Genomic DNA, 57,671 nt, shown 5'->3' with positions numbered 1-57,671 from the left:
ACGCGGCCTCGCCGTCCACCGAACGCGCGCACCCCGACAGCACGACCGCCGTCGCGGCCAGAACGCCCACGCTCGCAGCCCACAGCCGACGTCGGATCAGCAAGGCCGTGCCTTCATCAACGCTCCAGACTCATCCAGATCGCGCCGTTCGCGGGCAGTGCCACCTCTGCCGAGGCGGGACGGCCGTGCCACGGCTGCGAAGTTGCCGTCACCGCACCGAGATTTCCCCAACCCGACCCTGCGTAGACCTCGGCGTCGGTGTTGAGAATTTCACGCCATTCGCCCCGTTCTGGCAAGCCCACACGATAATTCGCGTGCGCGGAACCCGAGAAATTGAACAGGCACGCCAGAATCGACCCGTCGGTTCCGTAACGCAGGAAGCTCAGGACGTTGTTCGCGGTGTCGTTGGCGTCGATCCAGGAGAACCCGCCCGGTGAGGTGTCGAGCGTCCACAACGCCGGGTGCTCGCGGTACGTGGCGTTGAGGTCGTGGACGAGCCGGAGCAGACCACGGTGGAAGCCGCCGGTGTACGGGTCGTCGAGCTGATACCAGTCGAGTCCGCGTTCCTCGGACCACTCTGCGGTCTGCCCGAACTCCTGACCCATGAACAGCAGTTGCTTGCCGGGATGCGACCACATGTACGCCAGCAGGGCCCGCACGCCGGCGGCCTTCGACCAGTCGTCGCCGGGCATCCGCGTCCACAGCGTGCCCTTGCCGTGCACCACCTCGTCGTGGCTGATGGGGAGCAGATAGTTCTCGCTCCACGCGTACATCAGGGAGAACGTGATCTCGTGATGGTGATAGCTGCGGTGGACGGGATCGTGCGCCAGGAACCCGAGGGTGTCGTGCATCCACCCCATGTTCCATTTCATGTTGAAACCGAGACCGCCGACGTTGGTCGCGCGGGTGACACCCGGCCACGCCGTCGACTCCTCGGCGATGGTGACGACCCCGCGGTGCTGCTTGTGGACCGTGGCATTGGTCTCCTGCAGAAACGCGACCGCCTCCAGGTTCTCCCGGCCGCCGTGGATGTTCGGTGTCCAGCCGCCCTCCGGCCGCGAATAGTCGAGGTACAGCATCGACGCGACCGCGTCGACGCGCAGACCGTCCACGTGGAACTCGTCGAGCCAGAACAGCGCGTTGGCGACGAGGAAGTTGCGGACCTCGCGCCGCCCGAAATCGAACACGTACGTTCCCCAGTCGAGTTGCTCGCCGCGCTGGGGATCGCTGTGCTCGTAGAGCGGCGTGCCGTCGAACCGGGCCAGCGCCCACTCGTCCTTGGGGAAGTGGGCGGGCACCCAGTCGACGATGACGCCGATGCCCGCGGCGTGCAGGTGGTCGACGAACCACCGGAAGTCGTCGGGGGATCCGAACCGTGACGTGGGCGCGTAGTACGACGTCACCTGGTATCCCCAGGACCCGCCGAACGGGTGCTCGGCGACCGGCAGCAGTTCGACGTGTGTGAACCCCGTCTCCGTGACGTGGGCGGCGAGTTGCTCGGCCATCTCGCGGTAGTTCAGCCCGGGCCGCCACGAACCGAGGTGCACTTCGTACACGCTCATCGGGGACTGCGCGGGCTCGGTGGCGGCCCGCTGCGCCAGCCACTCGGCATCGTTCCATTCGTACGTGCTGACCGACACCCGGGACGCGGTCGCGGGCGGGACCTCCGTCGCGAAGGCCATGGGGTCGGCCTTGTCGCGCACACTGCCGTCGGGGCCGTGCACCCGGAACTTGTACAGGTCGCCGACCTCGATTCCGGGGACGAACAACTCCCACACCCCGGTCGACCCGAGCACGCGCATCGGGAAGTTCCGGCCACTCCACCCGTCGAAATCACCGATCACGCTCACCCCGCGGGCATTGGGAGCCCACACGGCGAACGACGTGCCGGTGACGGTGCCGTCGGGGGTGTCGTAGCGGCGTCGGTGCGCGCCGAGGATCTCCCACAGCCGCTCGTGCCTGCCCTCACCGAACAGGTGCAGGTCGAGTTCGCCGAGCGTGGGCAGGAATCGGTAGCCGTCGGCGGAGACGTCGTTGTGACCCCCCGGCCACGTCGTGGACAGCCGGTAGTCCATCAGGTCCCGGTACGGCACCAGCGCGCCCCACACACCGTGCGCGAGGTGTTCCAGCGAGAAACTCGTCCCGCCGATGACGGCGTCGACCGCCTCGGCGTAGGGGCGTAGCACGCGGATCACCGTTCCCTCGGGATGCGGGTGCGCGCCCAGGATCGAGTGCGGGTTGTGGTGCTCACCCCGGGCCAGCAGGTCGAGGTCGGCGGCGTCGGGTGCGATGGCGACAGGCGGTTCGACGGTCACTATGTACCTCCGCGGTAGGCCAGTTTCGTTCTGGCCGGATAGGGAATCGACGGTAATGCCAGGATATGGGCCACGGCCCGCCACGGTTCGAGGCGCACGAAGTTGGTCTGCCCCCAGTGATACTGCTCCCCGGTGACCTCGTCGAGCACAGTCAGGTGGTCGTGCCAGTCGCGGCCCAGCGCGGGCATGTCCAGCCACACGTTGCCCTGCTCGGCGCCGTACGGGTTGAGGTTGATCACCGTCAGCACGGCGTCGCCGGTGGTGGCGTCGAACTTGGAGTACGCGATCAGGGCGTCGTTGTCGACGTGATGGAAATGGATGTTGCGCAACTGCTGCAGCGCCGGATGCTGCCTGCGTATCCGGTTGAGCGCGGTGATCCACGGTTCCAGCGACTCGCCGCGGGCGGCCGCTCCCTCGAAGTCACGGGGGCGCAGCTGGTACTTCTCCGAGTCGAGGTACTCCTCACTGCCCGGACGCACCGGAACATGTTCGTACAGTTCGTAACCCGAGTACACGCCCCACGTGGGCGACAGGGTCGCCGCCAGTGCGGCGCGCAGCGCGAACATTCCCGGACCGCCGGTCTGCAGGCTCTCGTGCAGGATGTCCGGAGTGTTGACGAAGAGGTTGGGGCGCGCCTCGTCGGCCTTGGCGGCGATCTCCTTGCCGAACTCCGTCAACTCCCACTTGGCCGTCCGCCACGTGAAATACGTGTACGACTGCGTGAACCCGCGACGGGCCAGACCGTACAGTCGCGCCGGCCGGGTGAACGCCTCGGACAGGAACAGGACGTCCGGATCCGACTTCTTGACCTCGGCGATCAGCCACTCCCAGAAGTCCGCCGGTTTGGTGTGCGGGTTGTCGACCCGGAAGATCTTGACGCCCGCCGCAACCCAGTGGCGCACGACCCGCAGGACCTCCGCGTAGATGCCGTCGCGGTCGTCGTCGAAATTGACCGGGTAGATGTCCTGATACTTCTTCGGCGGGTTCTCGGCGTAGGCGATGGTGCCGTCGGGGAGGACGGTGAACCATTCCGGGTGCTTCTTCGCCCACGGATGGTCCGGTGCGGCCTGCAGGGCCAGGTCGATCGCCACCTCCAGGTTCAGCTTCCGGGCGGCGGCGATGAACGCCGTGAAATCGCGCATCGTCCCGAGTTCGGGATGAATCGCGTCGTGGCCACCCTCGTCCGAGCCGATCGCCCACGGCGACCCGACGTCCTCCGGGCCCGGGGTCAGCGTGTTGTTGGGGCCCTTCCGGTTGATCTTTCCCACCGGGTGGATGGGCGGCAGGTACACCACGTCGAAACCCATCGACGCGATCCGGGGAAGCGCCGCCGCGGACGTCGCGAACGTGCCGTGCCGGGGCTTGCCGTTCTCGTCCCGGCCGCCGGTGGAGCGCGGGAAGAACTCGTACCACGACCCGAACAGCGCCCGCGTGCGGTCGACGAGCACGGTGTGCGCCTCGCTCTTCGTGACCAGTTCGCGCAGCGGATGCGCGCGCAGCAGTTCGGTCACGTCCGATCCGAACGCCGGAGCCACCCGCTCGGAGAGGTGACGGTCGGAACGCAGCGACGCCGCGACCCCGGTCAGCCGTGAGCGGTCCGCGCGGGGGACGCCCTTCGCGGCCCGCTCGAACAACCGCGCCCCGATCTCGAGGTCGTTGGCCAGTTCGGCCGGACCCTGTCCCACCGCCAGCTTCGCCTCGACCGCGTGCCTCCACGTGGTGACCGGGTCGCTCCAGGCCTCGATACGGAACGTCCACAGACCCTCGCCGGTCGGCGTGAAGGAGCCGTCGACGGTGTCGGGCACCGGACCGCTGGTCATGGGAATCCGGAACGTCGCCGAACCGCCCGAAGAAGCGCTGCGCGGCCCCCGCACCGCAAGCGTGGCGGCCACGGCGTCGTGACCTTCGCGCCACACGGTTGCCCGGACGGGAAACACCTCACCCACAACGGCCTTGGCGGGAAAGCGGCCGCACCCGACGTTCGGTTCCACGTCGTCGATTCCGAGTCGACCTGTCACACTGGGCTCCGTTCCATAGCCGGAAGTTGCCGGCGGCTCGTGGGCTGGGCCGCCCGTTCAACCGTAATGGAGTCGACCGGTTCCTGTCCGTATTGGAGATCCGACGCCCACCCGGCCCGACACGGCGCGACGACGCCCGCAGTGCGTTATCGTTCGCGAGGTGAAAGCCTTGCGTCGGTTCACTGTCCGAGCCCACCTTCCGGAGCGGCTCGCAGCCCTCGGTCCGCTGTCCACCAATCTTCGCTGGTCGTGGCATCCGGCCACGCAGGAACTGTTCGGATTGCTGGACGAGGACCTGTGGCGGCAGGTGCAGTTCGACCCGGTCCGGATGCTCGGCGAGGTCGATCCCGCCCGCCTGGACGAACTGGCCGAGGACGTCGCGTTCCTGGCCCGGCTCGACGCCGCGTCCGCCGACCTCGACGACTACCTGTCCCGGCCCCGCTGGTATCAGAACCAGCAGGCCAAGGGAGTGTCGCTGGACGGCGGGATCGCATATTTCTCAATGGAGTTCGGGGTCAGCGAAGTGCTGCCCAACTACTCCGGCGGCCTCGGGATTCTCGCGGGCGATCACCTGAAGGCGGCATCCGATCTGGGTCTGCCGCTGATCGGTGTCGGGTTGCTGTACCGCTCGGGATACTTCCGGCAGTCGCTGACCGCGGACGGTTGGCAGGCCGAGCACTACCCGCCGCACGACCCGCAGGGCCTGCCATTGCGCCTGCTCACCGAGTCCGGGCCGCAGTCGTCCGACGGGGCGCCCGTCCTCGTGCACGTCGCGGTGCCCGGCGGCCGGGTGCTGCGCGCCCGCGTGTGGATCGCCCAGGTGGGGCGCGTCCCACTGCTGCTGCTCGACTCCGACATCGCGGAGAACGACGCCGAGATGCGGGGCGTCACCGACCGCCTGTACGGCGGCGACCAGGACCACCGCATCAAACAGGAGATCCTCGCCGGCATCGGCGGCGTCCGCGCGGTGCGCGCCTACACCCACGCGTACGGCCTGCCCGATCCCGCCGTCTTCCACATGAACGAAGGGCACGCCGGGTTCCTCGGCATCGAGCGGATCCGCGAACTGGTCACCACCGGCGGGCTCGACTTCGACGAGGCGCTGGCCGCGGTCCGCGCCGGCACCGTCTTCACGACCCACACCCCCGTTCCCGCGGGTATCGACCGGTTCCCCGCCGACCTCGTGCGGCACTACTTCGGCGGCGACAACGGCGCGAACGAATCGTCCCTGCTGCCGGGGCTGACGATCGACCGGATCCTCGGACTCGGCCGCGAACCGGATCCGTCCGTGTTCAACATGGCCCACATGGGCCTGCGTCTCGGGCAGCGAGCGAACGGCGTGTCCCAGCTGCACGGCATCGTCAGCCGGGAGATGTTCCAGCCGCTGTGGCAGGGCTTCGACGCCGGAGAGGTGCCGATCGGCTCGGTCACCAACGGTGTCCACGCGCCCACCTGGGCCGCGCCGGAGTGGATCGATCTCGCCACCCGCATCCTCGGCCCCGAACTGGTGGAGGAGGCCCGCGGCTGGGAGCGGCTGCAGGACCTGTCCGCCGAGGAGCTGTGGGCGACCCGCAATGCGCTGCGCGGGAAACTCGTCGAGGAGGTCCGCAGGCGGGTCCGGGCGTCCTGGATCGAACGCGGCGCGACGTCCGCGGAACTCGGCTGGACGAACGAGGTGTTCGACCCGAACGTGCTCACCGTCGGCTTCGCCCGGCGGGTGCCCACCTACAAGCGTCTGACGCTGATGCTGCGCGACCCCGAGCGGCTCCGGGCCCTGCTCCTCGACGAGGAGCGTCCGGTACAGCTCGTGGTCGCCGGGAAGAGCCACCCCGCGGACGACGGCGGGAAGGCGCTCATCCAGCAGGTCGTGCGGTTCGCCGACGCGGCCGACGTTCGGCATCGCATCACGTTCCTCCCCGACTACGACATGTCGATGGCGCGGTACCTGTACTGGGGTTGCGACGTGTGGCTCAACAACCCGCTGCGCCCGCTCGAGGCGTGCGGAACGTCGGGGATGAAGTCGGCCCTCAACGGCGGACTGAACCTGTCGATCCGCGACGGCTGGTGGGACGAGATGTTCGACGGCGAGAACGGCTGGGCCATCCCGACCGCGGACGGCGTCGTCGACGAGACCCGGCGCGACGACCTCGAGGCCAGCGCACTGTACGAACTGCTCGCGCGCGCCGTCCTGCCGAGGTTCTACGACCGCGCGGACGGACTGCCGGTGCGCTGGGTGGAGATGGTGCGTCACACGCTGCAGCACCTCGGGCCCAAGGTGCTGGCGTCGCGGATGGTGCGTGACTACGCCGTCCAGTACTACGCGCCGGCCGCCGCATCGGCCCGGACGGTGGTGGCGGAGAACTTCGCCGGCGCCCGCGAACTTGCCGCGTTCCGTCGACGCGTCGAGGCCGCGTGGCCTGCGGTGACGGTGCTGCAGGTCGACGGCGCGGGGCTGCCCGACACTCCCGAGATCGGAGCGAATCTGGTACTGCGTGCCCGTATCCGCCTCGGTGAACTGTCCGTCGACGACGTCACCGTGCAGGCCGTGATCGGCAAGGCCGGACCGGACGAGGAGCTCACCGACCTCGTCACGGTCCCGATGACGCACTCGGCGTCGGACGAATCGGGGGAGTTGTTCGTCGCCGACCTGGCCCTGCCGCTGTCCGGCTCGGTCGGGTACACGGTGCGGGTGCTCCCGCACCACGATCTGCTCGTCGATCCGTCGGAACTGGGCCTGGTGACGGTGCCGAACCCCTGACCGGCACCACCGAGCCGGCCCGGGTTCGTCCCGGCACGGTTCACGGGCCGACGTCCCGGCGCCGGAAGCCGGCGACGGCGGCGAGGAACAGGGCCGCCGCCAGCAGCAGCAGGACGACGAGGGGAGCGGCCGCGAAGCCTTCGGCGGGCAGCGCCGGCGTGTAGTGGAAGGGGGAGAGAATCCCGAACCAGTCCGGGAGGACCTCCCCGAACATTCCGGCGACGAGAACGTAGCCCACGAACGCCCACAGTGCGGGCAGCGCGCGAGGGATCAGGCCGTACACGGCCGCGCACACCCCGACGATCACGAGCACCGCCGGGACGGTGTTCAGGGCCGCGCCGGTCAACCGCCCGAGCGCGCCCGCGTCGGACAGCGTGAAGGCCGCGGTGATCCCCATTCCGATTCCCGCGGCCACCGCGATCGCGCCGGCGGCACCCGCGATCACGACCAGTTGGCCACCGAGCCACCGCGCCCGCGACACGGGGGTGGCCAGGGCCTCCTCGGCGCGACCCGCCGATTCCTCCGAGCGGATCGACACGACGGCACCGACGGCGTACATCGCGGCCATCACCGCCAGGAACACCAGATACAGGGCGAACGCACCGTCGGCGGCCGCCGCGGCGCCACCCGGCAGCAGCTGTGCGAGATCGGGATCCTGTTCGATGAAATCGCTGATCTGCCTGCCGAGGGAACCGATGGGCAGCGACAGCGCGAACACGCCGACACCCCAGGCGAGGATCTGGCCGCGCTGCTGACGCGCCGCGAGCGCGGTGACTCCGGTCAGGTGGGGGGACGCCTCGGCGCGCCCGCCCCGCGGCGGGAGGAGTCCCGCCCCGACGTCCCGGCGACCGATGGCCGCATACGCGCACACGACGGTCAGTGCCGCCGCGACGACGCCGATCAACAGCGGCCACCAGCGTTCGTCGACGTACGCGCGGGTGGCCTGCGACCAGCCGATCGGCGACACCCACGTCAGCAGGCTCCCGCTGTGTCCCTGCTGCACATCGCCCACCGCCCGAAGCAGGTACGCGACGACGACCGCGCAGATTCCGGCACCGCTTGCCGCGCGGGCGTGTTCGGTGAGCTGCGACGCCAGCGCCGACAGCGCCGTGAACACCAGGCCCACGACCAGCACACCCGCCGACATGTTCAGCGAACCCACCGGAGGCAGACCCACGGCGAGCAACCCGATGACGAGCAGCAGCGCGACGAACACAGTGGCGAGGGCCGCCGAGATCAGTCCCGCCGTGATTCCCGCGTACCTCCCGACGACGCCGGCGCGTACCAACTCTGCACGCCCGGTCTCCTCCTCGGTCCGCAGATGCCGCGTCACCAGCAGCACCGACATGATCGCCACGGCCACCATCGTCATGCCGGCGATCTCGTTCGCGACCATCGCACCCAGCGTGTAGTCGTCCAGGCCGTAGCCCGGCCCGGCAAGGGCGGTGGCGGCCGGGGACGAGATGAGTTCGGCACGGGCCTGCCGGGATTCGGCGGTCGGGTAAATGGTGGAGTAACTCGACGCGAGCAGGACGGTGAGGCCCGCCACCGCGACCGTCCACACCGGAATCCGGACCCGGTCGGTGCGCACCGCCAGTTCGGCGAGCGCACCGGTTCCGCTCAACTGACTCACTGCGGCCGTCCGATCCCGAGCGCCTCGACCTCGTCGCGGTACTCGCGGAGGAACAAGTCCTCCAGCGTCGGCGGGTTGGCGGTGATCGAGACGATCCCCAGCCCCGTCAATGTTGTCATGACCGGGTCGATCTGATCGGAATCGACGTCGAACGTCACCGTGTTCGCGTCCTCACCCTTCTGCAGGTTGTGCACACCGGGTACGTTCCCGATCGGATTGGGCTTGATCCGGGTGGTCGCCGTCACCGTGGTCCGGGTGAGATGCCGCAACTCGGACAACGTTCCCGCCTGCACCGTCCTCCCCGCCCGGATGATGGTCACGGCGTGGCACAGCGCATCCACCTCGGCGAGGATGTGACTCGACAGCAGCACCGTGCGCCCGCCGCGCGCGAATTCGGTGATGCATTCCTGAAACACCGCCTCCATCAACGGGTCCAGGCCCGACGTCGGTTCGTCGAGGATGAGGAGTTCGGTGTCGGCGGCGAGCGCGGCCACGAGCGCGACCTTCTGCCGGTTGCCTTTCGAATAGGTGCGGCCCTTCCGGGTGGGGTCGAGTTCGAACCGCTCGATCAGCGACGCGCGCCGGACCGGATCGAGTCCGCCGCGCAGTCGCCCGAGAAGGTCGATCGCCTCGCCGCCGGACAGGTTGGGCCACAGGTTCACTTCGCCCGGCACATAGGCGAGCCGCCGATGCACGGGCACGGAATCACGCCACGGATCGGCACCGAGAACGGATGCCGAACCCCCGTCGGCGCGCAGCAGACCGAGGAGCACCCGGATGGTCGTGGACTTGCCCGCGCCGTTGGGCCCGAGGAACCCGTGCACCTCGCCCGACTTCACCTCCAGGTCGAGGCCGTCGAGGGCGAGCACTTCACCGAACTTCTTGGTGAGTCCGCGGACTGAGATCGCAAGGTCCATCGGTCGAGCATAGGTGCGCACCGATCCGGTGTCCGACTCAGTGCGGAACAGCGTTTCAGGGCCGTGAGTCGCGGATCCGTCCCAGTGCCTTGCGCACGACCTCCGGATCCGACGTCTCCCAGAACGGCGGCAGCGATGCCCGCAGATACCCGGCGTAGCGGGCGGTGGCGAGCCGCGGATCGAGAACCGCCACCACACCCTTGTCGTCGACGCTCCGCAGCAGGCGTCCGACACCCTGCGCGAGCAGCAGCGCCGCGTGATTGGCTGCGACGGAAAGGAACCCGTTGCCGCCGCGCGACTCCACCGCCTTCTGCCGGGCGACCAGCAACGGGTCGTCGGGGCGGGGGAACGGGATGCGGTCGAGGATCACGAGGCTCAGCGACGGGCCCGGCACGTCGACGCCCTGCCACAGCGACAACGTGCCGAACAGCGACGTCGGCTCGTCACCGGCGAACGCCCGGACGAGGGCGCCCGTCGAGTCGTCGCCCTGGCACAGGATCGGGGTTTCGAGCCGGTCGCGCATCGCCTCGGACGCGGCCTTCGCCGCCCGCATCGACGAGAACAATCCCAGCGTCCGCCCACCGGCGGCCTCGACGAGTTCGGCGATCTCGTCGAGATACGCGGGGGACAGGCCGTCCCGGCCCGGCGGCGGCAGTTGCTTCGCGATGTAGATGATCCCGGCGCGGGCGTGGTCGAACGGCGACCCGACGTCGAGGGCGTTCCATTTGAGCGTGCCCGCATCGGACGGCGCCTCGGACCCGGTGGCCGTCGCCGGATCGATCACGACGGACGACTCGGCGGGAAGTCCCCAGTTGACGGCGAGGCCGTCGAAGGACCCGCCGACCGTCAGGGTGGCGGACGTGAGGACCACCGTCGATTCCGCGAACAGCCGGGAACGCAGCAGCCCGCCGACCGACAGCGGTGCCATCCGCACCACCCGGCGGATCGAACCACGGTTGTCGTCGGCGGCCAGCCACACCACGTCGTGACGCTTCGCCGGATCCGGCTCGTCGAAGGCGCTGAGAACGCGGACGGCGCTGTCGTGAACCTCCTCGACCGACGCGAGCGCGGTGTTGCGGGCGGCGGCCGCCTCCGGGTCGCTCAACGCCATGCCGGGACGGGACGGGCCGATGGCCGTGCGCAGCGCCCAGGCGGCGTCGCGGACGGCGGCGAGCGCGGGCGCCGCGCCGGGCGGCAACGCCTCCCACCGCTCGGGCCGCAACTCCTCGAGCAGCGCCGCCCAGCCCTCACCCGCCGCCTCGAGGCGATCGGCGTCCTGCTCCTCGACGAGCTTCGCGCAGCGCCTGGCCGCGGCACTGATCGTCGACGCGGCCAACTCCGCGGTGGCGACATTGGTGACGCGGTCGACCAGTTCGTGCGCCTCGTCGATGACCACGACGTCGTGTTCGGGAAGGATCGCGATCCCGGTGATGGCGTCGATGGCGAGCAGGGCGTGGTTGGTGACGACGACGTCGACCTGCGATGCCTCCGCGCGGGCCCGCTCCGCGAAGCAGTCCTCGCCGACCGGGCAGCGGGACTTGCCGAGGCACTCCCGGGCCGTGACGCTGACCTGGCGCCACGCCTTGTCGCTGACACCGGGGGCCAGATCGTCGCGGTCGCCGGTCTCGGTGTCCGAGGACCACTCGGTGAGGCGCTGCACCTCACGGCCGAGCCGGGACACCGCGAACGGATCGAACAGCTCGTCGGCCGGCGGTTCCTCCGCGGTCCCGGTGTGGATCTTGTTCATGCACAGATAATTGTTGCGGCCCTTCAGGATCGCGAAGTGCGGCCTGCGGCCGAGCGAACCCTCGAGCGCGTCCGCGAGCCGCGGCATGTCGCGGTCGATCAGCTGACGCTGCAGTGCGATGGTCGCCGTCGAGACGATGACCGTCTTGCCGCTCTGCACCGCGTGCCGGACGCTCGGCACGAGGTAGGCGAGCGACTTACCGGTACCCGTTCCGGCCTGGACGGCCAGATGCTCCCCGGTGTCGATCGAATGCGCGACGGCGGAAGCCATGGTCAGCTGGTTGGACCGCTCGGCACCGCCCAGCGACCGCACCGCCGTGCGCAACAGCTCGGGGACGTTGGGGAGGTTTTCAGGCACCCGAGCAGGTTACTCGGCACCTACGTCAGAAATCGTCACGCGGTCCGAGGGAACGTCCGAGTCGCGCCCCACGAGGCGCACCCCGGCGGCGCGCATCGCGGTGATCGCGGCCTCGACGGTCGTAGGAGCCACGCCCGCGGTGAGGGGGAGGAGCACGCGTGTCGGGAAGCCGGCCGCCACGGCGTCGAGTGCCGTCGCGACCACGCAGTGATCGGTGGCGATGCCCACGATGTCGACCTCGGTGACCCCGGCCGCACGCAGCCATTTCTCCAGGCTCTCGCCGTCGGAATTCCTGCCCTCGAAGCCCGAGTAGGCCGCGGAGTACTCGCCCTTGGAGAACACCGACTCGATGCCACTGCGATCGAGGTCCGGGTGGAACTCCGCGCCGTGGGTTCCCGATTTGCAGTGCACCGGCCACGTGTCGACGTAATCCGGCTCTTCGGAGAAGTGGCGGCCCGGATCGATGTGGTGGTCGATGGTGGCGGCGACCGCGTCGTACTCGGCCTCCGCCAGGAATCGGCTGATCGCCGCCGCGACCGCGGAACCACCCTCGACCGCGAGGGAGCCGCCCTCGCAGAAGTCGTTCTGAACGTCGACCACGAGCAGTGCCCGCCGGACGTCGGTGCCTCCGATGTCGATCACGGTGCCCTCCTGGGTTCGGGTTCGGCGAAGCGCACGGGGATCGCGGGCTCGCCGTGGGAGAGCTTCAAGCCCTCCCACGGCAGACTGACGAGGCCCGCCGCCAGGAGGGATCTGCTGTCCTCCAGAGTAGTCGCCTCGCAGGCGGTCTCACCGCCCCGCACCAGCGGGACCAGCAGTTCCGTCGCCGCGAGGCCTGCCGCGTCCGGTGCGTCGGAGTGAGCCGGGTACACGACCTCCTCCACCAGGGTTCCGGTGTCGCGGGCGAACCGCACCGCCTTCTTGGTTCCGCCCCGCGACGCCTTGTTGCTGCTCCGCTTCTCGACCGGGATTCCGTCCACCTCGACGAGTTTGTAGACCATTCCCGCCGTCGGCGCACCCGATCCGACGACGACGGACGTGCCGACCCCGTAGACGTCGACCGGTTCGGCCCGCAACGCAGCGATGGCGTACTCGTCGAGGTCGCCGGACACCACGATCTTCGTCCCCGTCGCCCCGAGGCCGTCGAGTTGCCCGCGCACCTGCCGGGCGAGAACACCCAGATCGCCCGAGTCGATCCGGACACCTCCGAGTCCGGGGCCCGCGACCTCGACCGCCGTCTCGACGCCCGCGGTGATGTCGTACGTGTCGACGAGGAGCGTGGTTCCGACTCCGAGCGCCGCGACCTGCGCGCGGAATGCCGCCGTCTCGTCCGGTCCGTCCGGGGTGGTGTGCAACAGGGTGAACGCGTGCGCGCTGGTGCCCGCACCGGGCACACCGTGCCTGCGGACCGCCTCCAGATTCGACGTGGCCGTGAAACCCGCCAGGTACGCGGCGCGCGAGGCTGCCACCGCCGATTCCTCGTGGGTGCGCCGTGAACCCATTTCGATCATGGGGCGGCCGTCCGCGGCGCTGACCATACGTGCGGCGGCGGACGCGATCGCGCTGTCGTGGTTGAGGATCGACAGGATCAGCGTCTCGAGCAGCACGCACTCGGCGAACGTTCCGCGCACGGACAGGATCGGGGAGCCGGGAAAGTAGAAGTCGCCCTCTCGGTAACCGTCGATGTCGCCGCCGAACCGATACTCACGCAGCCAAGCGACGGTGGTGGCGTCGAGGAAACGGGAGACGATCTCGAGTTCCGATTCGCCGAAGCGGAAGTTCGACAGCGCCGCGACCAGGCGGGCCGTGCCGGCGACGACGCCGTAGCGGCGACCGTCCGGGAGGCGGCGGGCGAACACCTCGAAGCTGCAGCGACGGTGCGCGGAACCGTCGGCGAGGGCCGCCGACAGCATCGTCAACTCGTACTGGTCGGTGAACAAGGCGGTGCTGTCTCTGGACACCCGGCCACTGTAAGCCGCGGTGTCGCCCAGCGGAGGAGCGTCGTACCCTTGTGTCATGGCTCATTGCTCGACGACAGCTCCATTCGTGGATGCCATGCCGGCATCGCCGCAGGTCACCCCTGCAGAGTCGGAGGTCGTCGAGGTCGATGAAGCCAATGATCGTCCCTGGGTCACCGTCGTGTGGGACGATCCGGTGAATTTGATGCACTACGTCACCTACATTTTCCAGAAGCTCTTCGGGTACAGCAAGGCGAAGGCGACCGAATTGATGATGCAGGTGCATTCCGAGGGGAAGGCCGTGGTGTCGAGCGGCTCCCGGGACAAGGTCGAAAACGATGTACGCAAGCTGCACGCGGCGGGCCTGTGGGCCACGATGCAGCGGGACAGCAGCTAACTTTCCGTTCGGACAGTAAGGAACTCGGTACACGACGTGCGGATGTGGAGCAGGAAGAACTCGCTCGGCGGCATGAAGCTGCGCTCGGAGATGGACGCGCACGAGGCCACGGTGCTGCGGTCGCTGGTCGCCTCCGTTCTCGGTCTCCTCGAGGAGCGGGCCGCGTCCGCCCCGGCCGACGAACTCGCCGCGCTCACCGGGATGCGGACGGGCAACACGACGGCACCCGACGAGGAGGTCCTCGCCCGGCTGCTGCCCGACTTCCACCGCCCCGAGATGGACGCGCCGGACGACGACGAGATCCGCGCAGAATCGAAGGCCGACGTCAACGGCGCGCTGCGCGGACTCCACGAACCGGAGATCATCGACGCCAAGCTGGCCGCGGGCTCGGTCATCCTGCACACCGTCCCGGAGAACGGCGGCAAGGTTCTCCTCACGCCGGAGCAGGCCGACGCCTGGCTCAGCGGTCTCAACGACGTCCGGCTGGCGCTGGGGACCAACCTCGGCATCGACGCCGACACGCCCGACGAACTCGATCCGGGTGATCCCCGCGCACCGCACCTCGACATCTACCACTGGCTGACCTGGATGCAGGACTCGCTCGTTCAGGCACTGGCGCCGTGACGGGCACGACGCCGGGCCGCACCGATTCGCTCGTCGATGTGGTCGGCCTGAGCGTCGGGCACCACCACCGACTCGATGCGGACGCCGCACTCGGCAGCGGCGCCGCCACCGGATGCACCGTCGTTCTCGCGCCGCACGGCGCGACCGGAGCGGTCGACGTCCGCGGCGGCGGGCCGGGCACCAGGGAAACCGACCTCCTCGACCCCAGCCACAGCGTCCGGAAGGTGCACGCGATCGTCTTCACCGGCGGCAGCGCGTACGGGCTCGCCGCCGCGGACGGCGTCATGCGATGGCTGGAGGAGCACGGTCACGGAATCGCCATGGGGGAGCCCGAGCAGGTGGTCCCGATCGTCCCCGCCGCCGTCATCTTCGATCTGCCGGTCGGTGACTGGCGCACCCGTCCCACCGCCGAATTCGGTTACCGGGCAGCGGATTCCGCGTCGCACACCGTGCTCTCCGGTTCGGTGGGCGCCGGAGTCGGGGCGCGCGCGGGCGCGATCAAGGGCGGGGTCGGAACGGCGAGTGTCGTCATCACGGACGGTCCGGCGAAGGGCATCACCGTGTCCGCGCTGATGGTGGCCAATCCCGTCGGAACCGTGTTCGATCCGGCGACCGGACTGCCGTGGGGCGTCGCCACCGTGGGCGCAGCCGCGTTCGGGCTCCGGCCGCCGGTCGCCGCCGAGGTGTCGGCGGCACGCGAACTGATGGCCAAGAGCACCGTTCTCAACACGACCATCGGGGTCGTCGCGACCGACGCCGCCCTCGGCAAGGCAGCGATGCGCCGCGTCGCCGTGGCCGGACACGACGGGCTCGCCCGCGCGATCCGGCCCGCGCATTCGCCGCTCGACGGCGACACGATCTTCGCGCTCGCCACCGGCATCCACCCGGTGCACCACCCGGCCGGCGTGCCCGACGCGTTCCCACCCGATCTGCCCGTCGTCGACGCCGTCTGCACGGCGGCCGCCGAAGTGGTCGAGAAGGCCATCGTCGACGCCGTCCTCAGCGCCACTCCGGTCGCGGGAATTCCCACGTACCGCGAGCTGTTCCCCTCGGCACTGCGTTCCTGACGCGGTCTGTTCGGTGGCCGAGTCGACGGTCCGCACCTAGGATGGCGCTCACGGAGGTGGATGACGTGCTGGTGATTCGATCGGACTTCGTCGAGGCGATGGTCGCGCACGCGCGGGCCGACCACCCGGACGAAGCGTGCGGGGTCATCGCCGGGCCCGAGGGCTCCGACCGCCCCGAACGGCACATCCCGATGATCAACGCTGAACGTTCGCCGACGTTCTACCGATTCGACTCCGGTGAGCAGTTGAAGGTGTGGCGGGCGATGGACGACGCCGACGAGGTGCCCGTCGTGATCTATCACTCGCACACCGCCACCGAGGCGTATCCCAGCCGGACCGACATCTCCTTCGCATCCGAACCGGACGCCCACTACGTGCTCATCTCCACCCGCGACCCCGACGCCCACGAACTGCGCAGCTACCGCATCGTCGACGGCGTCGTCACCGAGGAACCCGTCGACGTGGTGCAGAGTTACAAGTTCGCCCACACCTCGGTGGCGGACGTCCCCGACAAGTGACGACGCCGTCCCTCGCGACGGTCCCGCGGCAGGAAGACACCCACATCCCGAGGAGCCGACCATGGCTGTCACAGTTTCGATCCCCACCATCCTGCGTTCCCACACCGGCGGCGAAAAGCGAGTGGAGGCAACAGGTCCCACGCTTTCGGCCGTCATCGACGATCTCGAGGGCAATTACGGTGGCATCAAGGACCGCCTGATCGACGGCGGCCGCCTGCACCGGTTCGTCAACGTGTACGTCAACGACGAGGACGTCCGATTCTCGGGCGGACTCGACACGGAGGTGGCCGACGGGGATTCCGTGACGATCCTGCCCGCCGTCGCCGGAGGCTGATCGCGGCCGTGGCGCGGTTCGATTCGCTCATCGATACCCTCGGCGACACACCCCTCGTCGGGCTGCCGCGGCTGTCGCCGAGCTGGACCGGCACCTCACCGGTCCGTCTGTGGGCGAAACTCGAGGACCGCAATCCCACCGGTTCGGTGAAGGACCGGCCCGCCCTCCGCATGATCGAACAGGCCGAGAACGACGGCACCCTGACACCCGGCGCCACGATCCTCGAACCGACCAGCGGCAACACCGGCATCTCTCTGGCGATGGCCGCGAAACTCAAGGGCTACCACCTCATCTGCGTGATGCCCGAGAACACGTCCGTCGAACGCAGGCAACTGCTGACGATGTTCGGCGCCGAGATCATCGACTCACCGGCGCGCGGCGGCTCGAATCAGGCTGTGGCCGTGGCCAAGGAGCTGTCCGCGGACCATCCCGACTGGGTGATGCTGTACCAGTACGGCAATCCCGCGAACGCGCTGGCGCACTACGAGACGACGGGGCCGGAGATCCTGCGGGACCTGCCCGAGATCACCCACTTCGTGGCCGGCCTCGGCACCACCGGAACCCTGATGGGCGTGGGTCGCTACCTCCGCGAACACGTCGACGGCATCGAGATCGTCGCGGCGGAACCCCGCTACGGGGAACTCGTGTACGGCCTCCGCAACATCGACGAGGGCTTCGTTCCCGAACTGTACGACGAATCCGTCCTCACCTCGCGGTTCTCCGTCGGTCCCGCCGACGCCGTCCGCCGCACCCGGCAACTGATCGACAACGAAGGCATCTTCGCGGGCATCTCCACCGGCGCGATTCTCCACGCCGCGCTGGGGGTCGCGCGCAAAGCGGTCAAGGCCGAGCGCGCCGCCGACATCGCGTTCATCGTCGCCGACGGCGGATGGAAATATCTGTCGACCGGTGCCTACGGCGGTACGGTCGAAGAAGCGGAAGAAGCACTGGAAGGGCAGCTGTGGGCATGACGACAAGGGTGTGCGGATCATGACTTCGCCGTTCGACTCCTCCCGATTCGGCTCGCCGGCGCCGAGGGGTGGCGCGTCGCCGGCACCCGCGCGCACGTCGAAGCCGCTGTGGTTGCAGTCCGCGATCGTCGTCGGCGCGTTCACGATGTTGCTGTACGTCATCGAGGTCGCCGACGTGGCGTCCGACGAGCGACTCGAAGACAACGGCGTCCAGCCGCGCACGATCGACGGGCTGTGGGGAATTCTGTTCGCCCCGGTCCTCCACGACGACTGGGCGCACCTGTTCGCGAACACGGTCCCGCTGCTGGTCCTCGGGTTCCTCGTGCTGCTGTCGGGCATCGCCCGCGGCCTCGCCGCCACCGGGATCGTCTGGGTGGTCGGAGGTCTGGGCACCTGGTTGACCGGCGGATCCTATTCCAACCACATCGGCGCTTCCGTCCTGATCTTCGGCTGGCTCGCCTACCTTCTGGTCCGGGGAGTCTTCGCCCGCAACCTCGGCCAGATCCTCGTCGGCGTGGTGGTGTTCGTCGTGTACGGCAGTCTGCTGTGGGGTGTGCTGCCGAGCGCGCCCGGTGTGTCCTGGCAGGGGCATCTGTTCGGCGCCGTCGGCGGTGTCCTCGCCGCGTGGCTGCTCTCCGCCGACGCCAGGAAGCAGCGCGCCCGGAAAGCGGTAGGGCCGCACTCGTTCGGATGAGTGGCCCGCCGCGGCGAACAGGTAGTCGACCGGCGTGTACGCCGCTTCCGGCGGCCGAGCGTATGCCCTGCTGGTAGGCTCCTCGCGAGATCCGGGCACACCACAACTGCGTAGTTCAGGCCATCGACAGTGTCGTCACGGAGAGCCGGTCGAGGGGGTCGAGCTCGCGGATTCGCGCACACGCCGTGTCGCCGATGTCCGGGCGCGTCCCCAGCGGCGGACCTCCGTCGCCGCACCCCACCGCACCCTCAGGAGTTGATCATGGCTGTCACAGATTCGACCCCCGACGTCGACAGCGAGTGTCCGTTCGTACGCCGTGTAGTCACGGAAGGCTGATCGCTGACGTGGCAAGGTTCGATTCGTACATCGACACTCTCGGGAACACTCCACTCGTCGGCCTGCCCCGGCTGTCGCCGCGCTGGAACGGCAGCAATCCGGTGCGGTTGTGGGCCAAGCTCGAAGATCACAACCCCACCGGTTCGATCAAGGATCGCCCGGCGCTGCGGATGATCGAGCAGGCCGAACGGGACGGCCGACTGACCCCGGGGTCGACGATCCTCGAATCGACCAGCGGAAACACCGGCATCTCCCTGGCCATGGCCGCCAAATTGAAGGGCTACCAGCTGATCTGCGTGATGCCCGAGAACACGTCGATGGAACGTCGCCAGCTCCTGACGATGTTCGGCGCCCGGATCATCGATTCCCCGGCCGCCGGTGGTTCCAACGAGGCGGTCGCCGTCGCGATGCGCCTGTCGGACGAAAATCCGGACTGGGTACTGCTCTACCAGTACGGCAACCCGGCCAACGCGATGGCGCACTACGAGACGACGGGCCCGGAGATCCTGCGGGACCTGCCCGAGATCACCCATTTCGTGGCGGGGCTCGGCACCACCGGAACCCTGATGGGGACGGGCCGGTTCCTCCGCGAACACGTCGACGGAGTCGAGATCGTGGCCGCGGAACCGCGCTTCGGGGAGATGGTCTGCGGTCTCCGCAACATCGAAGAGGGATTCGTCCCGGAGTTGTACGACGAGTCGGTGCTCACCCGCCGATTCCGGGTGCGTCACGCCGAGGCGATCCAGCGCACCCGCGAGTTGATCGACGTCGAGGGAATCTTCGCAGGCACGTCCACCGGCGCCAATCTCCATGCCGCACTCGACGTGGCGTGGTCCGCAGTCGAGGCGGGGCATCGCGCCGACATCGCCTTCGTGGTCGCCGACGGCGGATGGAAGTATCTGTCCACCGGAACCTACGACCCACAGGTCCAGGTCCTCGAAGAGGCCTGGGAACGGTAACGGGGCCGGATCCACGGTCGATCAGCATGGTCAGGTCACATTTCCCCATCGGTTGTGAGGTCGACGCGCCAATTCCGTCGGAAGCTTTTTCCGAAACGGGTCGTCGTGGCAGCATGGCGGGTATGCGCATTACCGTCCTGGGATGTTCAGGGAGCGTCTCCGGACCAGACTCACCTGCATCGGGTTATCTGTTGACCGCGCCGGACACACCGCCGCTCGTACTCGACTTCGGACCCGGTGTCCTCGGTGCGCTCCAGCGGTTCGCCGATCCCGGCGAGGTGTCCGTTCTCCTCAGCCATCTGCACGCGGACCACTGCCTGGACCTCCCCGGACTCCTCGTCTGGCGTCGCTATCATCCGAACCCGCCGAAGGGACGCGCCCTCGTCTACGGCCCGTCCGACACCGCCCGCCGGATCGGCGTCGCGTCCGCCGAGTGCGGTGGCGACATCGACGACATCTCCGACACGATCGATCTGCACCACTGGGCCGACGGCGAACCGGTCACGATCGGCGATCTCACGATCACGGCGCGGCGGGTCAACCACCCGCCCGAGGCCTACGGGTTCCGCTTGACCAACGGCGCCGGACGGACCCTCGTCTACACCGGCGACACCGGCATGTGCGAGGAAGTGATCGAACTCGCCCGCGACGCCGATGTGCTGCTCGCGGAGGCGTCGTGGACACACAGCCCGGACCGGCCCGAAGGAATCCACCTCTCGGGCACGGAGGCCGGCCAGGTCGCGCACCGCGCCGGTGTCGCCGAACTGCTGCTCACCCACATTCCGCCGTGGACGTCCCGCGAGGACGTCATCGCCGAGGCCAAGGCCGAATTCTCCGGTCCCGTGCACGCAGTGTCCGCGGGCGGCGTCTACACCGTCTGACGCCGTGTCCGCGCCCCACCGGGAGACGACTAGGCTCTCCGCTGTGACCACACGAGAAGACGGCAGGGCGGACGACGAACTCCGCGAGGTCAAGATCACCCGAGGCTTCACCACTCATCCCGCGGGATCGGTGCTGGTGGAATTCGGAAACACCCGGGTGATGTGCACCGCCAGCGTCGAGGACGGCGTTCCCCGCTGGCGTCAGGGATCCGGGCTCGGATGGCTGACCGCCGAATACGCCATGCTGCCCGCCGCCACCCACACCCGCAGCGGTCGAGAGTCCGTCAAGGGCAAGGTCGGGGGACGCACCCAGGAGATCAGCCGTCTCGTCGGACGCTCCCTCCGCGCGTGCATCGATCTCGCCGCCATCGGTGAGAACACCATCGCCCTCGACTGCGACGTCCTGCAGGCCGACGGCGGAACCCGCACCGCCGCCATCACCGGCGCCTACGTGGCCCTCGTCGACGCGGTGACCTACCTCCGTGCCGCCGGCCGCCTCGCCGACCCTCAGCCCATCTCCTGCGGCATCGCCGCGGTCAGCGTGGGCGTCGTCGACGGCCGTGTGCGCCTCGACCTGCCGTACGAGGAGGACTCGCGCGCCGAGGTCGACATGAACGTGGTGGCCACCGACACCGGTACTCTTGTCGAAATCCAGGGCACCGGCGAAGGCGCGACGTTCCCGCGGAGCACGCTCGACAAACTGCTGGATTCCGCACTCGCAGGCTGCGCGCAGTTGTTCGAGATCCAGAAGGCGGCACTCGAACTGCCCTACCCCGGTGAGCTTCCCGAGCCGAAGGTCCCGGAGACGTCGAAGAAGAAGTTCGGGAGTTAGACCGGTGCCGGAAACCACACGGGTGCTGGTGGCCAGCCGCAACGCGAAGAAGCTCCGGGAGCTGCATCGCGTGCTCGCGGCGGCCGGTGTCGACGGGATCGAACTGGTGGGGCTCGACGCCGTGCCCGAGTACCCCGAGGCCCCCGAAACCGGTGCGACGTTCGAGGAGAACGCCCTCGCGAAAGCGCGTGACGGCGCCGCCGCCACCGGATTGCCCTGCGTCGCAGACGATTCCGGAATCGAGGTGGACGCGCTGAACGGTATGCCCGGAATCCTGTCCGCCCGGTGGTCGGGCACGCACGGCAACGATCCCGCGAACACGGCACTGGTCCTGGCCCAGCTCGCCGACGTGCCCGAAGACCGCAGGGGAGCGGCGTTCGTCTCGGCGTGCGCGCTCGTGCTACCCGGCGGCGAGGAAACGGTGGTCCGGGGCGAATGGCGGGGCAGCGTCGCCCAGGAACCCGTCGGCGACGGCGGATTCGGCTACGACCCGGTGTTCGTGCCCGAAGGGGACACCCGATCCGCCGCCGAGCTCTCACCCGAGGAGAAGGACGCGTCCTCGCATCGAGGGCGGGCGCTCGTCCAACTCGTCCCCGCCCTGGCGGCGCTCACCGGACGCTGACACTCGCTACGCTGCAGTTGCACACCGGTCAGCCGGTCGTCATGTGACGGACCCGAGCGGTTCGATCAGAGTGCGAAGTCGCGGCGGACCTGCTTGGTCCGCTGATGCTCCACATAGAACGACAGGAACGGGATTGTGCCCGCGAGGAGTGTGCCGACCGTCCGGCCCGCGGGCCAGCGCACCTTGACCGCCAGGTCGAGCGTCACCAGCAGGTAGACGAAGTACACCCAGCCGTGAACCACCGCGATCCAGGTGGGCAGGTTGTCGACCTTGAAGATGTACTTGGCGACCATCTCTGCGGTGAGGACCAGCAGCCACACACCGGTGGCGTAGGCGAGGACGCGGTAGCGCAGGAGCGCGGGGGCGATCTTCTTCTGCTTCGCGGTGTCTGCGACCGAACCGGCAGTCGTCTCGTCTTGGCCCGTGCTCACGTGGTGCTCCTATCGGTCTCGCGAGCGGACAGCTCGGCGAGGTACTGGTTGTACTGCGAAATCTGCAGGCTCTCGAGGTCGTCCGGATCGTCGTCCTCGGCCGCCGCGGGGCGCGGGGGCAAGACGTCGGCCGGGATTTCCCGCAGTTCGGCGGGCGCGGCCGGGACGTCCGTGGTGTCTGCCGGCTCGGCGTCCTCGAGCTGCACGAAGCGCCGGTAGGCGTAGACGAGGAACGCCGCGAACAGCGGCCACTGGAATGCGTACCCGAGATTCTGGCCCGTTCCGCCCACCGCTTCGAACCGTGTCCACTGCCACCAGCCGAGTGCGAGGCACCCGACAGCCCCGACGACCACCAACAGGATCAGCGCGGGGCGGCGTTGCTTACGGTTACCGGACACGTAACGACGGTACCTGAATCGCCGAATGCGCTGCTAGGAGAGGTTGCCGCTATGGCGGCGGTCACAGGCTCGCTCGCGACGGTCGAGCTGCCCGGGGCATACTGCGATCGAATCGGCACAAAGCCGAAAAGTGCGCGAGGGGGGACTCGAACCCCCACGTCCTTTCGGACACCAGGACCTAAACCTGACGCGGCTGCCAAATTACGCCACTCGCGCGCGAAGCACAGACTACGCCATGGGCGCGACACTCCGGCGCACGCACGTCAGCCGATGCGTTCGCCTCCGTTCCCAATATTTCGCCCCGCCCACGTTGCAGTCTGGCTGTGGCAATTGGGGCACAGGAAGCGAACTTCCTCCAACCGGGAATCGGACGGGTCGCCCCGTATGTGGTCCACGTGCAGGATCAGTGGGAGTCCGCACCAGTCATCACCGAGTCCGCAGAGAACGCATTTATACTCGACGCCGGCCTCGATCAGGGCGCGGCGCAGCAAATGTGGCTTCACGCGTGCGCTTCCCGGTGGCCTTTCGACGAGGATCTCCTCCCATGACATGCGATTGCGGGCAGGCTTGCCCTTGGTGTGCGCCTGGCCCGTGAAGTGCGTCGTATCGATTCCGAGCTTCTTGATCTGACGAGTCAGGTGGGCTTGCATTCCTCCGGACTGGCGCCGGCCGAGGTAGCGAATTACGCCCGCGTAGCTCGTCGACTCCGCGACCGCCTGTTCGAGGACTTCCCGCGTGTACTTCACCTCGCACCTGCCGCGCGTTGCTGCCGGCGCTGGTATCGCCAGATGGCGTGGGTGAAGGTCGTGGCGGTGACCTCGAGGCGCGCTGCCGCGGCGGCGACGAGGTCTTCCGCCTGTGTTGTGGTTGCGGGTGATTCGAGATCGAGTGCCTCGGCGATGAAGTCACACACCACTGCGCGGGACGCGGTTGTGGGCACGCCGAGTTGCATGGCGAAGCATTCCCAGGTGGCGGCTCCGAATCCGGGCACGGCGACGACGGCGCTCCGCTGCGCGTCGTCGTCGCGGAGATCTGCGGACGTGGTGCAGCCCAGTTCGGTGAGCGAGCGTGCCGCCGTGGCGACGGCCTCGGCCTTGGTGGTGTAGTTCCCCGGTACCCGCTGCCGGTTGTTCAGGACCGTCAGGAGGCCTTCGGGTTCGTCGGCGTCCGCGGCGAGTGCGGTGAGGTCGTCGAGTGGTGCGGCGCGGTGATCGCGCCAACGGGTGATGACGGCGCGGACCCCGGTGGTAGGCGTGCCGTACGTCGCGCGGGCGGAGAAGGCCGCGTCGAGCAGAGCGGCTTCGATCTCCTGCGGCCAGCCCTCCGTCCAGTGCGGCCACGACTCTCGCGGCAGTTCGGCGTCGATGTGATCGAGTAGGGCGCGGATGTGGGCTGTGCTCATTTCTTCCCCCCGGAGAATGGCTGTCGGGTGTTCCTGGAATCGAACATTAGTGCGAGGGTCCGACAGGTTCGGTTTCTTCGTGCTCCGGGGGCGGTTTCGAGGACGCATACCTGCATGAACCTGGGACTTCGTCAAGGTGGTAACGAATTGATAACGATTAATGTGAGGCTTTCCTCAGGTTCTTGGACGTCCTTGCACCGCCCACGTGCAGCGGAGACGTGATCTACCCGTCGGTCACTTCGCGGTAGGTCTGTGAGGGACATCACGCGATATTTCTCCGATGCACGGCTGTGACACCCCGACGGCTCGTGAACGTGAGGAAATCCTCATGATTCTGTGTCAACCTTGAGCAGCCCGGAAGAGCTGATCAGAGCCGATACAGCAGGCACACGATGCCGAGGGCAGCAGACAGCAATCCCCACCTCCCCCCAGAGGGGAACAGGAGAGGACATACGCGTGACGATTGACGACACGACACCCGCAGGAAACGGAAGCAACTCGAAGGGTTCGCGGCGCATCGGCGTAGACCGGGACGACACTCGGTCGTCGAGCAAGGGCACCCTGGTGGATCGTCTGCTCGGAGGTGAGCCGTACGCGCTCGCCTTCGGTGGTCAGGGCGCACCCTGGCTGAGCTCGCTCGAGGAACTGAGCCGCGACAACGGACTCGAGCCGGCACTCACCACCCTCGTCAACGACGCGGCCGACTACCTCGCCCCCGTGGCGCAGGAGCTGCTCGTCGTGCGCCCGGTCGGATTCGACCCCATCGCATGGATCCTCGAGCAGGAACTCGCCGACGAAGAGGACGACGCCCAGGCGTCCGGACCTTCCGCGGCAGCGCTCACCTCGGCGGCGGTGTCCCTCCCCGGCGTCTTCCTCACCCAGATCGCAGCGCTGCGTGCGCTGGCGGCTCAGGGCCTCGATCCCGCGGTTACGGCTCCCGTGTCGGTGATCGGCCACTCCCAGGGACTCCTCGCCGCGGAGGCCGTCGCCTCCTCCGGTCGGAAGGACGGCGAACTCCTCGCCCTCGCTCAGCTCATCGGTGCGGCCGCCGGTCTGGTCGGCCGTCGTCGCGGAGTGATCTCCGCCGCCGACTCCACCCCGATGCTTGCTGTCTCCAACGTCGATCCGGAACGGCTCCGTCAGATCGTCGAGGAGCTCGCCGAAGGCCTCGAGCCCGAACGCGCAGCGGTCCTCGGCATCCGCAACGCCCGTCGCCGCGTCGTTCTGTCCGGCCCGCCCGCCCAGCTGGCACGCGTCCAGCAGCGGTGCGAGCAGATCGAGGCCGACGAGGCCCGTGAGCGCGACGCCAAGAAGCGTGGCGGCTCCATCTTCGCGCCCGTCTTCGAGCCCCTCGCGGTCGAGATCGGCTTCCACCACCCCGCACTCGCGGAGACGATCGACATCGTCGGCCAGTGGGCCGTGCGCTGCGGTCTCGACGAGGAGAAGGCCCGCGCCCTCACGAGCGCCTGCCTCGTCGACCCCGTCGACTGGGTCGAGGCCGTCGACGGCACCATCGAAGCCGGTGCCGCATGGATCCTCGATCTCGGACCCGGTGACCTCCTCACTCGCATGACGTCGGCCAGTGTCCGCGGCCAGGGCGTCGGCATCGTCGCCGCCGCGACCCGTGGCGGTCACCGCAACCTGCTCACCCCGGGCGCGACCCCCGAGGTTCCCGCCGCCTGGACCGAGTTCCTCCCGAAGCCGGTGTCGCTGCCGGGCGGACGCATCGGCGTCGAGACCGCCTTCACGAAGCTGACCGGTCGTTCGCCGATCCTGCTCGCGGGCATGACCCCGACCACGGTCGACCCGAAGATCGTCGCCGCGGCCGCCAACGCAGGCCACTGGGCCGAGCTCGCCGGCGGTGGCCAGGTCACCGAGCAGATTTTCGCCGACAACGTCGAGAAGCTCACCGGGCTGCTCGAGCCGGGCCGCGCCGTGCAGTTCAACTCGATGTTCCTCGACCCCTACCTGTGGAAGCTCCACGTCGGTGGCAAGCGCCTCGTCCCGAAGGCCCGCGCCGCGGGTGCTCCCTTCGACGGCGTCGTCGTCACCGCAGGCATCCCCGAGCTCGAGGACGCCGTCTCGATCATCGAGGACCTCGTCGAGGGCGGATTCAGCTACGTCGCGTTCAAGCCGGGCACGGTCGCGCAGATCCGCTCCGTCATCCGCATCGCCAACGAGGTTCCCTCGTTCCCCGTCATCGCCCACATCGAGGGCGGCCGCGCCGGTGGCCACCACTCGTGGGAAGACCTGGACGACCTGCTCCTCGACACCTACGCCGAGCTGCGTACCCGGCCGAACCTGGTCCTGTGCGTCGGTGGCGGCATCGGCACGCCCGAGCAGGCTGCCGACTACCTGACCGGCCGCTGGTCCGTCGCGCACGGTTTCCCGGCGATGCCGCTGGACGGCATCCTGGTCGGCACCGCCGCCATGGCCACCCTCGAGGCGACCACGTCTCCCGAGGTCAAGCAGCTCCTCGTCGACACCCCCGGCACCCCGGACTGGGTCGGTGCGGGCACCGCCGAGGGCGGCATGGCCTCCGGCCGTAGCCAGCTCGGCGCCGACATCCACGAGATCGACAACGCCGCGTCCCGCACCGGGCGCCTGCTCGACGAGGTCGCCGGCGACGCCGACGCCGTCGCCGAGCGTCGCGACGAGATCATCGAGGCCCTGAACGTCACGGCGAAGCCGTTCTTCGGCGACGTCGCGACGATGACGTACGAGCAGTGGCTGCGCCGCTACCTCGAACTGGCCGTCGGCATCGACGCGGCGAAGGCATTCGACTGCGGCACCGATCTCCAGGACGCCATCATCGAGGCCACCGAGAGCCCGTGGCTCGACATCACCTGGCGTGCGCGCTTCGGTGAGATGCTGCAGCGCACCGAGTCGCGTCTGCACCCGGTCGACCGCGGACCCATCCCCACCTTGTTCGCCGACGAGGCGATCCTCGAGCGTCCCGAAGCGGCCATCTGCGCCCTGCAGGCCCAGTACCCCGACTACGCGACCACGGTTCTGCACCCCGCCGACGTCTCGTTCTTCGTCTCGCTGTGCAAGACCCCCGGCAAGCCGGTCAACTTCGTGCCCGTCGTCGACGGTGACGTCCGCCGCTGGTGGCGTTCCGACTCGCTGTGGCAGGCGCACGATCCCCGCTACACCGCGGACCAGGTCTGCGTCATCCCCGGCACCGTCGCCGTCGCGGGCATCACGCGTGCCGACGAGCCCGTCGGCGAGCTGCTGGACCGCTTCGAGAAGGCCACCTACGACGAGCTGGTCACCGCCGGCGCCGCGCCGCAGTCGCTGCTCGCCCGTCGTCACGCGGACGTCGCCCGCGGCGTCCTCGACACCGTTCTGTCGGCTCCCGACATCCAGTGGGCCTCGCGCCTGACGCTGAACCCGGTTCGCCGGCTCGGTGACCTCGACAAGTGGTCGGTCGAGTCCGACACCCGCGCGGTCCACGAGACCACCGGTGCCGAGCTGTCCGTGATCGAGGACCGCCAGGTGCTCCTCACGGTCCCGCTGGTGGCAGGCAAGTCGGTCGAGATCACCATCACCGTTCCCGCATCCGTCGTCGACGGTGGCGCCCCCGTGGTCACCGAGGCCGACGCCGAGCAGTCCATGACGGCTCTCCTCGCGGTCGCGGCCGGTCAGGAACTGCCCGCCGTCAAGAACGGTGTCGCACGGCTCAACCTGGCGTGGACGCCCGACCTGGTCGCCGACCACGCCGGTGTCACCGGTTCGGGTCTGCCCACGACGCTGAGCGTGAGCGGCAAGGCCGTTCCGGACGTGGTCGTCGGCGCCTGCTGGCCGGCCGTGTTCGCCGTCCTCGGTGCCGCCAAGACCGAAGACTCGCTCTCCGTCATCGAGGGCATGCTCGACCTGGTCCACCTGGACCACAGCGTCGACTTCGTCGGCGAACTGCCCTCGGAGACCAGCATTCTCGTCGTCAAGGCCGAGGTCGCCTCGGTTCTCGACACCGACCTGGGCCGCGTCGTCGAGGTCAAGGTCGAGGTCGGCGCCATGCTCGGCGAGGGACTGGACGCGCCTGCCGTCGTCACCCTGTCGGAGCGCTTCGCGATCCGCGGCCGCACCGGCAAGGGCGAACTGTCCGACCCGGCCCGCGCCGGTGGCTCGCTCAGTGACGCGGCCGTCGACACCCCGCGTCGTCGTCGCCGCGACACCACGATCGTGGCTCCCCGCAACATGGGCTCCTTCGCCCAGGTGTCGGGCGACCACAACCCGATCCACACCTCCGACAACGCGGCACTGCTCGCCGGCCTCGGCAGCCCGATCGTGCACGGCATGTGGCTCTCCGCCGCCGCCCAGCAGGTCGTCACCGCCGTGGACCCGGCCGAGACCAAGACGCCGCCGCGCCGCCTCACCGCGTGGACCGCACGCTTCCTCGGCATGGTCCGCCCCGGCGCCGAGATCGACGTCCGCGTCGACCGCATCGCCACGGACCGCGGTGCCGAGATCGTCGAGGTCGGCTGCCGCATCGACGGTGACCTCGTGATGGTCGCCACCGGTCGCACCGCCGCCCCGAAGACCGTCTACGCGTTCCCCGGACAGGGCATCCAGCGCCCGGGCATGGGCCTCGACGCCCGCGCCCGCTCCAAGGCCGCCCGCGAGATCTGGGACCGCGCCGACAAGCACACCCGCAAGGCCCTCGGCTTCTCGATCCTCGCCGTGGTCCGCGACAACCCGACGGTCGTCAAGGCCCGTGGTGTCGAGCACAAGCACCCGGACGGTGTCCTGCACCTGACCCAGTTCACCCAGGTCGCGATGGCGACTCTCGGTGTGGCTCAGGTCGCCGAGCTCCGCGAGTCCGGCGCGTTCGTCGAGGGTGCCCTGCTTGCAGGCCACTCGGTCGGTGAGTACAACGCTCTCGCCGCCGTCGCCGGTGTGCTGCCCCTGGAAGCCGTTCTCGAGGTGGTCTTCCAGCGTGGCTCCGCGATGCACGCACTCGTTCCCCGCGACGAGGCCGGCCGCTCCGACTACCGGATGGCCGCCATCCGCCCGTCGCAGATCGGTCTGGCCGACGACGACGTCGAGGCGTTCGTCGCCGGCGTCGCCGAGGAGACCGGTGAGTTCCTGCAGATCGTGAACCTGAACCTGCGTGGCTCGCAGTACGCCATCGCGGGCACGGTCGCCGGGCTCAACGCGCTGGAGACGCAGATCGACATCCGCCGTGAGGCTTTCGGTGGCAAGCGCGCGTACATCATGGTCCCCGGCATCGACGTCCCGTTCCACTCGACGGTGCTGCGTGGCGGCGTCGACGACTTCCGTGGACGTCTCGAGGAACTGCTTCCGCAGGACATCGACCCGGCCATCCTGATCGGGCGCTACATCCCGAACCTGGTGCCCAAGCCGTTCTCCCTGGAGAAGGAGTTCGTGCAGGAGATCGCCGACCTGGTGCCGTCGAAGCCCCTCGACAAGGTGCTGAAGGACTTCGACTCCTGGGCGAAGAAGCCGGTTCAGCTCACCCGCGTGGTCCTCACCGAGCTCCTGGCGTGGCAGTTCGCCAGCCCGGTGCGCTGGATCGAGACGCAGGACCTGCTGTTCGCTGATGAGTCCGAGGGTGGATTGGGTGTCGAGCGGTTCGTCGAGATCGGTCTGGGCTCGGTCCCGACCGTCGCGAACCTCGCGTCGCAGACCCTCAAGCTGCCGGGCCGCTTCGGTTACCCGGTCGAGGTCCTCAACATCGAGCGTGAAGCCGCGATCGTGTACTCCACCGACGTCGATCCGGCGCCGGTCGAGGACGACGAGCCGGCCGCACCCGCAGCCGAGGCTCCCGCCGCATCGGCCGCACCCGCCGCGGCTCCGGCCCCGGCTGCCGCACCGTCCGGTGGACCGCGTCCCGACGACATCGCGTTCAAGGCCGCCGACGCCACCAAGGTCCTGATCAGCCTGTGGACGAAGCTCCGCCCCGACCAGGTCGGCCCCGTCGACACGATCGAGGCGCTGTGCGACGGCGTGTCCTCGCGGCGTAACCAGCTGCTCGTCGACCTCGGCTCCGAGCTCTCGCTCGGCGCGATCGACGGTGCCGCGGACGCCGACATGGGTTCGCTCGCCGGCACGGTCGACTCCCTGGCTCGCACGTACAAGCCGTTCGGCCCGGTGCTGTCCGATTCGATCAACGACCACCTCCGCAAGGTCTTCGGTCCCTCGGGTCGTCGTCCGGCGGCCATCGCGGACCGTGTGAAGAAGGTCTGGGAACTCGGCGACGGCTGGGCGTACCACGTCACCGCCGAGGTGGCGCTCGGAACCCGCGACGGTTCCAGCATCCGTGGTGGTGACCTCGGCGGCCTGGCCGGCGGCGGTCTCGCCGACGGTGCCGCAGTGGACGCCGTCATCGACAGCGCAGTGGCCGCAGTGGCCTCGCGCCGCGGAATCAGCGTCTCCCTCCCGTCCTCGGGCGGCGGAGCCGGTGGCACCGTCGACGCAGCGGCGCTGGGTGAGTTCACCGAGCACATCACGGGCCGCGACGGCGTGCTGGCCTCGGCCGCCCGCCTCGTGCTCGAGCAGCTCGGCTTCGCCGGCGACACGGCGGCTGCAGCGCAGCCGACGGACACCGAACTCGTCGACCTCGTGTCGGCGGAACTCGGTTCCGACTGGCCGCGACTGGTCGCTCCCGCGTTCGACGCCAAGCGGGCGGTGCTCCTCGACGACCGCTGGGCCAGCGCACGTGAGGACCTGGCTCGCCTGTGGATCGACGCGGCAGGCTCCGAGTCCCTCGAGATCGAAGGCTTCGCCGGTGCAGGCAAGTCCGTTGCGGCGCAGGCCGCATGGTGGCAGGCCCGCGCAACCGACGAGGGTCGCACTGCTCTGGCCGAGAAGTACGGACGCATCGCGGAGGCGGCAGTCGTCGTCACCGACGAGACCCCCGAATGGGCAGACCAGGTCGCCGTCGTCACCGGCGCCAGCAAGGGCTCCATCGCGGCCTCGGTCGCAGGGAAGCTCCTCGCCGGCGGCGCGACGGTCTTCGTGACCACCTCGCGTCTCGACGACAAGCGTCTCGGCTTCTACCGCGACCTGTACCGCCGCAATGCCCGCGCCGGTGCCGCCCTGTGGGTGGTTCCCGCGAACATGGCGTCCTACACGGACATCGACGCACTCATCGAGTGGATCGGTGAAGCCCAGTACGAGACGGCCGGTGGATCGAAGAAGCTGGTCAAGGAAGCGGTCACCCCGACGCTGCTGTTCCCGTTCGCCGCGCCCCGCGTGGCAGGCGACCTCGCCGACGCCGGCGCCCGCGCCGAAATGGAGATGCGTGTACTCCTGTGGTCGGTGGAGCGCCTGATCGGCGGACTGTCGAAGATCGGTTACGACCGTGACGTCGACACCCACCTGCACGTCGTGCTGCCCGGTTCCCCGAACCGCGGTCTGTTCGGTGGCGACGGCGCGTACGGCGAGGCCAAGGCCGCGCTGGACGCAGTGGTCGGCCGCTGGAAGGCCGAGCGCAACTGGGCCGAGCGCGTCACCCTGGTGCACGCACTCATCGGCTGGGTCCGCGGAACCGGCCTGATGGGCGGCAACGACCCGCTGGTCGAGGCCGTCGAAGGCGCCGGAGTCCGGACCTGGTCCACCCAGGAAATGGCTACCGAGCTGCTGCAGTGGTGCGAGCCCGAGGCACGTCGCCTCGCCTCCACCGAGCCGCTCGCGGCCGATCTGACCGGTGGTCTCGCCCAGGCGAACCTGGATCTGCCCGCTCTGGCGAAGCAGGCTCAGGACGCTGCGGCCGCCGCAGCCGAGGCCGACGAGGTCGCGGAGGCGCTCGACACCATCGCGGCCCTGCCCGCCCCGCCGCGGCTCGCCGCGTCGGTGACTCCGGCCTGGTCCGGCGTCACTGCGGCTCCGGAGGACCTCGTCGTCATCGTCGGCGCCGGTGAGCTCGGACCGTTCGGTTCCTCGCGGACCCGCTTCGAGATGGAGGTCGACGAAGAGCTTTCGGCGGCAGGCGTTCTCGAACTCGCCTGGAACACCGGACTCGTCGTGTGGGAGACCACGCCGTCCGCAGGCTGGTACGACGCCGAGACCGGGGAACTGGTTCCCGAGGCCGAGATCGCGGACCGGTACCACGACACCGTCGTCGAGAACTGCGGCATCCGTCGCTACGCCGACGACGGCGCCATGATCGAGAACACCGCACCGCTGCTCACGTCGGTCTTCCTCGACAAGGACCTGAGCTTCGTGGTCAGCACCGAGGCGGAGGCGCTCGCCTTCGTCGAGGCCGACCCGGAGAACACGGTCGCCGCCCCGGTTCCGGACAGCGGTGACTGGCAGGTCACCCGCCGTGCGGGCACCGAGATCCGCGTCCCCCGCAAGATGAAGCTCACGCGCAGCGTGGGTGGCCAGATCCCGACCGGCTTCGACGTCACCAAGTGGGGCATCCCCGCCGACATGGCCGACTCCGTCGACCGGGTGGGCCTGTGGAACATCGTCGCCACGGTGGACGCGTTCCTCACCGGTGGGTTCACGCCCAGCGAACTGCTGCGGTGGGTGCACCCCTCGCTGGTCGCCAACACCCAGGGCACCGGCATGGGCGGCATGACCTCCATGAGGTCGCTGTACATCGACACGCTGCTCGGCGAGAACCGGCCGAACGACATCCTGCAGGAAGCCCTGCCGAATGTGATTGCGGCGCACGTGGTCCAGTCCTACGTCGGCGGTTACGGCGCCATGGTCCACCCGGTTGCGGCGTGCGCCACGGCCGCGGTGTCCGTCGAGGAGGGCGTCGACAAGATCAAGCTCGGCAAGGCACAGCTCGTGGTCGCCGGCGGGTTCGACGACCTCAGCGCGGAGGGCATCATCGGATTCGGTGACATGTCCGCCACGGCCAAGACCGACGACATGCGGGCGAAGGGCATCGACGACCGTCGATTCTCGCGGGCCAACGACCGTCGTCGCGGCGGGTTCGTCGAGTCGCAGGGCGGTGGCACCATCCTGCTGGCCCGCGGTGACCTGGCACTCGAGATGGGCCTGCCCGTCCTCGGTGTGGTCGCCTACGCCGGGTCGTTCGCGGACGGTGTCCACACGTCGATCCCGGCTCCCGGAATCGGTGCGCTCGGCGCGGGTCGTGGGGGAGCGGATTCGCAGCTCGCCCAGTCCCTCGGCAAGCTCGGTGTCAGTGCCGACGACATCTCGGTGATCTCCAAGCACGACACGTCCACCGCGGCCAACGATCCCAACGAGGCGGAGCTGCACGAGCGCCTCGCCGGGGCACTCGGCCGCAGCGAAGGTGCACCGCTGTTCGTGGTCTCGCAGAAGAGCCTCACCGGACACGCCAAGGGTGGTGCCGCAGCATTCCAGCTGATCGGTCTCTGCCAGGTGCTGGACCAGGGCATCGTGCCGCCGAACCGCAGCCTCGACTGCGTCGACGAGAAGATGGCCGAGTTCGAACACCTCGTGTGGGCCCGGGAGGCGCTCCGCTTCGGCGAGCAGTTCCCGCTGAAGGCCGGTCTGCTGACCAGCCTCGGCTTCGGGCACGTGTCGGGCATGGTCGCGGTCGTCCACTCGCAGGCGTTCGTCGAGGCCGTCCCGGCGGACCGGCGTGAGGCGTACCTCGAGCAGGCACGCAAGCGCACCGTCGAGGGTCAGCGTCGTCTGGCGAAGGCCATGGTCGGCGGCGGCAGCCTGTACGAGCGTCCGGCGGATCGTCGCTTCGGCGGCGACAGCGTCCCGGCCGCCGCATCCCGTCAGCTCGAGGCGGACGTCCTGCTCACCGAGGCCGCGCGCCTCGGAGCGGACGACGTGTACAGCTCGGGTCTGCCCGGCTGCAAGTAGGAACGACGGATGGGAGTTCTGGGGATCGGCTTCGATCTCGTGACGGTGTCGGAGTTCGCCGAGCAGCTGGACCGGCCAGGGACGGCCATGCTCGACAACTTCACACCGGGCGAGCGTCGGGACGCCGTGACCCGGAGCTCCGATCCGGCTAGACATTTCGCTGCCCGGTGGGCTGCGAAGGAGGCAGTGATCAAGGCCTGGTCCACGTCTCTCTTCGCCAGCCCGCCGGTGCTGCCCGAGATGATCCACCACCTGATCGAGGTGGTGACGGATGCGTGGGGGCGACCGAGTATCCGCTTACGCGGGGACGTCGCCAAGCATCTGACGGATGTGAAGATCCACATCTCGCTCACCCACGACGGAGACATGGCCGGCGCGTTCGCCGTCATCGAATCCGTGTAGGCGCCTCCGGCGCTCGTGCGCCTTTCTGGTAGCCCCGGCAACCGGACAGGCGCACGAGTGCGTAGCGCCTAGGTGGAGCGCGACTCCTTCTCGGCGACGAGCAGGTACGCCACCATCAGCCGTTTGAGTTCGGCGACGGCGTCCGCGTGGCTCTGGTTGTCCTGCACCGAGAAGTTGAGCATCGAATACACGACGTGGACGAGTACCTCGGCCATCATCGTGCGCCGCTCCCGCGAGGTCTGCGGGGTGAGCGGTGCCAGCATCCGCGAGACCTGCTCCGCGAACGCCTTCTCGTGGATCGCCCCAGTGGCGCGCGTCGAGGGCGTGGACTGCATCGCCAGCCACACTTCGCGCCTCGACGGATCCGACGTCCACAGGCCCGCCATGTGGTCGACGAACGAATTGAGGAACCGCAGCCAGTCGAGGGACGGGACCTCACCGTTGAACTGGGCGATCTCGTGCTGCACGCCGACGAGGTCCTGCCGGTTGAGCTCGCAGACGATCACGTACTTGTTCGCGAAGAACTGGTAGAGCGTGCCGATCGGGACGTCCGCGCGGGCGGCGACCTCCTCGCAGGTGAACGATTCGAATCCCACGTCCACCAGCAACTCCCGCGAAGCCGCGAGCAGTGCGTCGAACTTGCGGCGGCTACGTTCCTGGGTCGGACGTCTGCGCGGCAGGAGTTCCTGCGGGTCCGACTGCAGCTCCAACGCCGGATCCACACGGCGCGGCGCTTGCTTGCTGACTGAAGACTCCACCGCCCCAGGCTATCCGTCTTTCGTCCGGATTCCGAAGATCCCTCCCGGTGACGCGTCGGGTTTCACCTGGCGGAGACGGCTCATCGCGCCGTCCTCCGGGTGAACAATGTGATCGCCCACAAGTAGCCGGCACAGGCGATTCCGACACACCACAACACCGTGATCAGAGCGGAGTCGTCGACGGGTGTGCCGAGCAGCAGGCCACGGACCGTTTCGATCACCGGCGTGACGGGCTGGTTCTCGGCGAAGGCGTGTAGCCAGCTCGGCATCGTGTCGGTAGGAACGAACGCGCTGCTGACGTAGGGGAGGAAGAGCAGGAAGAAGGTGAACCCGTTGGCGGCTTCCTCGGTGCCCGCGAGCAGCCCGAGCGCGGTCGCCAGCCAGGAGATGGCGAGGATGAACAGGGCGACGATCGCAAGTGCGGCCAGCCACTGCATCGGGCCGGCGGTGGGTCGGAATCCCATGATCATCGCGACGCCGATCACGACGAGGGACGTCAGGAGATTGCGGATGACACTGGATGCGACATGGCCGAACAGGAACGCCGACCGCGCGATGGGCATGGACCGGAATCGGTCGACGATGCCGTGCACCATGTCACCGGTGACGCTCACCGCCGTCTGTGAGGACCCGAAACCGGCGCAGAGCAGGATGATTCCGGGAACCACGTAGTCGAGGTACCCGGTGGCGGTCTGCATGGCTCCGCCGAAGACATACACGAACAACAGCAGCAGCAGCACCGGAAGGGCAACGCCCATGATCATCGTGTCCGGGCTGCGGAGCAGGCGCGTCAGGCTGCGGCCGGTCATCGCCGCGAAGTCGTCCAGTGGGCGTGACTGCGTGGTCGGGATCATCGGGCTGCGGCCTCGTTCCGGATCGGGGAAGCGTTCGAGTTGTCGGTGAGAGCGAAGAAGACGTCGTCGAGATCGGGGGAGTGGAGCGAGAGCTTGTCGACGGTGACGCTCTGGTCGTCGATTCGTCCGAGCAGCGTCTTCAGCTGGCCGATGCTGCCGTCGGTCGGGACCTGAATCGTCAGGCGGTCGGTGTCGAGGACGGCGTCGTCGAAGGCCTGGGCGATGTCGTGCAGTTCGGACGGCCGGGTGAACGTGAGCTCGAGGTGCCCGCCGGGCACGAGGCGTTTCAGCTCGTCGGGGGTGCCCTCGGCCACGACCCTGCCGTCGTCGAGGACGGCGGCCCGGTCTGCCAGCCGGTCGGCTTCCTCGAGGTATTGGGTGGTCAGGAAGACGGTGACGCCGCCGTCGACCAGCCGTCGGATCATCTCCCACATGGTCTGCCGGCTGCGCGGGTCGAGACCGGTGGTCGGTTCGTCGAGGAAGATGATGTCCGGCCGCGAAATGAGGCTCATCGCCAGATCGAGGCGCCGGGTCATCCCGCCCGAGTAGGTTCCTGCGCGGCGGGTTCCGGCGTCCACCAGGTCGAACTGCTCGAGTAGCTCGCGGGTGCGCCGCTTGCCCTCCGCGCGGCCGAGGTGGCTCAGCCGGGCCATGAGCCGGAGGTTCTCCTCGCCGGTGAGAAGGTCGTCGACCGCCGCGTACTGCCCGGTCAGGCTGATCTTCCGGCGCACTCCCTGGGGGTCGCGGCGAAGGTCGTGGCCGGCGACGTGCACGGTGCCCGCGTCGGGCGGTGTCAGGGTCGACAGGATGCGGACCATCGTCGTCTTCCCCGCACCGTTGGCGCCGAGGAGTGCGAACACACTGCCCCGCGGCACGTCGAGGTCGACTCCATCGAGGACGGTGACGTCTCCGTATGCCTTGCGTACACCCGTGACCGAGACGGCCGACGTGCAAAACTGCGTATCTCGTATACTCATGGTGTGCAGCGTACGCAGTTTTAGGATGAGCGCAAGACCCCGACGAAGTGGATACCTGCATGCCCCGACCGAACGAAACCCCCGACGATCCCACCGGGACCCTGCCCAAGGCCGTCCGGCTGGCCTGGGGAATCGAGGAACCGGGGACCCGCGGCCCCCGGAAGGGGCTGAGCCTCGAGCGGGTGGTCGACGCCGCCATCGAAGTGGCCGACGCCGAAGGGCTCGCGGGCCTGTCCATGAGCCGGGTCGCGAAGCAACTCGGGTTCACCACGATGTCGCTGTACCGGTACGTCGACAGCAAAGATGATCTGGTGGAGCTGATGGCCGATCGGGCCATCGGTCAGCCCAGCGGGCTCGTCGTATCGGGTGGGTGGCGGGACCGGCTCGAATCCTGGGCGCTGGGCGAGTACCGGGCGGTCCGGGCGCATGCCTGGTGGCCGGAGGTGACCATTTCCGCACCTCCGACGGGCCCCAACAACCTCGCGTGGCTGGAAGCCGGTCTGCAGTCGCTGGGCGACACCGGCCTGAGCGAGGACCGGAAGCTGCAAGTGGTGCTGAACGTTTCGCTGTTCGTGATCGGGCGGGCGCGGTTCGCGCTGGACCTGGAACGGCCGGCGAAGGCGGAGCAGGTCGACTACGCCCGGCTGCTCCCTCTACTGCTCGACGAGAAGCGGTTTCCCGCACTGCGGGCGGCGATCGCGGGGGGTGCGTTCGATGCCGGCGACGAAGACGACGCGCACTGGCTCGAACACGACTTCCGGTTCGGCCTCGACCGGATGCTCGACGGCATCGAACGGCTCGCGGGCGGCTGACGAGACACAGCCGCCCGTCGCGCCGATCAGACCGACAAGTCCCGCCGCAGTTTCGCGACGTGGCCGGTGGCCCGGACGTTGTACTGGGCCACCTCGATCTTCCCGTCCTCGTCGACGAGGAACGTGGAGCGGATGACGCCCTGCACCGTCTTGCCGTACATCTTCTTCTCGCCGAACGCGCCCCACGCCTCGAGGGTGGTCTTCTCGGGGTCGGACAGGAGCGGGAACGTCAGTTCCTCGTTGTCGCGGAACTTGGCGAGCTTGGCCGGCTTGTCGGGAGAGATGCCGATCACGTCCAGGCCTGCGCCGTTGAGGTCGGCGAGATTGTCGCGGAAGTCGCAGGCCTGTTTGGTGCAGCCCGGCGTGCTCGCCGCCGGGTAGAAGTACACGACGACCTTGCGGCCGCGGAAGTCCGCGAGCGACACGTCGTTGCCGTCGGCATCGGGCAGCGTGAAGGCGGGGGCGGTGTCTCCGGGGGCGAGTCTGCTGTTGTCGGTCACGAGAAGTCAGGCTACCGGGCAGGGGCGACAGTGGGCCGAAGGGCGATCGGGGAGACGGCGACTGGGAGACGGGGTCGCGGGCCGGGAGTTCTCGTCTACGGTTGACGCAAGTGTGGGAACGTCGCGGTAGCGTCGCTCCCGCTGATCGAACCAGTCGAACAAGTTGGAGGACACGTGCCCAGGGACACCGAGAGTATCGAGCGTGAGATCGAGAACGCGCGTAATCAGCTCGCGAGCACTCTCGACGAATTGACGGTCCGCACCAACCCGAAGCGTCTCGTGGAGAACACGAAGCGGACGCTGATCGCGAAGCTGAACGAGCCGGCGGTCAAGTACGGACTGATCGCCGTGGGTGCGGTGGCAGGGCTCCTGGTGCTCCGCAAAGCGTTGCGCTGAACGACCACCCGTGACAGCGGGCCGTCGGAGGTGAAGTTCGCAGTGGCTTCACTTTCCGGCGGCCCGTTCGTCGTCTGACCGCCCTCGCCGTCCGGTGAGATGGTGACAACGAGAAAGGCCCCCATCCTCGTGAGAGGATGAGGGCCTTCGTGCAAGTGCGCCCACAGGGACTCGAACCCCGGACCCAGTGATTAAGAGTCACTTGCTCTACCAACTGAGCTATAGGCGCTCGCTCTTGCGAGACAGAACATTAGCGGGTCGCTTCTCGGGAATGCAAATCGCCTGGTCGCGACTCCCCGCGCCGACCCGATCCGCAGGGTGGTGCGTAACAAGAGCGCCGCTGGTCACGATTGATATTCGAACGTTATTGAGCGGCCCGGCGGGTGGTTGGAGCCGGTCTCCAGTGGCTGGCATCATTGGAGACCACACGGTCTCGACGTGCCGATTCGTCTTGCGAAGGCGACGGACGTGCCGGCTTGAACGTGAATTCGGAGCGAGGACGTGAAGTGGGGTTATCCATGGGTGTGGGGCGTGGCGGGCGCATGCGTGCGCAATCGGTGAGATCCGTCTCGAGGACGGCGACGATTGTGGCGGCATCACTCGCATTCGCAGTGTCGATCGCAGGGTGCACCGTCTCCGGTGCCGACAACGTCACGTCGGAAGGTGAGGCGCCGATCGATTCCAATCCGGTCACCGAACTCATCAAGCCGAAGCTGACGGCGTCGGCAGTCGATGGTGCGGTGGGATTCTCGCCGGGACAACCGGTGACGGTGACGGTGGCCGACGGCACGCTGGCGAAGGTCACCATGCTCAACCCGGAGGGTGAGCCGGTCGACGGGGCCATCGCTCCCGACGGGTTGTCCTGGGTCAACACGGAGCCGCTGGGCTACGACAAGGAGTACCGGCTCGAGGTGAAGGCGAACGGGCTCGGTGGCGGCACCGTCTCGACGTCCGAGTTCACCACCAGCGCGCCCGGCAACGTCACCAAGCCGTACGTGCTGCCGTCGGAAGGCGACGTGGTGGGCATCGGTCAGCCGATCGCCGTCCAGTTCGACGAGAACATCCCCGACCGGAAGGCGGCGGAATCGGCGATCACGGTGACGACGAATCCGCCCGTCGAGGGCGCGTTCTACTGGGTGAACAACCGTGAGGTGCGGTGGCGTCCGCAGAACTACTGGGCGCCCGGCACCGCCGTGGACGTGAAGGTCGCCGTGTACGGCAGGGACCTGGGTGACGGCCTGTTCGGTCAGGAGGACGTCCACACCGCGTTCACCATCGGCGACGCCCTCGTCGCGACGGCGGACGACAACACCAAGCAGGTGACGTTCGAGCGCAACGGCGAAGTGATCATGACGATGCCCACGTCGATGGGTAAGGACGACACACCCACCGACAACGGCGTCTACATCATCGGCGACCGGTTCGCGAACCTCGTCATGGATTCGTCCACGTACGGCGTGCCCGTCAACTCCCCGCAGGGATACAAGACCCCCGTCGACTGGGCCACACGAATGTCATACAGCGGCATCTTCTTCCACTCGGCGCCGTGGTCGGTGGGACAGCAGGGCTACTCGAACGCGAGCCACGGTTGCCTGAACCTCAGCCCGTCCAACGCGAAGTGGGTGTACGACAACACGAAGCGCGGCGACATCGTCGTCGTCAAGAACACGCTGGGCGGCACCCTGTCGGGCACGGACGGCCTCGGGGACTGGAACATCCCGTGGGATGTGTGGAAGGCGGGCAACGCCAACGCCTGAGCGCAGGCGAGAGACCAATCGCAAAGAGGAAAGCCCCCGGCCGAGGCCGGGGGCTTTCCGTGTGGGGTGAGTGACGGGACTCGAACCCGCGACAGCCAGGATCACAACCTGGTGCTCTACCAACTGAACTACACTCACCATGTGCTTCAGGCACCGCCCGGGGGCAGTAACTTCGGCGAGGAAGATACTAGCGCGTCCGGTGCCCGAGAAGCCAATCGGTATCTCAGGCGGGCCCGAGTTCCTCGACAACTGCGGCGATGTCGCTGGTAGACGGTCCGGGCTCGGACACGAACGCCGTCTTGCGGTAGTACTTCAACTCCCGGATCGACTCCTTGATGTCGGCCAGGGCGCGGTGGGCGAGACCCTTTTCGGGCTGACCGAAGTAGATCCGCGGGTACCAGCGCCGGGACAGTTCCTTGATGGAGCTGACGTCGATCATGCGGTAGTGCAGGTAGGTGTCGAGATCCGGCATGTCGCGGGCGATGAACCCGCGGTCCGTCGCGATCGAGTTGCCGGCGAGCGGTGCCGTCCCGGCGACCGGCACGTGTTCGCGGATGTACGCGAGCACCTGCTGCTCGGCCTCGGCGAGGGTGACCGTGGACTTGCGGACCTCGTCGGTCAGCCCCGAGTTCTCGTGCATCTTGGTCACCACGTCGGGCATCGCCGCGAGCGCGTCGTCGTCGGTGTGGATGACGATGTCGACACCCTCACCGAGCACGTTCAACTCGCTGTCCGTGACCAGAGCCGCGATCTCGATCAGCTTGTCGGTACCGAGGCGGAGCCCGGTCATTTCACAATCGATCCACACAAGTTTGTCCTGCACCAGGAACACAGTAGTCACGTGTGTGACGGGATAAGGTCTGCGGTGGACACTTTCTCCCGATGTGTGTGATCCGAGGAGGGCTTGGATGACCCGGCAATCGCAGGACGGCGACGCGACCTCCAACCCGGCGGAGAGGGCGGCGGCAGCGAGGGCCGCAGCGGCCGAGGCGGCCAGGGTGGCGGCGGAGGCAGCGGCAGCGGCGGAGGCTGCGGAGCAGGAGGCCCGGGACGCGGAGGCTGCGGAGAACAGTGCTCCTGCAAGTGCCGCCGCCCCGTCCGGAGCTGCGGCGGACATCGCGGCCGGGTACTCCTCGGAGGGTGCGGCGTTGGAACTGGGAACCGTGGTTCTGGGCGGCTCCGTGGATCCGGCGGCCCGCGTGCGCATTCCCCTGGCGACGATCAATCGGCACGGACTCGTCGCCGGCGCCACCGGGACGGGAAAGACGAAGACGCTGCAGGGTATTGCCGAGCAGTTGTCGGCTGCGGGGGTTCCCGTGGTGATGGCCGACGTGAAGGGTGACCTGTCGGGTCTGTCGCGGCCGGGCGAGGCCACCGGCAAGATCACTGCCCGGGCGGCCGAGACCGGCGACGACCAGTGGCGGCCCGCGGGATCCCCCGTCGAGTTCCTCTCGCTGGGAACGGAAGGCCTGGGTATCCCCGTCCGCGCGACCATCACCGCGTTCGGGCCGATCCTGCTCGCCAAGGTGCTCGGGCTCAACGAGACTCAGGAGTCCACGCTGGGGCTGATCTTCCACTGGGCCGATGTCCAGGGGCTCGCGCTGCTCGATCTGAAGGGCATCGGCGGCGTGTCCCCGGCCACGGCCGGTGTGATCCTCAGGGCCCTCGTCGCTCTCGAAGCCGACGGCGGCGACACGTTCTTCGGGGAACCCGAACTCGAGACCGAGGATCTGCTCCGGGTGATCGACGGCACGGGTGTGATCACGTTGTTCGAGTTGGGTGCCAGGGCCGCGCGCCCGGCACTGTTCTCCACCTTCCTGATGTGGGTGCTGGCGGATCTGTTCCAGACCCTGCCCGAGGAAGGCGATCTCGACAAACCCAAGCTCGTCTTCATCTTCGACGAGGCACACCTGCTGTTCGCGGACGCGTCGAAAGCGTTCCTGCAGCAGGTGGAACAGACCGTGAAGCTCATCCGCTCCAAGGGCGTGGGCGTGTTCTTCTGCACGCAGTTGCCGACGGACGTCCCGAACGCGGTGCTGTCGCAACTCGGTGCCCGAATCCAGCACGCGCTGCGCGCGTTCACGCCCGACGACCAGAAGGCGTTGACCAGAACGGTACGGACGTACCCGACCACCGAGAACTACGACCTCGAGAAGGCCCTCACATCACTGGGGACCGGCGAGGCGATCGTGACGGTTCTGTCGGAACGGGGCGCGCCGACGCCGGTGGCATGGACGAGGATTCGGCCTCCCCGCTCGCTGATGGACACCATCGGCACCGACGCGATCACGGCTGCGGCGTCGTCGAGCCCGCTGTATGCGAAGTACGGGCAGACCGTCGACCGGGAGTCGGCGTACGAGAAGCTGACGGCCAAGGTCGCCGGGGCGCCGGCCGCGGAACCGGGCCTCGACCTGCCTCCGCTGCCCGATCTGCCGCCGCCGGCGCCCGCGCAGGCGGAGGGGCCGAACATGGCCGAGCAGATCCTCGGGAGCTCCGCGGTGAAGAGCTTCCTCCGCTCGGCCGCGTCGGCCGCGGGCCGCGAGATCTCCCGCAGCATCTTCGGCACGGGGCGACGACGCACGCGGTGACCGGCTAACTGCCCAGCTTCTTGTAGAACGTCCCGACGATCGGCGCGACCACCGCGCGTGGAGTGTACTGCCCGGCAACGGACATGGCCTTGCTGATGATGCCGGGGACGACGCGCATCTTGTTGTCTGCCAGGCCGTCGAGCGACACCTTGGCGGTGTATTCGCTGGAGATCCACAGGAAGTCGGGCACCAGCCTGTCGACGATCGATGCGTCCGCCGGATCGGGCTCCTCGGTGCGCACCGGGCCGGGGGCGAGCAGGGTGACGTTCACTCCCGTCCCCTTGAGTTCGCCGCGCAGCGATTCGGAGAACGTGTTGACGAACGCCTTGCTGGCGGCGTAGGTGGCGTTGTGGGGGATGGGCATGTTGCCCGCCGCGGAGCCGACCATGAGGATGGCGCCGGACCCGCGTTCGATCATCCCGGGCAGCACCGCGAGGGTGAGGTCGTGCACCGCAACGGCGTTGAGTTCCACCTGGGCCCGCTCATACGCGGGGTCGAGTCCGGCGACGGGGCCGAACGTGGCGATACCCGCGTTGTTGCACAAGACGCTGACCTCACGGCCCGCCAGATCGGCGACGAGTGCGGCCCGCGCGTCCCGATCGGACAGGTCGCACGCGTGCACGTCGACCTCGACGCCGTACTTCTCGCGAAGGGTCCCGGCGAGCGACTCCATCACCTCGCCGCGGCGCGCGACGAGAATCAGGGAGTGGCCCCGGGAGGCCAGATCGGTGGCCAGCGCCTCGCCGATTCCGGACGAGGCGCCGGTCACGACGGCGCGGGCACTGGGGGTGGGGTTCGGCAAGCTCACGGACAGCAGCGTAGTGCGTCAGATGCGGGCCGCGAGCCGGGTGCCCTGCTCGATGGCGCGCTTGGCGTCGAGTTCCGCGGCGACGTCCGCGCCGCCGATGACGTGGGTGGTGACGCCGGCGACGGTCAGGTCGTCGACGAGGTCACGCACCGATTCCTGACCCGCGCAGATCACGACGTTGTCGACGGCGAGGGTGCGGGGCTTCTCCCGCTTGGCGCCGAACGTGATGTGCAGGCCGTCGTCGTCGATGCGCTCGTAGTTGACCCCGGACAGCTCCTGGACACCCTTGCTCTTCAGCGCCGCCCGGTGGACCCAGCCGGTGGTCTTCGCGAGTCCCGCGCCGATCCGGCCGCTCTTGCGTTGCAGCAGGTACACCTCACGCGGCGACGGTTCGGGAATGGGGGTGGTGAGGGCGCCCGCCGCGGCCTCGGGTTCGGTGACACCCCACTCCTGCTTCCATTCCTTCAGGTCGAGTGTCGGGGAGTGCTCGTGGGTGAGGAACTCACTGACGTCGACGCCGATGCCGCCGGCCCCGATCACCGCGACCGACCGTCCGACGGGCTTGCCGCCCCGCACGACCTCCGGATACGTGAGCACCTTCGGGTGGTCGATCCCCGGAATCGACGGGACGCGCGGCGTCACACCGGTCGCGACGATCACCTCGTCGTATATGCCGACCAGCTCGGCGGCGGTGACGCGGGTGTCGAGCCGGACGTCGACACCCGCGAGCGGCAGCTGGCGGTTGTAGTACCGGATGGTCTCCGCGAACTCCTCCTTGCCGGGAATCTTGCGGGCGATGCCGAACTGGCCGCCGATCTCCGAATCCGCCTCGAACAGGGTCACTGCATGGCCGCGCTGGGCCAGACCGAGCGCCGCGGACAGTCCGGCGGGGCCCGCGCCGACGACGGCGACCCGCTTCGCGGTCCGGGTGGGGGAGAGCGTCAGTTCCGTCTCCCTGCCTGCCCGCGGATTCAGCAGGCACGACACGTGCTTGCGGACGAAGGCGTGGTCGAGGCAGGCCTGGTTGCAGGCGATGCACGTGTTGATCTCGTCGGGGGTGCCTGCCTCCGCCTTCCGCACCCAGTCGGGGTCGGCGAGCATCGGGCGTGCCATCGAGATCAGCTGTGCGTCACCGCGGGTCAGGATCTCCTCCGCGACCTCCGGCATGTTGATCCGGTTCGACGCGGCCACGGGGATGCTCACGTGCTTCTCGAGTTTGCCGGTGATGTCGGCGAACGCGGCCCGAGGCACCGATGTCACGATCGTGGGGACACGCGATTCGTGCCAGCCGATGTCGGTGTTGATGATGGTTGCGCCCGCCGCCTCCACTTCCTGTGCCAGCGCGACGATCTCGTCCCAGGTCTGACCGCCTTCCACGAGGTCGGCCATGGACAGGCGGAAGATGATGATGAAGTCCGGGCCCACCGCCGTGCGCGTGCGGCGGACGATCTCGACGGCCATCCGGCGGCGGTGCTCGGGAGTCCCACCCCACTCGTCGGTGCGCTTGTTGGTGCGCTCGCACAGGAACTGGTTGACGAAGTAGCCTTCGCCGCCCATGATCTCGACGCCGTCGTAGTTCGCCTCCTGCGCGAGGCGCGCGCAGCGAACGAAGTCGTGGATCTGCCTGCGGACGCCGCGGCCGGTGAGTTTGCGGGGCCGGAACGGGTTGATCGGGGCCTTGATCGACGAGGCGGAGACACTGAACGGCTGGTAGCTGTATCGGCCTGCGTGCAGGATCTGCAGGGCGATCTTGCCGCCCTCGTCGTGCACCGCCTTCGTGATCGCGCGGTGCCTGCGGGCCTCGACACGGTTGGTGAGCTTCGCGCCGAACGGCAACAGCCAGCCCGTCCGGTTGGGCGCGTAACCGCCGGTGACGATCAGCGCGACCCCTCCGCGGGCGCGCTCGGCGAAGTACTCCGCCAGCCGGGGGACGTCCTTGGCGCGGTCCTCGAGTCCGGTGTGGATGGAGCCCATGATCACCCGGTTCTTCAGCGTCGTGAAGCCGAGGTCGAGGGGGGCGAGCAGCTGGGGAAACTGTGTCATTGGCGGCGTGTCCTTATTGTGAGAGCGCGTCGAGTACTTCTTGGCACCAGTCGGCGAACCCCTCCTCGACGCGGATTCCGCCGCGCAGGACGAGGTACTGGTGCAGGGCTGCGCCGGAGAGTTGGTCCGGTGCGGGAAAGTCGCGTTTTTCGATCATGCGGTAGACCTCGAGCCGGGCGGCGTGGCCGTCGCGGTGGCGGGCGACCTCGGCCGTGAGTGCGGCGACGTCACCGTGTCGAGCGGCGCGGATCTTCACTGCCAGCTCGTTGCGGAGGTGGTTGGGCTCGGTGGGTTCGGCGATCCATCGCGCGAGTTCCGCGCTTCCGGCCGCACTGACCCGGTACACCTTCTTGTCGGGTCGGGCGTCCTGCGCCACCACCTCGGCGTCGACCCAGCCGGCCTCGTCCATGCGTTTGAGGACGCGGTAGATCTGCTGGTGGGTGGCGCTCTGGAAGAAGCCGATGGACTTGTCGAACCGGCGCGCCAATTCGTACCCCGAGCCGGAGTGCTCGGTCAGGGAGACGAGGAGCGCATGTTCGAGTGCCACGAACCGAAGTATGTATGCAACGAGGTGCGTATGCAACTGAGTGCACACTGAGTTCTTCCGTCCGAACGGGACGCTCGTCGCGTCAGACCGCACGAACTCACCGGTCACTCGCATAGGCTCGCGGGCATGAGCACCGACGTTCGTCCGCCGGCCGGGATCGGCGGGGCCGCGACGCGCAGACAGGTCGTCGCGTGGGGGCTGTGGGACTGGGGTTCGGCGGCCTTCAACGCCGTGATCCTCACGTTCGTCTTCTCCGTGTACCTGACGGACGCCGTGGGGGAGGACCTGCCGGGGTCGATCTCCGCGAGCACGTGGCTGGGGTGGTCGCTCGGCATCGCGGGCTTCCTCATCGCGGTGCTCGCCCCCGTCACCGGTCAGCGATTCGACGCCGCGGGACGACGCAAGTGGGCGCTCGGCGTCCTCACCTTCGCGACGGTCGGCTGCATGGCGGCGATGTTCCTGGTCCGCGACTCCTATCAGTACCTGTGGCTCGGGCTGGTGTTACTCGCTGCGGGTTCGGTGATCTTCGAACTGGCCGGCGTCCCGTACAACGCGATGCTCAGGCAGGTGTCCACGCCGGCGAACATCGGCCGGGTGTCCGGGTTCGGCTGGGCGATGGGCTATTTCGGTGGAATCGTGCTCCTTCTGCTGTGCTACTTCGGTTTCATCGCCGGGGACGGCGACACTCGCGGATTCCTCGGGCTCACCACCGACGGCGGCCTGAACATCCGGATGGTGGCGCTGCTGGCCGCCGTCTGGTTCGCGGTCTTCGCAATCCCCGTGCTGGTGAAGGTCCCCGAGCTGGCCCGTCCGCACGCGGACCCGGGCGCGGACAAGGCCGGTTTCGTCGAGTCGTACCGAGTGTTGTGGCGTGATCTGCGCGACCTCTGGGCCGCCGACCGGCGCACCGTGTACTTCCTGGTGGCGAGCGCGCTGTTCCGCGACGGCCTGGCCGGTGTCTTCACGTTCGGCGCAGTCCTCGCCGTCAACGTCTACGGCATCAGCGCGGGTGACGTGCTGCTGTTCGGTGTCGCCGCCAACGTCGTCTCCGCACTCGGCGCGCTCACCGCAGGCCGGTTCGACGACCGGATCGGCCCGAAAACCGTCATCATGGCGTCCCTGATCGCGATGATCGTCGTCGGTCTCGTTCTGATGGGGGTGTCCGGGCCGGCCATGTTCTGGATCTTCGGACTGCTGCTGTGCCTGTTCGTCGGTCCCGCGCAGTCGTCGGCGCGCACGTTCCTGGCCAGGATCACACCGCCCGGCCGGGAGGGGCAGATGTTCGGCCTGTACGCGACCACCGGTCGCGCGGTGTCGTTCCTCTCGCCCACCCTGTTCGGGTTGTTCGCCTGGTGGTTCGCGGCCGACCGGGCCGGAATCATCGGCCTGGTGATCGTGCTCGCGATCGGGCTCGCCGCGATGACGGTGGTGAAGGCGCCCGAGCGCGACTAGCGCCGCGCGCGATTGTCGTCGATCCGGAGCTTCTCCGGGAACAGCCGCCGCTGCGTCAGCCAGCCCCCCGCCGCCACGGCAATCCAGATCAGCGTGGCGAAGAACTGCTGGGTGCCCTCGTTCGGATCCTCCAAGAAACGTAGCGGGGGGATGGCCAGGCCGAGCCCGGTCAGCACCAAGCTGGCCCCGCCGAGTGCCGTGAGCCACAGCAGCGCCCGCGCCCGGTACCGGTCGGCGACGAACCCGCAGGCGACGGCGAGCGCAACGATCACGATTCCGCTCAGGATCCAGCTGGCGTCATCCGGTTGCAGAACACGACTGAGCTTCGCTCCGATCACTGCGCCCGCGATGATCCCGATGAAGAATGCGGCGAACTTGAAGACCAGAGTGGTGGCCGCCCACACCACGACCGCACCGATCGCCGCGACCAGGAATGTCGTTCCGAGCGACAGCGACAGCAGGTCGGACACGAGCCAGCCGAGGCCGAATCCGGAGGCGAGAACGGCGACGTGCAGTGAACCGACACCGGCGAAGCACAGAACCGCGCCGACCAGAAGGATTGCGATGCCACTCATGGTGCCCTCCCACGGTGCACGAGACGAGTAGTGCCATCACACCAGACGTTTCGCCGCCGGGGAGGGGAACTGCCGATTATCCAGCCGCCCGAGCGCGATCGAGGATCGCCTTCGCGAGTGCCTCCGGGCACTCCTCGGGAATCCAGTGCGTGGCGCCGTCCAGGACGACGAACTCGTACGGCGCATCGACGAAGTCGCCGCACTTCTCCGCACCCGCTCGCCCGAGCTCGAGGTCGCCGGTGCTCCAGACATACGTCGTGGGGACGGTGACGGCTGGGGTGGCCTCGAAGTCCTTCGTCATCGCCCGGTACCAGTTCAGCGCGGCCGTCAGTGCGCCCGGTTCACTCAGAAGTCCCACGTGCTCGTTTACGAGTTCGGAGCTCACGACGTCCCCGAACACCGCGCGCAGGCGCTGGGCGTCGTCGCGGAGGAGGACGTGCTCGGCCTTGCCCTCCGTCCGCAGGAACTGGATGTACGACGATCGCTGTTGCTGGTCGGCGTCCTCGCGCAACGCCCAGCCGAAGGCCGCGGGATGGGGAACCGACACCGTTGTCAGCGACGTGACGCGACCCGGGTGGCGGGCCGCCACGCACCAAGCCACGATGGATCCCCAGTCGTGGCCGACGAGATGCACGGTGTCGATGTCGAGGGCGTCCAGCAGCCCTACAACATCGGCGACGAGGTGGTCGATCCGGTAGGACTCGACACCGTCGGGACGCGCGCGGGGCGAGTAGCCACGCTGGTTCGGCGCGTACGTGCGCAGACCGGCCTTGTTCAGGAGGGCCGCGACCGGCGACCACGACGCGGCGCTCTCTGGGTATCCGTGCAGCAACAGGACGGCGTCGCCGTCGGTCGGGCCACCGACGGTGACGTCGAATGTGAGCGGCCCTACCGGGACGTGGGTGTGCTCCAGGAGAGTCGACATGCCCCCACCGTACGGCGGGCGGCCTACTTCTTTCCGGGATTCCACCCGCTCATGCCGAGCATGATCAGGCGCAGTTGCCGCTCGGCGCGAGCGACGACCTCGGCCTCGCTTCGGCTTCCGGGACGATCGGCCTCGAGGAGATCGACGACGACCGCGAACATGGTGGACACGATGAGGTCGGCCGCCATCTCCAGATCGTCGTGGTCCCAGGTCTGCAGGCCGTCGATGCGGGACAGATCGACCGTGAGTTCGCTGACGAACAGTGTCATCTCGGTCGCGATCGCCCGGCGAATCTCCGGCACCCCGCCGTAGCGTTCGCGGCTGAGGAAGCGGAACTGCGCCTCGTGGGTGCGGACCTGCCGCACGAGGATGTCGAGCGACGCGCCTGCACTCTTGGTGCTCGGGGTACGGCGGGCGTCGCGCAGCATCTGCCGCAGAATCCGCATGCCCTCCTCGACGAGCACCACGCCGAGTTCCTCGATGGACGCGAAATGGCGGTAGAACGCGGTGGGCACGATTCCCGCGGTGCGGGCGATCTCGCGCAGGCTCACGCCGGCGAAACTGCGGTCCGCCATCAGTTCGAGCGTGCCGTCGAGGAGGGCCTTCCTCGTGCGCTCCTTTCGCGCTGCCCTGCTCTCGGGTTCGGCGCCGGTCGACTGACTCACGGCAGTGAGTGTATTCGCGGGGGAGAGCGCCGCCACCGCCTCCGGGTGTTCGCGTTCGTCGTCCGGCATGCGTATCCGATCCCCGCCCCGAGTGTGCGTGCGGTCACATTGTGATTGACAAGTTCCTGTCTCCCTCTGTCACACTATTGTCAGTGTACAACCGTGCACTCAAATGGAGGAGGCCGACGTGTCAGTTGCCCACACCAGTCGTCCGGCGGAGGGACGCAGGTTCTCGCTGCTGTCGTTGTTCGAGGCGATGGCCACTCCGCACCAGCTCGACCGCTACCTCGAACTCGTCAATCCGATGGTCACCGTGCGCGACCTCCGCGCCGAGGTCGTCGAGGTCCGGCGCTCCACCGCCGACACCGTCACGCTCACGCTGCGCCCCACCCGCCAGTGGCGCGGATTCCGTGCGGGCCAGTTCGTGCAGGTGGGGGTCGTGATCGACGGGGTTCGGCACACCCGCTGCTACTCGCCTGCCAATGCACAGTCGTCCACCGACGGACACGTCGAGTTGACGATCAAGGCGCATCCGGACGGGCTCGTCTCGCAGTACCTGCACGCGCAGGCGCGCCCCGGACTCGTGCTCGACCTGTCTCAGGCCGCGGGCGAATTCACCCTTCCGTCTCCTCGTCCGCGCCGGCTGCTGCTGGTGAGCGGAGGCAGCGGAATCACCCCGGTTCTGTCGATGCTGCGCACCCTCGTCGACGAGGAACACGTCGGAAGCATCACTTTTCTGCACTACGCGTACACCGAAAACGACGTCGCGTACCTCGACGAATTGCGCGCACTTGCGGTCGCCAACGCCAACGTCTCCCTCGTGCTGGCCTACACCGATCAGGAGGCGGGCGGGCACCTGCACGGGTTCTTCGGTCAGGAGCACCTCGACGCGGTCGCGCCCTGGTACACCGACGCGGAGACGTTCCTGTGCGGCCCGCCCGGACTGATGCGCGGCGTCCGGGAGATGTACCGCGAACTCGGCATCGAGGACCGTCTCCACACCGAGGAGTTCGCTCCCGCCGCAGCCCCGGCGGAGGGGGAGGCCGGCGGCGCGGTGTCCTTCACCGCCAGCGGCGTCACCGCGGACAACTCCGGTGCGACGCTGCTCGAACAGGCCGAAGCCGCCGGACTCCATCCGGAGTACGGCTGCCGGATGGGTATCTGCTTCTCCTGCACCACGGTGAAGACATCGGGGTGCACCAGGAACGTCCGCACCGGCGACACCGACACCGACCCGGACAAGGCGATTCAGCTGTGCGTCTCGGTCCCGGTCGGCGATGTCGCCCTCGACCTCTGACTTTCACCCGACATCAACGTTTGGAGACCGACATGTTTGGACTCTCACTCTCGTTCCTCCCGTTCGTCGGCGGCACCGACGGTTCCCGCAACGCCGCCCCGGTGGTGCTCAGCCACGACCAGGTCGACGAGATCGGCAGGGAACTGGACGCCCTCCGCGACCGGACGGTCGCGGACCTCGGCGCCGAGGACCGCGAGTACATCTACAAGATCATCAAGGCGCAGAGGGGATTCGAGGTCGCAGGCCGCGGCCTGATGTACCTCGGCTTCTTCCCACCGGCCTGGATCGCCGGCGTCGGCGCCCTCGGCGTGTCGAAAATTCTCGACAACATGGAGATCGGCCACAACGTCATGCACGGTCAGTACGACTGGATGCGTGAACCCGGCCTGAACTCCCGGGTGTTCGAATGGGACACCGTCTGCCCGGCCGATCAGTGGAAGCATTCCCACAACTACATGCACCACACGTACACCAACATCCTGGGCCGCGACCGGGACATCGGCTACGGCATCCTGCGGATCGACGAGGCGCAGAAGTGGAACCCCTACTACCTGGGGAACCCGGTCTACGCGTTCCTGCTGATGATGCTGTTCGAGTGGGGCGTCATGATGCACGACCTGGAAGCGGAGAACGTGATCCAGGGCAAGCGGAAGTGGCGCGACGTCAAGCCGCTGCTGAAGGGCTGGTGGCGCAAGGCGGGCAGGCAGGTGCTCAAGGACTACGTGATCTTCCCGGCGCTGACCGGGCCGCTGTTCGTCCCCACCCTGCTCGGCAACGTGACTGCCAACCTGATCCGCAACGTGTGGGCGTACTCCATCATCTTCTGCGGCCATTTCCCCACCGGCGTGCAGAGTTTCACCGAGGACGAGACCGCGGAGGAAACCCGCGGCGAATGGTACGTCCGGCAGATGCTCGGCAGCGCGAACATCGAGGGAAGCCCGCTGTTCCACATCATGTCCGGCAACCTGTCACACCAGATCGAGCATCACCTGTTCCCGGATCTGCCCGCTCACCGGTACCCGGAGATGGCTCCCGTCGTGGAGGCGCTGTGCGAGAAGCACGGCCTGCCCTACAACACCGGCGGATTCTTCAAGCAGATCGGCTCCGTGTGGGCGAAGATCTTCAGGTTCGCACTGCCGCCCGGTCTCGTCTCGTCCGACACCCCTCCCGGTGTTATCGTCGAGCGGCAGAAGACTGCAGCCTGAGAGGCGAAACACATGGTGGGGAAGTTCGAGCGGCGCAAGGACACCGTGCAGGAGTTGACGGAGTCGGCGGCCACGCACGTGGGCCAGATCGCGACGATCATCGCGGGTGCCGTCCGGGACGTCACCCGGGAGATCGGCGACTGGGTGTCCGACGGCATCGAGATGCGCGAGGCCGCGAAGAAGGCCCGCGAAGACGAGGGCGAGGGGGAGACGGTCGACTGAGTGACCGGCCGGCGCGTATCGACCCAGGGTAGAGATCGGGCCGCCGAGGGTGCGTTCATGGCACCCTCGGCGGCCTTTCTGCGGGCGGGGCTGAGGCCGATGCTGGTTGCAGCACGAAATCCGCCCCCCGAAAGGAACCCATGTCTCCCACCACGATCTCCATCACGGCGCGCATCGCCCTCGCCGGATTTGCGGCCCTTGCCATTTCGCTGACCGGTGCCGCAGGTATGGCCTCGGCCAAGCCGATCTGCGAGACCGGCTGTTCCCAGCCCCTGCCCAACAAGAACCCCAGGCCCGACGTCAAGCAGATGTGCTGGGTCGAATGGGGTCAGACACAGTGTCAGGTGAGCTGACGCCCTCGTGCTGTCCGAGCGTGGGGCGTGGCGTCGACGGCCAGGCCCTGACCCTACGTTGCTTCTAGATGACGCCCAGCGAGATCATGGCGTCGGCGACCTTCACGAAACCGGCGATGTTCGCGCCGTGCACGTAGTCGCCCGGCATGCCGTACTCGGCGGCGGTGGCGACGGTCCGTTCGTGGATGCCGCGCATGATTCCGGCCAACCGCTCGTCGGTGTACTCGAAGCCCCACGAGTCGCGGGATGCGTTCTGCTGCATCTCGAGCGCAGACGTCGCGACGCCGCCGGCGTTGGCTGCCTTGCCTGGGGCGAACGCCACCGCGGCGTCGCGGAACGCCTGGACGCCCTGCGGGGTCGTGGGCATGTTCGCGCCCTCCGCCACCGCCTGCACACCATTCGTGACCAGGGTTTTGGCTGCTGACTCGTCGAGTTCGTTCTGGGTAGCGCAGGGCAGCGCGACGTCGCACGGCACATCCCAGATGGAACCGTTCGGCACGAACCGTGCGTGCGACACGGCCTCCGCGTATTCGCTGATCCGGCCCCGCCGCACCTCCTTGATCTCCTTCAGGAGTTCGAGGTCGATGCCCTTCTCGTCGACGAGGTATCCCGCGGAATCGGAGGCTGCGATCGCGATTCCGCCGAGCTGGTGCACCTTCTCGATGGCGTAGATCGCGACGTTCCCGGAACCGGAGAGGACGACGGTCTTGCCGTCGAGTGAACTGTTCGCGGTCTTCAGCATCTCGGCGACGAAATAGGCGACGCCGTACCCCGTGGCCTCCCGACGCACCTGGGAGCCGCCCCAGGTGAGTCCCTTGCCGGTGAGGACGCCCGACTCGTACGAGTTGGTGAGGCGCTTGTACTGGCCGAACAGGTAGCCGATCTCGCGACCGCCGACACCGATGTCACCGGCGGGGACGTCGGTGTATTCACCGATGTGGCGATGCAGTTCGGTCATGAACGACTGGCAGAAGCGCATGATCTCGGCCTCGGAACGGCCCTTGGGGTCGAAGTCGGAGCCGCCTTTGCCACCACCGATCGGAAGCCCGGTGAGGGCGTTCTTGAAGATCTGCTCGAACCCGAGGAATTTCACGATTCCCAGGTTCACGCTGGGGTGAAACCGCAGCCCACCCTTGTAGGGGCCGAGAACGCTGTTGTACTGCACGCGGAAACCGCGGTTGACGTGCACGCTGCCGGAATCGTCGACCCACGGTACCCGGAAGATGATCTGACGTTCGGGCTCGCACAGCCGCTCGATCAGTCCGGAATCGGCGTAGTGCGGACGGTGCTCGAGCACGACCTGGAGCGATTCGAAGACCTCCGCGGCGGCCTGGTGGAACTCGGGTTCTCCGGCGTTCCGCAGGCGGACCTGCTCGTAGATCTCTGCTACCCGGTCGCGCGTTGACACAGACCACCCCTGCCTTGCGTGTGAGGACTTCTTTACCTGACGTTTACATCGGAAACTATAGACCGGTGTCGGGACGTCCTGTACCGGGCCGTGCCGGCAGCTCAGGATTCTCGTCGCGGTGTGCGGGAATGCATTGCAACAGTGGTCTTCTCGACCGCCTCGCCGCAGTGCGCGCAGCGGTGTTCCAGTTCCAGCGAGTGACCGCACTCGTGCACAAGCACCGACGGGGCCTCGTCGACGGCCCACTTGCTGCCCCATTGGAACAGGGAGAGCAGTAGCGGCCGCAGGTCCTCGCCCGCGGGGGTGAGGTGGTACTCGAAGCGGGGCGGGTGTTCGGAGTACTGCCTGCGTTCGATGACGCCGACCTCCTCCAGCTTGCGCAGTCGCGCGGTGAGGATGTCGCGGGAGACGCCGATGTAGCCCGCGATCCGGTCGAAGCGGTGCACCCCGTAGGACAGTTCGCGGATAACCAGCATCGACCAGCGGTCGCCGATCAACTCCATGGTGGCGGCGATGGCGCAGGGTCTCGGCGCCAGGGGCATGCGGTCCATGACGATCTCGGGTGTTGCTGGCTGGGTGTCGCCGTTGCTCATGTCCTCCATCATAGAGGGTTGTGTTTTCCAACTGATACGGATTACTGTCGACGGCACGGTTAGTTTGAAAATCAGACTTACTCACTCGAAGGGGTCGTCATGACCACGATTCACGATCGGACGGTGCTGGTCACCGGGGCCAATCGCGGGCTCGGCCGGGCCTTCGTCGCCGAGGCGCTCGCACGGGGAGCGCGCACGGTCTACGCGTCGGCACGCGACACGTCCACGATCGACGGGCACTCGCGGGTCGTGCCCATCCGGCTGGATGTCACGGACCCCGAGTCGGTCTACGCCGCAGCCGAACTCGTCGGCGATCTCGGCGTGCTGATCAACAACGCCGGGATCCTCGTCGGCGAATCGCCGCTCACGGGCGATCTGGACGGGATGCGCCGCGAACTCGAAACCAACCTCTACGGACCGCTCCACGTGACGCGCGCGCTCGCGCCGATCATCGCCGCCAACGGCGGTGGCGCGATCCTCAACGTTCACTCCGTGCTGTCGTGGCTGGCGATCGGCGGCTCCTACAGCGTGTCGAAGGCCGCCCTGTGGAGTGCCACCAACGCCATGCGCGCCGAACTCGCGGCGCAGAACATTCAGGTGGTCGGGCTGCATCTCGGCTACATGGACACCGACATGACCAGTGGTCTGGACGTGGAGAAGATCTCCGCGGCCGAGGTCGCGCGACTTGCCTTCGACGGCATCGAGTCCGGCGCGCACGAGGTGCTCGCCGACGACACCACCCGCACCGTCAAAGCGGCGCTGTCCGGCGACCTCGACGTCCTCTATCCGCAGTCGGCGCAGAGAGGAGCCGCATAGTGAACGCGTTCGGAAACGGTGAAGTATCGACGGTCGCGAGCCTGCCGGACGCCGGTGAGTGGGGTGAGGTGCGGTCGAAGATCGTCGAATGGCACGACCCGGCGGGTCCGGCGCGAAAGGCCCGGGAACTCGACGGCCTCACCTACCTGCGGTCGATTCTCGACGGCGGCATTCCGGCGCCGCCCATCGCCACCTTGATGAACCTGCGGTTCCTCGAGGCCGAACCCGAGCGGGTGGTGTTCGCGCTCGATCCCGACGAATCGCAGTACAACCCGATCGGCGCGATCCACGGCGGAGCCGTGTGCACGCTGCTCGATTCGGTCGCCGGGTGCGCCGTGCACACCACGTTGCCCGCAGGGTGGGGGTACACCTCGGTCGAGATCAAGGTCAACTACATCCGTGGGGCGACCCGCGACTCCGGGGCGCTCACCGCGACCGGTGTGGTGAAGAAGGCGGGCCGCCGCATCGCGTTCGCGGAAGGGGAGGTCACCGACGCGCAGGGCCGCGTCGTGGCCACCGCCACCAGCACGCTGCTGGTGTTCGAGGTTCCCCCGACGAGCTGACGCCGGACGGACGGGACCCGCCACTCGCGGAGGAAAGTGGCGGGTCCCGATGCACCGTTGCCCCGTCGGGTTGGGGCGATGCGCGAACAAGACTAATCAGTCGGTTTGCTACGCGCGAGTACGGGACGCCGCCGCCGGTCGAAGCAGCCCTGCGGCATACCGAAGTTTGATGTACTGAATTCCGTCCTCATCAGCGTCATTCCCCGGAGCGGTCAAGGAAGGCACACCCATGGGCACGATCACCACGCAGGACGGCACGGAGATCTTCTACAAGGACTGGGGAACCGGTCAACCCATCGTGTTCAGCCACGGCTGGCCGCTGTCGGCCGACGACTGGGATGCCCAGATGCTGTTCTTCCTCCAGCACGGCTATCGAGTGATCGCCCACGACCGGCGTGGGCACGGACGCTCCACGCAGACCGGCGACGGCCACGACATGGACCACTACGCCGACGACCTCGCGGAATTGACCGCACACCTCGACCTCCACGACGCCATCCACGTCGGCCACTCGACCGGCGGCGGTGAGGTCGCGCACTATCTCGCCCGGCACGGCGAGAGCCGGGTGTCGAAGGCCGCGCTCATCAGCGCGGTGCCGCCGCTGATGGTGAAGACGGACGCGAACCCGGGCGGCCTGCCCAAGGCCGTGTTCGACGATTTGCAGGCGCAACTCGCGCCAACCGTTCCGTCTTCTACCGCGACCTGCCGGCGGGGCCGTTCTACGGATTCAACCGGCCGGGCGTGGAGGCTTCGGACGCGATCATCGAGAACTGGTGGCGGCAAGGGATGATGGGCGGGGCCAAGGCCCACTACGACGGCATCGTCGCCTTCTCTCAGACCGACTTCACCGAGGACCTGAAGAAGATCACGGTGCCGGTGCTCGTGATGCACAGCGAGGACGACCAGATCGTTCCCTACGCAGCCTCCGGGCCCCTGTCCGCGAAACTTCTCGCCAACGGAACGTTGAAGACGTACACGGACTTCCCCCACGGCATGCCCACCACTCAGGCGGAGACGATCAACGCCGATCTGCTGGCGTTCCTGAAGGACTGACCCGAGGCCCTGAGCTGCTGTTTTGGTGCCCCCGGCAGGATTCGAACCTGCGACCAAGAGATTAGAAGGCTCTTGCTCTATCCCCTGAGCTACGGAGGCGCGCAGCAAATATTACCTGCCACCCCGATTGCTCCGACCGGGGCTGGGGTGTGT

The 57,671-nt window shown here is 68.2% G+C and carries 52 protein-coding genes and 4 tRNA genes (1 of these 56 only partly in view); 27 read left to right on the top strand and 29 right to left on the bottom strand.

Features of this window, described 5'->3' with window-relative positions:
* The 3 genes in view from ACFU5V_RS34860 to ACFU5V_RS34850 are tightly spaced (at most 16 nt apart) and all read right to left on the bottom strand, a layout consistent with a single transcriptional unit that may run on beyond the window.
* A protein-coding gene (locus ACFU5V_RS34860; protein ID WP_378704916.1) for a neutral zinc metallopeptidase crosses the window boundary here: on the bottom strand, nt 1–100 show its start. 1,352 nt of this gene lie to the left of the window's left edge; the window shows 100 of its 1,452 coding nt (coding positions 1–100); its start codon is at nt 98–100; its stop codon lies off the left edge, out of view.
* Nucleotides 101–116: 16 nt separating this feature from the next.
* Nucleotides 117–2,315: a 1,4-alpha-glucan branching protein GlgB gene (gene glgB, locus ACFU5V_RS34855; RefSeq protein WP_378431071.1), complete on the bottom strand. Its 2,199-nt coding sequence runs from the start codon at nt 2,313–2,315 to the stop codon at nt 117–119.
* On the bottom strand, nt 2,315–4,333 hold the full coding sequence (locus tag ACFU5V_RS34850; RefSeq protein ID WP_378431072.1) for a maltotransferase domain-containing protein: 2,019 nt from the start codon (nt 4,331–4,333) through the stop codon (nt 2,315–2,317). The genes glgB and ACFU5V_RS34850 overlap by 1 nt, the downstream gene beginning before the upstream one ends.
* Nucleotides 4,334–4,493: 160 nt before the next feature.
* Between ACFU5V_RS34850 and glgP the strand changes: the two genes are divergently transcribed.
* A complete protein-coding gene (glgP, locus tag ACFU5V_RS34845; RefSeq protein ID WP_378704872.1) occupies nt 4,494–7,091 on the top strand; it encodes an alpha-glucan family phosphorylase in 2,598 nt (865 codons plus the stop codon).
* A 40-nt stretch (nt 7,092–7,131) separates the two neighbouring features.
* On the opposite strand, the gene ACFU5V_RS34840 is transcribed toward glgP, so the two are convergent.
* Genes ACFU5V_RS34840 through ACFU5V_RS34820 form a run of 5 tightly spaced genes read right to left on the bottom strand, consistent with a single transcriptional unit; the run spans nt 7,132 to nt 13,763 of the window.
* Nucleotides 7,132–8,724, bottom strand: a complete 1,593-nt coding sequence (locus ACFU5V_RS34840; RefSeq protein WP_378704870.1) for an ABC transporter permease — start codon at nt 8,722–8,724, stop codon at nt 7,132–7,134.
* Nucleotides 8,721–9,641: an ATP-binding cassette domain-containing protein gene (locus ACFU5V_RS34835; RefSeq protein ID WP_378431076.1), complete on the bottom strand. Its 921-nt coding sequence runs from the start codon at nt 9,639–9,641 to the stop codon at nt 8,721–8,723. The genes ACFU5V_RS34840 and ACFU5V_RS34835 overlap by 4 nt, the downstream gene beginning before the upstream one ends.
* 55 nt (nt 9,642–9,696) lie before the next feature.
* The gene (locus ACFU5V_RS34830) at nt 9,697–11,745 is read right to left on the bottom strand and encodes an ATP-dependent DNA helicase (RefSeq protein WP_378431077.1); all 2,049 of its coding nucleotides are present in this window, start codon (nt 11,743–11,745) and stop codon (nt 9,697–9,699) included.
* Between the two features lie 9 nt (nt 11,746–11,754).
* Nucleotides 11,755–12,387 carry a nicotinamidase gene (locus ACFU5V_RS34825; RefSeq protein ID WP_378431079.1) on the bottom strand — a complete coding sequence of 211 codons (633 nt, stop codon included), beginning with the start codon at nt 12,385–12,387 and terminating at the stop codon, nt 11,755–11,757.
* A complete protein-coding gene (locus ACFU5V_RS34820; protein WP_378704868.1) occupies nt 12,384–13,763 on the bottom strand; it encodes a nicotinate phosphoribosyltransferase in 1,380 nt (459 codons plus the stop codon). Before ACFU5V_RS34820 ends, ACFU5V_RS34825 begins: the two co-directional genes overlap by 4 nt.
* Here ACFU5V_RS34820 and clpS point away from each other — a divergent pair.
* The 11 genes from clpS to rdgB all read left to right on the top strand — a co-directional run bounded on the left by clpS (nt 13,762) and on the right by rdgB (nt 21,938).
* Nucleotides 13,762–14,100 carry an ATP-dependent Clp protease adapter ClpS gene (gene clpS, locus ACFU5V_RS34815; protein ID WP_072947001.1) on the top strand — a complete coding sequence of 113 codons (339 nt, stop codon included), beginning with the start codon at nt 13,762–13,764 and terminating at the stop codon, nt 14,098–14,100. The two genes, ACFU5V_RS34820 and clpS, sit on opposite strands and share 2 nt — an antisense overlap.
* A 36-nt stretch (nt 14,101–14,136) precedes the next feature.
* The gene (locus tag ACFU5V_RS34810) at nt 14,137–14,724 is read left to right on the top strand and encodes a DUF2017 domain-containing protein (protein WP_378704866.1); all 588 of its coding nucleotides are present in this window, start codon (nt 14,137–14,139) and stop codon (nt 14,722–14,724) included.
* The gene (locus ACFU5V_RS34805; RefSeq protein WP_378704864.1) at nt 14,721–15,791 is read left to right on the top strand and encodes a P1 family peptidase; all 1,071 of its coding nucleotides are present in this window, start codon (nt 14,721–14,723) and stop codon (nt 15,789–15,791) included. Before ACFU5V_RS34810 ends, ACFU5V_RS34805 begins: the two co-directional genes overlap by 4 nt.
* A gap of 98 nt (nt 15,792–15,889) precedes the next feature.
* Entirely contained in the window at nt 15,890–16,309 is a 420-nt protein-coding gene (locus tag ACFU5V_RS34800; protein WP_225928631.1) for a Mov34/MPN/PAD-1 family protein, read from the top strand.
* 61 nt (nt 16,310–16,370) lie between these two features.
* On the top strand, nt 16,371–16,643 hold the full coding sequence (locus ACFU5V_RS34795; protein ID WP_378431084.1) for a MoaD family protein: 273 nt from the start codon (nt 16,371–16,373) through the stop codon (nt 16,641–16,643).
* 8 nt (nt 16,644–16,651) lie between these two features.
* On the top strand, nt 16,652–17,614 hold the full coding sequence (locus ACFU5V_RS34790) for a PLP-dependent cysteine synthase family protein (RefSeq protein ID WP_378431086.1): 963 nt from the start codon (nt 16,652–16,654) through the stop codon (nt 17,612–17,614).
* Between the two features lie 19 nt (nt 17,615–17,633).
* A complete protein-coding gene (locus tag ACFU5V_RS34785; RefSeq protein WP_378431088.1) occupies nt 17,634–18,308 on the top strand; it encodes a rhomboid family intramembrane serine protease in 675 nt (224 codons plus the stop codon).
* A 344-nt stretch (nt 18,309–18,652) separates the two neighbouring features.
* On the top strand, nt 18,653–19,603 hold the full coding sequence (locus ACFU5V_RS34780; protein ID WP_378431089.1) for a PLP-dependent cysteine synthase family protein: 951 nt from the start codon (nt 18,653–18,655) through the stop codon (nt 19,601–19,603).
* A gap of 122 nt (nt 19,604–19,725) precedes the next feature.
* The gene (locus ACFU5V_RS34775) at nt 19,726–20,484 is read left to right on the top strand and encodes a cyclic nucleotide-degrading phosphodiesterase (RefSeq protein WP_378431091.1); all 759 of its coding nucleotides are present in this window, start codon (nt 19,726–19,728) and stop codon (nt 20,482–20,484) included.
* Between the two features lie 43 nt (nt 20,485–20,527).
* Entirely contained in the window at nt 20,528–21,316 is a 789-nt protein-coding gene (gene rph / locus ACFU5V_RS34770; RefSeq protein WP_378704862.1) for a ribonuclease PH, read from the top strand.
* A 4-nt stretch (nt 21,317–21,320) separates the two neighbouring features.
* Complete coding sequence (gene rdgB, locus ACFU5V_RS34765; protein WP_378704860.1) at nt 21,321–21,938, top strand: RdgB/HAM1 family non-canonical purine NTP pyrophosphatase; 618 nt, start codon at nt 21,321–21,323, stop codon at nt 21,936–21,938.
* 65 nt (nt 21,939–22,003) lie between these two features.
* Here rdgB and ACFU5V_RS34760 read toward each other — a convergent pair whose 3' ends face one another.
* The 5 genes from ACFU5V_RS34760 to ACFU5V_RS34740 form a co-directional block, all read right to left on the bottom strand.
* Nucleotides 22,004–22,369: a DUF3817 domain-containing protein gene (locus ACFU5V_RS34760; protein ID WP_378704857.1), complete on the bottom strand. Its 366-nt coding sequence runs from the start codon at nt 22,367–22,369 to the stop codon at nt 22,004–22,006.
* Nucleotides 22,366–22,767, bottom strand: a complete 402-nt coding sequence (locus tag ACFU5V_RS34755) for a transcriptional regulator (RefSeq protein WP_378431095.1) — start codon at nt 22,765–22,767, stop codon at nt 22,366–22,368. Before ACFU5V_RS34755 ends, ACFU5V_RS34760 begins: the two co-directional genes overlap by 4 nt.
* 131 nt (nt 22,768–22,898) lie before the next feature.
* Nucleotides 22,899–22,983 (bottom strand) — tRNA-Leu (locus tag ACFU5V_RS34750).
* Between the two features lie 47 nt (nt 22,984–23,030).
* On the bottom strand, nt 23,031–23,513 hold the full coding sequence (locus tag ACFU5V_RS34745; RefSeq protein ID WP_378704854.1) for an HNH endonuclease: 483 nt from the start codon (nt 23,511–23,513) through the stop codon (nt 23,031–23,033).
* Nucleotides 23,510–24,169 carry a hypothetical protein gene (locus ACFU5V_RS34740; RefSeq protein ID WP_378704851.1) on the bottom strand — a complete coding sequence of 220 codons (660 nt, stop codon included), beginning with the start codon at nt 24,167–24,169 and terminating at the stop codon, nt 23,510–23,512. Before ACFU5V_RS34740 ends, ACFU5V_RS34745 begins: the two co-directional genes overlap by 4 nt.
* Before the next feature lie 456 nt (nt 24,170–24,625).
* On the opposite strand from ACFU5V_RS34740, the gene ACFU5V_RS34735 reads away from it, so the two are divergent.
* Both ACFU5V_RS34735 and ACFU5V_RS34730 read left to right on the top strand, forming a co-directional pair.
* Complete coding sequence (locus ACFU5V_RS34735) at nt 24,626–33,949, top strand: fatty acid synthase subunit beta domain-containing protein (RefSeq protein WP_378704849.1); 9,324 nt, start codon at nt 24,626–24,628, stop codon at nt 33,947–33,949.
* A gap of 9 nt (nt 33,950–33,958) precedes the next feature.
* Nucleotides 33,959–34,351 carry a holo-ACP synthase gene (locus tag ACFU5V_RS34730; protein WP_009474123.1) on the top strand — a complete coding sequence of 131 codons (393 nt, stop codon included), beginning with the start codon at nt 33,959–33,961 and terminating at the stop codon, nt 34,349–34,351.
* 68 nt (nt 34,352–34,419) lie between these two features.
* Here ACFU5V_RS34730 and ACFU5V_RS34725 read toward each other — a convergent pair whose 3' ends face one another.
* From ACFU5V_RS34725 to ACFU5V_RS34715, 3 genes are all read right to left on the bottom strand, one after another.
* On the bottom strand, nt 34,420–35,109 hold the full coding sequence (locus ACFU5V_RS34725; protein WP_378439919.1) for a TetR/AcrR family transcriptional regulator: 690 nt from the start codon (nt 35,107–35,109) through the stop codon (nt 34,420–34,422).
* A gap of 80 nt (nt 35,110–35,189) precedes the next feature.
* Nucleotides 35,190–35,963 carry an ABC transporter permease gene (locus ACFU5V_RS34720; protein WP_378704845.1) on the bottom strand — a complete coding sequence of 258 codons (774 nt, stop codon included), beginning with the start codon at nt 35,961–35,963 and terminating at the stop codon, nt 35,190–35,192.
* A complete protein-coding gene (locus tag ACFU5V_RS34715; RefSeq protein WP_378704843.1) occupies nt 35,960–36,940 on the bottom strand; it encodes an ATP-binding cassette domain-containing protein in 981 nt (326 codons plus the stop codon). The genes ACFU5V_RS34720 and ACFU5V_RS34715 overlap by 4 nt, the downstream gene beginning before the upstream one ends.
* A 59-nt stretch (nt 36,941–36,999) precedes the next feature.
* Between ACFU5V_RS34715 and ACFU5V_RS34710 the strand changes: the two genes are divergently transcribed.
* Complete coding sequence (locus tag ACFU5V_RS34710; protein ID WP_378704841.1) at nt 37,000–37,752, top strand: TetR/AcrR family transcriptional regulator; 753 nt, start codon at nt 37,000–37,002, stop codon at nt 37,750–37,752.
* Nucleotides 37,753–37,778: 26 nt separating this feature from the next.
* Here ACFU5V_RS34710 and bcp read toward each other — a convergent pair whose 3' ends face one another.
* Nucleotides 37,779–38,252 carry a thioredoxin-dependent thiol peroxidase gene (bcp, locus tag ACFU5V_RS34705; protein WP_095864958.1) on the bottom strand — a complete coding sequence of 158 codons (474 nt, stop codon included), beginning with the start codon at nt 38,250–38,252 and terminating at the stop codon, nt 37,779–37,781.
* A 174-nt stretch (nt 38,253–38,426) separates the two neighbouring features.
* On the opposite strand from bcp, the gene ACFU5V_RS34700 reads away from it, so the two are divergent.
* Nucleotides 38,427–38,648 (top strand): DUF3618 domain-containing protein, encoded by a 222-nt coding sequence (locus tag ACFU5V_RS34700; protein WP_037236402.1) that lies wholly within the window; start codon nt 38,427–38,429, stop codon nt 38,646–38,648.
* A 156-nt stretch (nt 38,649–38,804) separates the two neighbouring features.
* Here ACFU5V_RS34700 and ACFU5V_RS34695 read toward each other — a convergent pair.
* Nucleotides 38,805–38,877, bottom strand: a tRNA-Lys gene (locus ACFU5V_RS34695).
* Between the two features lie 289 nt (nt 38,878–39,166).
* Here ACFU5V_RS34695 and ACFU5V_RS34690 point away from each other — a divergent pair.
* Complete coding sequence (locus ACFU5V_RS34690; protein WP_378439909.1) at nt 39,167–40,405, top strand: Ig-like domain-containing protein; 1,239 nt, start codon at nt 39,167–39,169, stop codon at nt 40,403–40,405.
* Between the two features lie 62 nt (nt 40,406–40,467).
* Here ACFU5V_RS34690 and ACFU5V_RS34685 read toward each other — a convergent pair.
* Both ACFU5V_RS34685 and orn read right to left on the bottom strand, forming a co-directional pair.
* Nucleotides 40,468–40,543 (bottom strand) — tRNA-His (locus ACFU5V_RS34685).
* Nucleotides 40,544–40,628: 85 nt separating this feature from the next.
* The gene (gene orn, locus ACFU5V_RS34680; protein ID WP_378438941.1) at nt 40,629–41,228 is read right to left on the bottom strand and encodes an oligoribonuclease; all 600 of its coding nucleotides are present in this window, start codon (nt 41,226–41,228) and stop codon (nt 40,629–40,631) included.
* Nucleotides 41,229–41,313: 85 nt separating this feature from the next.
* Here orn and ACFU5V_RS34675 point away from each other — a divergent pair, with 85 nt between their 5' ends.
* Nucleotides 41,314–42,993, top strand: coding sequence for a helicase HerA-like domain-containing protein (locus tag ACFU5V_RS34675; RefSeq protein ID WP_378704838.1), 1,680 nt, complete (start codon nt 41,314–41,316; stop codon nt 42,991–42,993).
* 4 nt (nt 42,994–42,997) lie between these two features.
* Here the strand turns inward: ACFU5V_RS34675 and cmrA are convergent, their stop codons facing one another.
* From cmrA to ACFU5V_RS34660, 3 genes are read right to left on the bottom strand one after another with little or no spacing between them, the layout of a single operon-like run.
* Nucleotides 42,998–43,801: a mycolate reductase gene (gene cmrA / locus ACFU5V_RS34670; protein WP_378438919.1), complete on the bottom strand. Its 804-nt coding sequence runs from the start codon at nt 43,799–43,801 to the stop codon at nt 42,998–43,000.
* 18 nt (nt 43,802–43,819) lie between these two features.
* Nucleotides 43,820–45,844: an FAD-dependent oxidoreductase gene (locus ACFU5V_RS34665; protein ID WP_378704833.1), complete on the bottom strand. Its 2,025-nt coding sequence runs from the start codon at nt 45,842–45,844 to the stop codon at nt 43,820–43,822.
* Between the two features lie 13 nt (nt 45,845–45,857).
* A complete protein-coding gene (locus ACFU5V_RS34660; protein ID WP_378704830.1) occupies nt 45,858–46,391 on the bottom strand; it encodes a PadR family transcriptional regulator in 534 nt (177 codons plus the stop codon).
* Between the two features lie 126 nt (nt 46,392–46,517).
* Here ACFU5V_RS34660 and ACFU5V_RS34655 point away from each other — a divergent pair, with 126 nt between their 5' ends.
* The gene (locus ACFU5V_RS34655; protein ID WP_378704829.1) at nt 46,518–47,843 is read left to right on the top strand and encodes an MFS transporter; all 1,326 of its coding nucleotides are present in this window, start codon (nt 46,518–46,520) and stop codon (nt 47,841–47,843) included.
* On the opposite strand, the gene ACFU5V_RS34650 is transcribed toward ACFU5V_RS34655, so the two are convergent.
* The 3 genes from ACFU5V_RS34650 to ACFU5V_RS34640 form a co-directional block, all read right to left on the bottom strand.
* A complete protein-coding gene (locus tag ACFU5V_RS34650; RefSeq protein WP_378438929.1) occupies nt 47,840–48,418 on the bottom strand; it encodes a DUF4203 domain-containing protein in 579 nt (192 codons plus the stop codon). The genes ACFU5V_RS34655 and ACFU5V_RS34650 overlap by 4 nt on opposite strands.
* Before the next feature lie 76 nt (nt 48,419–48,494).
* Entirely contained in the window at nt 48,495–49,343 is an 849-nt protein-coding gene (locus ACFU5V_RS34645) for an alpha/beta fold hydrolase (protein ID WP_378704826.1), read from the bottom strand.
* 23 nt (nt 49,344–49,366) lie between these two features.
* Nucleotides 49,367–50,077, bottom strand: coding sequence for a TetR family transcriptional regulator (locus ACFU5V_RS34640; protein WP_378704823.1), 711 nt, complete (start codon nt 50,075–50,077; stop codon nt 49,367–49,369).
* A 118-nt stretch (nt 50,078–50,195) separates the two neighbouring features.
* Between ACFU5V_RS34640 and ACFU5V_RS34635 the strand changes: the two genes are divergently transcribed.
* From ACFU5V_RS34635 to ACFU5V_RS34620, 4 genes are all read left to right on the top strand, one after another.
* Nucleotides 50,196–51,305: a ferredoxin reductase gene (locus ACFU5V_RS34635; protein ID WP_378704821.1), complete on the top strand. Its 1,110-nt coding sequence runs from the start codon at nt 50,196–50,198 to the stop codon at nt 51,303–51,305.
* A 32-nt stretch (nt 51,306–51,337) separates the two neighbouring features.
* Nucleotides 51,338–52,510 (top strand): fatty acid desaturase family protein, encoded by a 1,173-nt coding sequence (locus ACFU5V_RS34630; RefSeq protein ID WP_378704819.1) that lies wholly within the window; start codon nt 51,338–51,340, stop codon nt 52,508–52,510.
* Between the two features lie 12 nt (nt 52,511–52,522).
* Nucleotides 52,523–52,732 carry a hypothetical protein gene (locus tag ACFU5V_RS34625; protein WP_378438939.1) on the top strand — a complete coding sequence of 70 codons (210 nt, stop codon included), beginning with the start codon at nt 52,523–52,525 and terminating at the stop codon, nt 52,730–52,732.
* A 140-nt stretch (nt 52,733–52,872) separates the two neighbouring features.
* On the top strand, nt 52,873–53,085 hold the full coding sequence (locus tag ACFU5V_RS34620) for a hypothetical protein (RefSeq protein WP_378438613.1): 213 nt from the start codon (nt 52,873–52,875) through the stop codon (nt 53,083–53,085).
* A gap of 64 nt (nt 53,086–53,149) precedes the next feature.
* On the opposite strand, the gene gdhA is transcribed toward ACFU5V_RS34620, so the two are convergent.
* Both gdhA and ACFU5V_RS34610 read right to left on the bottom strand, forming a co-directional pair.
* The gene (gene gdhA, locus ACFU5V_RS34615) at nt 53,150–54,493 is read right to left on the bottom strand and encodes an NADP-specific glutamate dehydrogenase (RefSeq protein WP_378704814.1); all 1,344 of its coding nucleotides are present in this window, start codon (nt 54,491–54,493) and stop codon (nt 53,150–53,152) included.
* A gap of 101 nt (nt 54,494–54,594) precedes the next feature.
* Complete coding sequence (locus ACFU5V_RS34610; RefSeq protein ID WP_378704811.1) at nt 54,595–55,098, bottom strand: winged helix-turn-helix transcriptional regulator; 504 nt, start codon at nt 55,096–55,098, stop codon at nt 54,595–54,597.
* A gap of 87 nt (nt 55,099–55,185) precedes the next feature.
* On the opposite strand from ACFU5V_RS34610, the gene ACFU5V_RS34605 reads away from it, so the two are divergent.
* From ACFU5V_RS34605 to ACFU5V_RS34590, 4 genes are all read left to right on the top strand, one after another.
* A complete protein-coding gene (locus ACFU5V_RS34605) occupies nt 55,186–55,902 on the top strand; it encodes an SDR family oxidoreductase (protein ID WP_378704809.1) in 717 nt (238 codons plus the stop codon).
* The gene (locus ACFU5V_RS34600) at nt 55,902–56,465 is read left to right on the top strand and encodes a PaaI family thioesterase (RefSeq protein WP_378438621.1); all 564 of its coding nucleotides are present in this window, start codon (nt 55,902–55,904) and stop codon (nt 56,463–56,465) included. Before ACFU5V_RS34605 ends, ACFU5V_RS34600 begins: the two co-directional genes overlap by 1 nt.
* A 229-nt stretch (nt 56,466–56,694) precedes the next feature.
* Nucleotides 56,695–57,255: an alpha/beta fold hydrolase gene (locus ACFU5V_RS34595; protein WP_378704807.1), complete on the top strand. Its 561-nt coding sequence runs from the start codon at nt 56,695–56,697 to the stop codon at nt 57,253–57,255.
* Nucleotides 57,207–57,518, top strand: a complete 312-nt coding sequence (locus ACFU5V_RS34590) for an alpha/beta fold hydrolase (protein WP_378704804.1) — start codon at nt 57,207–57,209, stop codon at nt 57,516–57,518. Before ACFU5V_RS34595 ends, ACFU5V_RS34590 begins: the two co-directional genes overlap by 49 nt.
* Before the next feature lie 23 nt (nt 57,519–57,541).
* Here the strand turns inward: ACFU5V_RS34590 and ACFU5V_RS34585 are convergent.
* Nucleotides 57,542–57,617: transfer RNA gene (locus tag ACFU5V_RS34585), tRNA-Arg, on the bottom strand.
* Nucleotides 57,618–57,671: the final 54 nt, after the last annotated feature.

It is taken from the genome of Rhodococcus sp. NPDC057529 (assembly GCF_042802055.1).
Lineage (GTDB): Bacteria > Actinomycetota > Actinomycetes > Mycobacteriales > Mycobacteriaceae > Rhodococcus_F.
The sequence above is the reverse complement of the archived record's forward strand: the minus strand, read 5'-3'. Positions and strand labels throughout refer to the sequence as shown.

Coding starts and splice junctions, on each gene's coding strand:
- ACFU5V_RS34835 (WP_378431076.1), bottom strand. CDS start 9,641: ATGGACCTTGCGATCTCAGTCCGCGGACTCACCAAGAAGTTCGGTGAA.
- clpS (WP_072947001.1), top strand. CDS start 13,762: ATGGCTCATTGCTCGACGACAGCTCCATTCGTGGATGCCATGCCGGCA.
- ACFU5V_RS34820 (WP_378704868.1), bottom strand. CDS start 13,763: ATGACACAAGGGTACGACGCTCCTCCGCTGGGCGACACCGCGGCTTAC.
- ACFU5V_RS34800 (WP_225928631.1), top strand. CDS start 15,890: ATGGTCGCGCACGCGCGGGCCGACCACCCGGACGAAGCGTGCGGGGTC.
- ACFU5V_RS34795 (WP_378431084.1), top strand. CDS start 16,371: ATGGCTGTCACAGTTTCGATCCCCACCATCCTGCGTTCCCACACCGGC.
- ACFU5V_RS34785 (WP_378431088.1), top strand. CDS start 17,634: ATGACTTCGCCGTTCGACTCCTCCCGATTCGGCTCGCCGGCGCCGAGG.
- ACFU5V_RS34775 (WP_378431091.1), top strand. CDS start 19,726: ATGCGCATTACCGTCCTGGGATGTTCAGGGAGCGTCTCCGGACCAGAC.
- ACFU5V_RS34740 (WP_378704851.1), bottom strand. CDS start 24,169: ATGAGCACAGCCCACATCCGCGCCCTACTCGATCACATCGACGCCGAA.
- ACFU5V_RS34730 (WP_009474123.1), top strand. CDS start 33,959: ATGGGAGTTCTGGGGATCGGCTTCGATCTCGTGACGGTGTCGGAGTTC.
- ACFU5V_RS34720 (WP_378704845.1), bottom strand. CDS start 35,963: ATGATCCCGACCACGCAGTCACGCCCACTGGACGACTTCGCGGCGATG.
- ACFU5V_RS34715 (WP_378704843.1), bottom strand. CDS start 36,940: ATGAGTATACGAGATACGCAGTTTTGCACGTCGGCCGTCTCGGTCACG.
- ACFU5V_RS34710 (WP_378704841.1), top strand. CDS start 37,000: ATGCCCCGACCGAACGAAACCCCCGACGATCCCACCGGGACCCTGCCC.
- ACFU5V_RS34690 (WP_378439909.1), top strand. CDS start 39,167: ATGGGTGTGGGGCGTGGCGGGCGCATGCGTGCGCAATCGGTGAGATCC.
- ACFU5V_RS34675 (WP_378704838.1), top strand. CDS start 41,314: ATGACCCGGCAATCGCAGGACGGCGACGCGACCTCCAACCCGGCGGAG.
- ACFU5V_RS34665 (WP_378704833.1), bottom strand. CDS start 45,844: ATGACACAGTTTCCCCAGCTGCTCGCCCCCCTCGACCTCGGCTTCACG.
- ACFU5V_RS34655 (WP_378704829.1), top strand. CDS start 46,518: ATGAGCACCGACGTTCGTCCGCCGGCCGGGATCGGCGGGGCCGCGACG.
- ACFU5V_RS34650 (WP_378438929.1), bottom strand. CDS start 48,418: ATGAGTGGCATCGCAATCCTTCTGGTCGGCGCGGTTCTGTGCTTCGCC.
- ACFU5V_RS34645 (WP_378704826.1), bottom strand. CDS start 49,343: ATGTCGACTCTCCTGGAGCACACCCACGTCCCGGTAGGGCCGCTCACA.
- ACFU5V_RS34640 (WP_378704823.1), bottom strand. CDS start 50,077: ATGCCGGACGACGAACGCGAACACCCGGAGGCGGTGGCGGCGCTCTCC.
- ACFU5V_RS34630 (WP_378704819.1), top strand. CDS start 51,338: ATGTTTGGACTCTCACTCTCGTTCCTCCCGTTCGTCGGCGGCACCGAC.
- ACFU5V_RS34625 (WP_378438939.1), top strand. CDS start 52,523: ATGGTGGGGAAGTTCGAGCGGCGCAAGGACACCGTGCAGGAGTTGACG.
- ACFU5V_RS34620 (WP_378438613.1), top strand. CDS start 52,873: ATGTCTCCCACCACGATCTCCATCACGGCGCGCATCGCCCTCGCCGGA.
- ACFU5V_RS34610 (WP_378704811.1), bottom strand. CDS start 55,098: ATGATGGAGGACATGAGCAACGGCGACACCCAGCCAGCAACACCCGAG.
- ACFU5V_RS34605 (WP_378704809.1), top strand. CDS start 55,186: ATGACCACGATTCACGATCGGACGGTGCTGGTCACCGGGGCCAATCGC.
- ACFU5V_RS34595 (WP_378704807.1), top strand. CDS start 56,695: ATGGGCACGATCACCACGCAGGACGGCACGGAGATCTTCTACAAGGAC.